The sequence below is a fragment of the Nocardiopsis ganjiahuensis DSM 45031 genome, assembly GCF_000341085.1.
GTDB lineage: Bacteria > Actinomycetota > Actinomycetes > Streptosporangiales > Streptosporangiaceae > Nocardiopsis > Nocardiopsis ganjiahuensis.
The window spans coordinates 1-57671 of record NZ_ANBA01000001.1; the positions used below are offsets into that span (position 1 = coordinate 1).

The 57671-nt window shown below is 71.0% G+C and carries 50 protein-coding genes (1 of these 50 running past the window's edge); 9 read left to right on the forward strand and 41 right to left on the reverse strand.

Annotated elements, in window-relative coordinates:
- Positions 1-135 precede the first annotated feature (135 nt).
- The 3 genes from D458_RS0100005 to nadD form a co-directional block, all read right to left on the reverse strand.
- A complete protein-coding gene (locus D458_RS0100005; protein WP_026118844.1) occupies positions 136-759 on the reverse strand; it encodes a histidine phosphatase family protein in 624 nt (207 codons plus the stop codon).
- Positions 760-802: 43 nt separating this feature from the next.
- Positions 803-1201, reverse strand: a complete 399-nt coding sequence (gene rsfS / locus D458_RS0100010) for a ribosome silencing factor (RefSeq protein ID WP_017584672.1) — start codon at positions 1199-1201, stop codon at positions 803-805.
- A gap of 75 nt (positions 1202-1276) precedes the next feature.
- Positions 1277-1930: a nicotinate-nucleotide adenylyltransferase gene (nadD, locus tag D458_RS0100015; protein WP_017584673.1), complete on the reverse strand. Its 654-nt coding sequence runs from the start codon at positions 1928-1930 to the stop codon at positions 1277-1279.
- 229 nt (positions 1931-2159) lie between these two features.
- Between nadD and D458_RS0100020 the strand changes: the two genes are divergently transcribed.
- Positions 2160-3242, forward strand: a complete 1083-nt coding sequence (locus tag D458_RS0100020; protein WP_017584674.1) for a M48 family metallopeptidase — start codon at positions 2160-2162, stop codon at positions 3240-3242.
- 134 nt (positions 3243-3376) lie between these two features.
- Here the strand turns inward: D458_RS0100020 and D458_RS0100025 are convergent, their stop codons facing one another.
- From D458_RS0100025 to D458_RS0100045, 5 genes are all read right to left on the reverse strand, one after another.
- The gene (locus tag D458_RS0100025) at positions 3377-4678 is read right to left on the reverse strand and encodes an MFS transporter (protein WP_160168034.1); all 1302 of its coding nucleotides are present in this window, start codon (positions 4676-4678) and stop codon (positions 3377-3379) included.
- Between the two features lie 159 nt (positions 4679-4837).
- Positions 4838-5572 carry an alpha/beta hydrolase family protein gene (locus tag D458_RS0100030; protein ID WP_017584676.1) on the reverse strand — a complete coding sequence of 245 codons (735 nt, stop codon included), beginning with the start codon at positions 5570-5572 and terminating at the stop codon, positions 4838-4840.
- Complete coding sequence (locus D458_RS0100035; RefSeq protein ID WP_017584677.1) at positions 5569-8052, reverse strand: bifunctional salicylyl-CoA 5-hydroxylase/oxidoreductase; 2484 nt, start codon at positions 8050-8052, stop codon at positions 5569-5571. The genes D458_RS0100030 and D458_RS0100035 overlap by 4 nt, the downstream gene beginning before the upstream one ends.
- Positions 8053-8191: 139 nt before the next feature.
- Positions 8192-9847, reverse strand: a complete 1656-nt coding sequence (locus tag D458_RS0100040) for a benzoate-CoA ligase family protein (protein ID WP_017584678.1) — start codon at positions 9845-9847, stop codon at positions 8192-8194.
- A gap of 49 nt (positions 9848-9896) precedes the next feature.
- Entirely contained in the window at positions 9897-11036 is a 1140-nt protein-coding gene (locus D458_RS0100045) for an acyl-CoA dehydrogenase family protein (protein WP_017584679.1), read from the reverse strand.
- 169 nt (positions 11037-11205) lie between these two features.
- Between D458_RS0100045 and D458_RS0100050 the strand changes: the two genes are divergently transcribed.
- Complete coding sequence (locus D458_RS0100050; RefSeq protein ID WP_017584680.1) at positions 11206-12210, forward strand: PaaX family transcriptional regulator; 1005 nt, start codon at positions 11206-11208, stop codon at positions 12208-12210.
- Positions 12211-12242: 32 nt separating this feature from the next.
- Here the strand turns inward: D458_RS0100050 and D458_RS0100055 are convergent, their stop codons facing one another.
- The 7 genes from D458_RS0100055 to D458_RS32695 all read right to left on the reverse strand — a co-directional run bounded on the left by D458_RS0100055 (position 12243) and on the right by D458_RS32695 (position 18389).
- Positions 12243-12677, reverse strand: coding sequence for a RidA family protein (locus D458_RS0100055; protein ID WP_017584681.1), 435 nt, complete (start codon positions 12675-12677; stop codon positions 12243-12245).
- Positions 12677-13504, reverse strand: coding sequence for an enoyl-CoA hydratase family protein (locus D458_RS0100060; protein ID WP_017584682.1), 828 nt, complete (start codon positions 13502-13504; stop codon positions 12677-12679). Before D458_RS0100060 ends, D458_RS0100055 begins: the two co-directional genes overlap by 1 nt.
- Positions 13501-14265 (reverse strand): SDR family NAD(P)-dependent oxidoreductase, encoded by a 765-nt coding sequence (locus D458_RS0100065; protein WP_017584683.1) that lies wholly within the window; start codon positions 14263-14265, stop codon positions 13501-13503. Before D458_RS0100065 ends, D458_RS0100060 begins: the two co-directional genes overlap by 4 nt.
- A gap of 266 nt (positions 14266-14531) precedes the next feature.
- Positions 14532-15503 carry a hypothetical protein gene (locus D458_RS0100070; RefSeq protein WP_017584684.1) on the reverse strand — a complete coding sequence of 324 codons (972 nt, stop codon included), beginning with the start codon at positions 15501-15503 and terminating at the stop codon, positions 14532-14534.
- A gap of 314 nt (positions 15504-15817) precedes the next feature.
- Entirely contained in the window at positions 15818-17092 is a 1275-nt protein-coding gene (locus D458_RS0100075; protein WP_017584685.1) for a glutamate-5-semialdehyde dehydrogenase, read from the reverse strand.
- A 201-nt stretch (positions 17093-17293) separates the two neighbouring features.
- Entirely contained in the window at positions 17294-17758 is a 465-nt protein-coding gene (locus D458_RS0100080; RefSeq protein ID WP_017584686.1) for a type II toxin-antitoxin system PemK/MazF family toxin, read from the reverse strand.
- 10 nt (positions 17759-17768) lie between these two features.
- The gene (locus D458_RS32695; RefSeq protein WP_239647854.1) at positions 17769-18389 is read right to left on the reverse strand and encodes a TetR/AcrR family transcriptional regulator; all 621 of its coding nucleotides are present in this window, start codon (positions 18387-18389) and stop codon (positions 17769-17771) included.
- 40 nt (positions 18390-18429) lie between these two features.
- On the opposite strand from D458_RS32695, the gene D458_RS0100090 reads away from it, so the two are divergent.
- From D458_RS0100090 to D458_RS0100105, 4 genes are read left to right on the forward strand one after another with little or no spacing between them, the layout of a single operon-like run.
- Entirely contained in the window at positions 18430-19686 is a 1257-nt protein-coding gene (locus tag D458_RS0100090; RefSeq protein WP_017584688.1) for an acyl-CoA dehydrogenase family protein, read from the forward strand.
- Positions 19683-20528, forward strand: a complete 846-nt coding sequence (locus D458_RS0100095) for an SDR family NAD(P)-dependent oxidoreductase (RefSeq protein ID WP_017584689.1) — start codon at positions 19683-19685, stop codon at positions 20526-20528. The genes D458_RS0100090 and D458_RS0100095 overlap by 4 nt, the downstream gene beginning before the upstream one ends.
- Complete coding sequence (locus D458_RS0100100) at positions 20525-21274, forward strand: SDR family oxidoreductase (RefSeq protein WP_017584690.1); 750 nt, start codon at positions 20525-20527, stop codon at positions 21272-21274. Before D458_RS0100095 ends, D458_RS0100100 begins: the two co-directional genes overlap by 4 nt.
- Positions 21271-22380 (forward strand): phosphotransferase family protein, encoded by a 1110-nt coding sequence (locus D458_RS0100105; RefSeq protein ID WP_017584691.1) that lies wholly within the window; start codon positions 21271-21273, stop codon positions 22378-22380. Before D458_RS0100100 ends, D458_RS0100105 begins: the two co-directional genes overlap by 4 nt.
- Positions 22381-22420: 40 nt before the next feature.
- Here the strand turns inward: D458_RS0100105 and D458_RS0100110 are convergent, their stop codons facing one another.
- Both D458_RS0100110 and D458_RS32700 read right to left on the reverse strand, forming a co-directional pair.
- Positions 22421-23308 (reverse strand): alpha/beta hydrolase fold domain-containing protein, encoded by an 888-nt coding sequence (locus tag D458_RS0100110; RefSeq protein WP_017584692.1) that lies wholly within the window; start codon positions 23306-23308, stop codon positions 22421-22423.
- A gap of 91 nt (positions 23309-23399) precedes the next feature.
- Positions 23400-24062 (reverse strand): class I SAM-dependent methyltransferase, encoded by a 663-nt coding sequence (locus D458_RS32700; RefSeq protein ID WP_017584693.1) that lies wholly within the window; start codon positions 24060-24062, stop codon positions 23400-23402.
- 60 nt (positions 24063-24122) lie between these two features.
- Between D458_RS32700 and D458_RS32705 the strand changes: the two genes are divergently transcribed.
- A complete protein-coding gene (locus tag D458_RS32705) occupies positions 24123-24785 on the forward strand; it encodes a TetR/AcrR family transcriptional regulator (RefSeq protein ID WP_017584694.1) in 663 nt (220 codons plus the stop codon).
- A 69-nt stretch (positions 24786-24854) separates the two neighbouring features.
- Here the strand turns inward: D458_RS32705 and proB are convergent, their stop codons facing one another.
- The 15 genes from proB to D458_RS0100195 form a co-directional block, all read right to left on the reverse strand.
- Entirely contained in the window at positions 24855-26033 is a 1179-nt protein-coding gene (gene proB / locus D458_RS0100125) for a glutamate 5-kinase (RefSeq protein ID WP_026118845.1), read from the reverse strand.
- Between the two features lie 98 nt (positions 26034-26131).
- Entirely contained in the window at positions 26132-27496 is a 1365-nt protein-coding gene (obgE, locus tag D458_RS0100130; protein ID WP_017584696.1) for a GTPase ObgE, read from the reverse strand.
- Between the two features lie 136 nt (positions 27497-27632).
- Positions 27633-27893 (reverse strand): 50S ribosomal protein L27, encoded by a 261-nt coding sequence (gene rpmA / locus D458_RS0100135; protein ID WP_026118846.1) that lies wholly within the window; start codon positions 27891-27893, stop codon positions 27633-27635.
- A 13-nt stretch (positions 27894-27906) separates the two neighbouring features.
- A complete protein-coding gene (gene rplU / locus D458_RS0100140; RefSeq protein WP_017584698.1) occupies positions 27907-28218 on the reverse strand; it encodes a 50S ribosomal protein L21 in 312 nt (103 codons plus the stop codon).
- A gap of 279 nt (positions 28219-28497) precedes the next feature.
- A complete protein-coding gene (locus D458_RS0100145; RefSeq protein WP_026118847.1) occupies positions 28498-31605 on the reverse strand; it encodes an Rne/Rng family ribonuclease in 3108 nt (1035 codons plus the stop codon).
- 158 nt (positions 31606-31763) lie between these two features.
- Positions 31764-32546, reverse strand: coding sequence for a TIGR03936 family radical SAM-associated protein (locus D458_RS0100150; protein ID WP_017584700.1), 783 nt, complete (start codon positions 32544-32546; stop codon positions 31764-31766).
- Positions 32547-33194: 648 nt separating this feature from the next.
- The gene (locus D458_RS0100155; protein ID WP_017584701.1) at positions 33195-35138 is read right to left on the reverse strand and encodes a TIGR03960 family B12-binding radical SAM protein; all 1944 of its coding nucleotides are present in this window, start codon (positions 35136-35138) and stop codon (positions 33195-33197) included.
- Positions 35139-35253: 115 nt separating this feature from the next.
- A complete protein-coding gene (gene rodA, locus D458_RS0100160) occupies positions 35254-36438 on the reverse strand; it encodes a rod shape-determining protein RodA (protein WP_017584702.1) in 1185 nt (394 codons plus the stop codon).
- The gene (mrdA, locus tag D458_RS0100165) at positions 36438-38570 is read right to left on the reverse strand and encodes a penicillin-binding protein 2 (protein WP_017584703.1); all 2133 of its coding nucleotides are present in this window, start codon (positions 38568-38570) and stop codon (positions 36438-36440) included. Before mrdA ends, rodA begins: the two co-directional genes overlap by 1 nt.
- Positions 38571-38574: 4 nt before the next feature.
- Positions 38575-39135 carry a rod shape-determining protein MreD gene (gene mreD / locus D458_RS0100170; RefSeq protein ID WP_017584704.1) on the reverse strand — a complete coding sequence of 187 codons (561 nt, stop codon included), beginning with the start codon at positions 39133-39135 and terminating at the stop codon, positions 38575-38577.
- Positions 39132-40031: a rod shape-determining protein MreC gene (gene mreC / locus D458_RS0100175; protein ID WP_017584705.1), complete on the reverse strand. Its 900-nt coding sequence runs from the start codon at positions 40029-40031 to the stop codon at positions 39132-39134. The genes mreD and mreC overlap by 4 nt, the downstream gene beginning before the upstream one ends.
- Position 40032: 1 nt before the next feature.
- A complete protein-coding gene (locus D458_RS0100180) occupies positions 40033-41067 on the reverse strand; it encodes a rod shape-determining protein (protein WP_026118848.1) in 1035 nt (344 codons plus the stop codon).
- A gap of 272 nt (positions 41068-41339) precedes the next feature.
- A complete protein-coding gene (gene ndk, locus D458_RS0100185; RefSeq protein ID WP_017584707.1) occupies positions 41340-41744 on the reverse strand; it encodes a nucleoside-diphosphate kinase in 405 nt (134 codons plus the stop codon).
- 288 nt (positions 41745-42032) lie between these two features.
- A complete protein-coding gene (locus tag D458_RS0100190) occupies positions 42033-42440 on the reverse strand; it encodes a DUF4233 domain-containing protein (protein ID WP_051049549.1) in 408 nt (135 codons plus the stop codon).
- A gap of 36 nt (positions 42441-42476) precedes the next feature.
- Positions 42477-43826, reverse strand: a complete 1350-nt coding sequence (locus tag D458_RS0100195) for a bifunctional folylpolyglutamate synthase/dihydrofolate synthase (RefSeq protein WP_017584709.1) — start codon at positions 43824-43826, stop codon at positions 42477-42479.
- A 111-nt stretch (positions 43827-43937) separates the two neighbouring features.
- On the opposite strand from D458_RS0100195, the gene D458_RS0100200 reads away from it, so the two are divergent.
- Positions 43938-45191, forward strand: coding sequence for a folylpolyglutamate synthase/dihydrofolate synthase family protein (locus tag D458_RS0100200; protein WP_026118849.1), 1254 nt, complete (start codon positions 43938-43940; stop codon positions 45189-45191).
- Between the two features lie 73 nt (positions 45192-45264).
- Here the strand turns inward: D458_RS0100200 and D458_RS0100205 are convergent, their stop codons facing one another.
- The 8 genes from D458_RS0100205 to D458_RS0100240 all read right to left on the reverse strand — a co-directional run bounded on the left by D458_RS0100205 (position 45265) and on the right by D458_RS0100240 (position 55379).
- Positions 45265-45870: a response regulator transcription factor gene (locus D458_RS0100205; protein ID WP_017584711.1), complete on the reverse strand. Its 606-nt coding sequence runs from the start codon at positions 45868-45870 to the stop codon at positions 45265-45267.
- Positions 45867-47117, reverse strand: coding sequence for a sensor histidine kinase (locus D458_RS0100210; protein WP_017584712.1), 1251 nt, complete (start codon positions 47115-47117; stop codon positions 45867-45869). Before D458_RS0100210 ends, D458_RS0100205 begins: the two co-directional genes overlap by 4 nt.
- Positions 47114-48061 (reverse strand): ABC transporter permease, encoded by a 948-nt coding sequence (locus D458_RS0100215; protein ID WP_017584713.1) that lies wholly within the window; start codon positions 48059-48061, stop codon positions 47114-47116. The genes D458_RS0100210 and D458_RS0100215 overlap by 4 nt, the downstream gene beginning before the upstream one ends.
- Complete coding sequence (locus D458_RS0100220; protein ID WP_017584714.1) at positions 48058-49068, reverse strand: ABC transporter ATP-binding protein; 1011 nt, start codon at positions 49066-49068, stop codon at positions 48058-48060. Before D458_RS0100220 ends, D458_RS0100215 begins: the two co-directional genes overlap by 4 nt.
- A 185-nt stretch (positions 49069-49253) precedes the next feature.
- Positions 49254-50618, reverse strand: coding sequence for an LVIVD repeat-containing protein (locus tag D458_RS0100225; protein WP_017584715.1), 1365 nt, complete (start codon positions 50616-50618; stop codon positions 49254-49256).
- A 149-nt stretch (positions 50619-50767) separates the two neighbouring features.
- Entirely contained in the window at positions 50768-52183 is a 1416-nt protein-coding gene (locus D458_RS0100230; RefSeq protein ID WP_017584716.1) for an LVIVD repeat-containing protein, read from the reverse strand.
- A 142-nt stretch (positions 52184-52325) separates the two neighbouring features.
- On the reverse strand, positions 52326-53774 hold the full coding sequence (locus tag D458_RS0100235; protein WP_017584717.1) for an LVIVD repeat-containing protein: 1449 nt from the start codon (positions 53772-53774) through the stop codon (positions 52326-52328).
- Between the two features lie 210 nt (positions 53775-53984).
- Complete coding sequence (locus tag D458_RS0100240; RefSeq protein WP_083936195.1) at positions 53985-55379, reverse strand: LVIVD repeat-containing protein; 1395 nt, start codon at positions 55377-55379, stop codon at positions 53985-53987.
- A 256-nt stretch (positions 55380-55635) separates the two neighbouring features.
- Between D458_RS0100240 and D458_RS0100245 the strand changes: the two genes are divergently transcribed.
- A complete protein-coding gene (locus D458_RS0100245; protein WP_017584719.1) occupies positions 55636-56343 on the forward strand; it encodes a DUF305 domain-containing protein in 708 nt (235 codons plus the stop codon).
- A gap of 320 nt (positions 56344-56663) precedes the next feature.
- On the opposite strand, the gene clpX is transcribed toward D458_RS0100245, so the two are convergent.
- On the reverse strand, positions 56664-57671 hold the 3' portion of the coding sequence (gene clpX / locus D458_RS0100250) for an ATP-dependent Clp protease ATP-binding subunit ClpX (RefSeq protein WP_017584720.1). Its footprint extends 276 nt past the window's final position; 1008 of the gene's 1284 nt are visible here — the last part of the coding sequence; the start codon falls outside the window, past its right edge — the gene reads right to left on this strand; it ends in the stop codon at positions 56664-56666.

A 57671-nucleotide genomic window follows, 5' to 3' on the forward strand; every position in this document is an offset into this window, starting at 1 on the left:
TCGAACCCCAGACCTCCTCCATGCCATGGAGGCGCGCTACCAACTGCGCCATAGCCCCGTGTGGGAGTCGTTCGGGCCGAGGCCCTGCCGACTCCCTGAACCTTAGCGGATTATGGGCGGTTCGTCGAAACGGATTCAGGCGTCGTCGCTGAGCACCACGGGCTCGGGGAGGCTGGCGGCGTTGTGCTCCATGAGTCGCCAGGTGTCTCCGCGGGTCTGGAGCACGGACCAGCAGCAGTTGCTGAGCGGGCCGAGGATCTCCCGGCGGTCGTCGGGGACGCCGAGCATGCGGGAGATTCCGACACGCAGGGCGGCTCCGTGGCTGACGACGACGAGCAGGCCGCCGGGCGGGGTCCTGGCCAGGCCCCGGTCGACGGCGGCGGTCATGCGGTCGCCGACCTCGGAGATGTCCTCTCCGTCGGGGATGTCCATGCGGGCGTGCCGTTCGGGCCAGCGTTCGGCGAGTTCCGTGGCGGTGAGGCCTTCCCAGGAGCCGCCGAAGCGTTCGCGCAGTCCTTTGTCGAACTCCACCGGGACCCCGGAGGAGTGTCCGAGGTACCCGGCGGTGTCGGCGGCGCGTTTGAGGTCGGACGCCAGGATGGTGTCGGGCCCCAGCGTGGCGAGCAGCCGACCGGCCCGTTCGGCCTGGGCGTGGCCGACCGGGTCGAGGCCGATGTCGGTCTGTCCCTGGAAGCGCTTCTCGACGTTCCAGGCCGTGCGTCCGTGCCGCCAGAACAGCACACGAGGGGCGTCACTCACGTGGTGTGTCTCTCTTGTTCTGCGACCGGGACGGCCGCGCAGGTTACTGCTCGTCCAGCGGGGTGCGCTCGGCGCCTCGGGCGCCCTCGGGGAGCTCGATCTCGGGGCAGTCCTTCCAGAGGCGCTCGAGGCCGTAGTAGCCGCGCTCCTCCTCGTGCTGGATGTGGACGACGATGTCGGCGTAGTCCAGCAGGACCCAGCGGCCGTCGCGCTCGCCTTCGCGGCGGACGGGCTTGGCTCCGGTCTTGATGCGCAGCTGGTCCTCGACCTCGTCGACGATGGCGCGGACCTGGCGGTCGTTGGGCGCCGAGCACAGCACGAAGGCCTCGGTGATGACGAGCTGGTCGCTGACGTCGTAGGCGATGATCTCCTGGGCGAGCTTGTCGGAGGCGGCCTCGGCGGCGACCTTCGCGAGTTCAACGGCCCTGTCGGTGGCTGTCACGTTGTGCTTGCTGCCTTACTTGTTCGAGGTGTCGGCTGGTGCGGCGCGAACCGGTTGCGGTTCGCGGGACGCGGTTCAGGGCTCCAGGTAGAGCCCGGTCTTGTGGATGTAGCGGACGATGCCGTCGGGCACGAGGTACCAGATGGGTTCGCCCTTGCGGACGCGCTCGCGGCACTCTGTGGAGGAGATGGCGAGCGCGGGGACCTCCACCAGGGAGACCTTGCCCTCGGGCAGGCCGGTGTCGCTGAGGTGGTGTCCGGGCCTGTTACAGCCTACGAAATGCGCGAGGTCGAAGAGTTCGTCAACGTTGTGCCAGCTCAGAATCGCACCGAGTGCGTCCGCTCCGGTGATGAAGAAGAGTTCCACATCGGGGCCGTAGGCGGCGCGCATCTGGCGGAGTGTGTCGAGGGTGTAGGTGGGGCCGGAGCGGTCGATCTCGATGCGGTCGACCCTGAACTGGGGGTTCTCCGCGGTCGCGATGACCGTCATGAGGTAGCGGTCCTCGGAGGGGGTGACCTTGTCGAGGTCCTTCTGCCAGGGGTGGCCGGTGGGGACGAAGACCACTTCGTCGAGGCCGAAGAGGTGGGCGACCTCACTGGCGGCGACGAGGTGTCCGTGGTGGATGGGGTCGAAGGTGCCGCCCATGATGCCGACCCTGGTCGGTGCGGAGCCGTCCCGTCGCGCGGGGGCGCTCCCCCCGTGGGAGACGCCGGTGGCCTGCTGTGTCACTGTGCGCTCCGTTTCGCAGTGGCGCTGCCGTGTTGCCGGTTTCGGCCAACCGAGATTAGCCGACCTCGGGCACCCCTGCCCGCCTCCGGGCGGATTCCTCCCGAGAACTGGTCAAACAAGCGCCGGGACGTCCTGCTTCCCGGGGGTTCGTGAAACACCCGGGAATCGCGTCATATCTCGTTTGCTCCAAACCGTGGCCAAGCGGCAACGAGGCGCATAGCATGCCGATATGGCCAACTCTCCAGACCGCGTACGCGTCCGGCTCACAGACATCTCTCCTCGTGCCTACGAGCACCCTGCCGACCGTGGCGCCCTGGTTGCGCTGCGCTCGCTCACGGGCTTCGACACCCTCGTCAAGTCCCTCTTCGGACGGGTCAACGAGCGCTCGCTCCGCCTGATGTTCCTTTCCAGTGCCGTTCGGGTGAGCCCCACCCAGTTCCCGGAGCTGCACGACTACCTCCGCGACGCCGCCTACGTCCTCGACCTGGACGAGGTCCCCGAGCTCTACGTCAAGATGGACCCGCAGCCCAACGCCATGGCGATCGGCCGCAAGAAGCCGTTCATCGTCATGACGACCGGGCTGTTCGACCTCTTCGACGCCGAGGAGAAGCGGTTCGTCATCGGCCACGAGGTGGGTCACGTGCTGAGCGGGCACTCCGTGTACCGCACCATCCTCCTCCTTCTGGTCTGGCTGTCGACCAAGATCATGTGGATTCCGCTCGGCGCCATCGCCATCCAGGCGATCCTGGCCGGGCTGCGGGAGTGGCAGCGCAAGTCCGAGCTCTCCAGTGACCGCGCCGGTCTGCTGACCTGCCAGAACCCCGAGGCCGCCAAGCGGGCCCTGATGAAGCTGGCCGGCGGCTCGAACCTGTCCCAGATGAACCCCGACGCGTTCATGGAGCAGGCCCGTGAGTACGAGGGCGGCGGCGACGCCGTGGACAGCCTCCTCAAGCTGATGACGACCATCCCGCAGAGCCACCCGTTCGCGGTGGTCCGGGTGGCCGAACTGCAGCGTTGGGTCGAGAGCGGCGAGTACCAGCGGATCGTCGACGGCGAGTACCCGCGCCGTTCCACCGACCGCGACGCCAGTGTCTCGGAGGAGGCGGCCAACGCGGCCAACTCCTACCGGGAGGGCTGGAACCGCTCCTCGGACCCGCTGGTCAAGACCATCCGGGACGTGGCGGGCGGCGCCGGGCGCGCCGGGGGCCAGTTCTTCGACACGGTGGCGGACCGCTGGCGGGGCGGCCAGAGCGGCGGCTCCGGAGGCGATCAGGGCAACCGGGGCGACAGCGGCGGTTCCAACAACAACTGACGTTCCCGCTCGACCCCGCACGGGGGTGGCGTCCGGTTCTTCCGGGCACCACCCCCGTGGTGTTTCCGGGAGAGGTCGGGACGCGCCCTCGGGCGGTGTGAGAGCGCTCCCCCGGGTCGGAGGAGCGCTCCCGTTCAGCGCGGCGTGCTCCCGGGCAGGACCACCGCCCGGGACCTGGGCACCACGAGCACGGCCAGCGCCCCGATCACCGCGGGGATCGCGAACGCGTAGAAGTTCACCGAGATGCCCAGACCGGAGGCCATCACCAGCCCGCCGTAGATCGGGCCGATGATGGCGCCGATCCGTCCGACGGCCAGCGCCCAGCCGAGCCCGGTGGCCCGCAGCGCGGCCGGGTAGAAGTTTCCGGTGTAGGAGTTGACGAGGATGGTCGTCCCGATCGTGCAGGCGCCGGCCAGGGCCACGAAGACGTACAGCAGCGCGGTGGGCGGCTCCAGGCTCATGAGCAGGATGCAGGTGGCCGCGATGACGAACATGGTGGTCACGACCGGACGCGACCCGAACCGGTCGGCGAGCGCCCCGCCGGTGGGTGCGCCCAGGATGGCGCCCGCGTTGAGGACCAGCAGGAAGGTCAGCGAGGACCCGAGCGGGAACCCGGCGGAGAACATGATCCCGGCCAGCCAGGTGTTGAGGCCGTAGACCAGCAGCAGTCCCATGCCGTTGGCCACCCAGAACAACAGGGTCCCGGCGAGGAAGCGGCGGCTGACGAGCGTGCCCACGTTGGCCACGGCGCCCCGTTTCCTGCCGTCCCCGCCCGCCGGCACGGCCGTGTCGGGCGCCTCCAGGGTGACCCCGTACCGGGCCGCCAGGGCCTGCGCCTCCTCCTCGCGTCCCCGGGCCCGGAGGTAGTTCGGGGACTCGGGCAGGGCGAAGTAGGCCAGCGGTACCAGGACCAGCGCCGGCAGGGAGCCGATCCAGAACATGGTCTGCCACTCGAAGCGTGCCAGGACCGGAATGGCGACCAGCGCCGCGCAGATACCGCCGATCGCGTACCCGCTGAACATGAACGCGTTGGTGATGTTGCGCCGGTGGGGTTCGGCGAACTCCATGGTGAGGGCGATGGCGGTCGGGATGACGCCGCCCAGGCCCAGTCCGGTGAGGAAGCGCAGCAGCCCGAAGGCCTCCGGGGTGGGCGCGAACGCGGTCAGCGCCATCCCCACGGAGAACCAGATGACACAGGCGATGATGATGCGGCGGCGCCCGACGAGGTCGGTGACGGTGCCGATGAGCAGGGCGCCCAGGAGCATGCCGACGAGCGCGTACGAGCCGAGGGTGCCCGCCTGGGTCTCGGTGACGTTCCACGCCTCGTACTCCAGGAGGCTGGGTACGACCGCGCCGTAGACGGTGAGGTCGTACCCGTCGAGGATGATCGCGAAGGCGCAGATCGCCACGACGATCAGTCGTTTGTGCCTGCTCACACCTGGGGGTCTGGCGTCAGGTGCGGCTGCTGGGGTGGCGGATGGTTCCGGTGGGATGGGTGGTGTCGGCGTCGACATGGGGGTGTCCGCCTTCCGGGGGATGGAGGGGTGGGGGCGGCACGCCCTTGTGCCGCACGCGGGTCCCCGACCGCGCTGGGGTCAGCCCCAGCCGGTCGCGAGTGTGTCGCGCACCGCCCGCCAGGCGGCGTGCGCGGGGTCGATGACGGCGAAGTGGTCGGCCCCGGGAGCCTCCCGGTAGTCGACGGGGTCCCCCGCGGCCCGGGCGGCGGCAGCGTAGTCGCGGCTGTGCTCCACCGGGACGCGCTGGTCCTGGTCGCCGTGCACCAGCAGCTGGGGGACGGCGAGCGGGAGCCGGTGCAGGGGTGAGGACTCGGCGTACAGCCCGGGGGCGGGGCCGGGGCCGAGGAAGGGTTCGACCGCCCCCTCCCCCAGCCCGGCTTCGGCGCAGCGGCGCAGGTCGGTGATGGGGGCGAGCGGAACCACCGAGGTCACCGGGGAGTCGGTGGCGGTCATCAGGGCGAGGTGTCCCCCGGCGGAGTGGCCGACGGACACCACACGGGAGGTGTCGAGGCGTTCGTCCCGCTCCGCGGTGGCCGCGAGCAGGTCCAGGGCGCGGGCGACGTCGTCGCGGGTCTGCGGCCACCCCCCGCCGTCGGTACCGGTGCGCCGGTACTCGATGTTCCACACCGCCCATCCGGCGGAGGAGAGATCGCGGGCGAGCGGGTCCATCAGCCGGGCGTCGTGCAGGTCGCGCCACCATCCGCCGTGCAGGAGGACCGCGACCGGGGCGGGGCCCCCGGCGGACCCGACGGTGGCCACGGGGTCCCAGCGGTGGACGATCTGGCTGGGGTGATCACCGTAGGTCGTCGTCACCGTGGGTCTCCTTGGTTCGTGGCCGGGCCGGGGCCGGTCCCGTTCCGGTCCGGGCGCCACCTCCGGTGCCGGGTGGCCTGTGTCTCGGAGGAACGTAGCAGGTCGAGCCGGGGCCGCGGACCGTCGGTCCGGCCGGCGGGCGGCTTGCGGCTGCCCGCCCTGAAGGGCGCGGGCCAGGTGGCCCCGGGGCCCGTGTAGTCCTGCTCCGCGGCGGCGTGCAGGGTCCACTGCGGGTCGTAGAGGTGCGGGCGGGCCAGGGCGCACAGGTCGGCGCGCCCGGCCAGGACCGTGGAGTTGACGTCGTCGTGGGAGGAGATGGCGCCGACCGCGATGACGGGCACCCCGAGTTCACGGCGGATGCGTTCGGCGTAGGGCACCTGGTAGCTACGGCCGTAGGCGGGCCGTTCGTCCGGGGTGACCTGGCCGGTGGAGACGTCGATGGCGTCCGCGCCCGCCTCGACCAGCGCCCGGGAGATCTCCACGGCGTCGTCGGCGGTGGTGCCGTCCTCGACCCAGTCGGTGGCGGAGATCCGGACGGTGAGGGCCTTGTGCTCGGGCCAGACGGCGCGGACCGCGGCCAGGACCTCCAGGGGGTAGCGGAGGCGGCCGGCGAGGTCACCCCCGTAGCGGTCGGTGCGGTGGTTGGTGACCGGGGACAGGAAGGTGGAGAGCAGGTAGCCGTGGGCGCAGTGGAGTTCGAGGAGGTCGAACCCGGCCCGGTCGGCGGAGCGGGCCGCGGCGGCGAAGTCGTCGCGTACGGCCGCCATGGCGGCGTGATCGAGCTCCCGGGGCACCTGGTTGACGCCTTCCCTGTACGGCACCGGGGAGGGGGCGACCAGGGGCCAGTTCCCGTCGGGCAGGGGATGGTCGATGCCCTCCCACATGAGTCGGGTGGAGCCCTTGCGCCCGGCGTGGCCGAGCTGCACCCCGATCCGGGCCCGGCTGTTGGCGTGCACGAACTCGGTGACCCGGTGCCAGGCGGCCTCGTGTTCGGGGGTGTACAGGCCCGCGCATCCGGGGGTGATGCGGGCGTCGGCGGACACGCACACCATCTCGGTCATGACCAGTCCCGCTCCGCCGAGGGCCTTGCCGCCCAGGTGGACGAGGTGGAAGTCACCGGGGAGGCCGTCGGTGGCGGAGTACATGTCCATGGCCGAGACCACGACCCGGTTGTCCAGCTCCAGGGGGCCCAGGCGGAAGGGGTGGAACATGGGCGGACGCGGGGCGGGTTCGGGGCGGTCGACCGGTCCGGTGGGGCCGGCGGGTCCGGTGGCGCTGCCGGATCCGGTGCGGACGTCCCGGGCCGGCGGCCGGGTCCGTTCCGCCGCGACCCGGCGGGCGAACCACTCGTCCACGCTCGCGACGAACTCGGGGTCGCGCAGGCGCAGGTTGTCGTAGGTGACCCTGCGACTGCGGGTGAGCAGGTCGAAGGCGAACTGGACCGGTGCGGCGTCGACGTGGCGGGCGATGTCCTCGAACCACTCCAGGCTGGCCCGGGCCGCGCGCTGGGTACTGGCCACGACGGGGCGGCGTTCGTCCTCGTAGGCGGTCAGCGCCGCCTCGGCGGTGGGCTGTTCGTGCAGGCAGGCGGCGAGGGCGAGGGCGTCCTCCATGGCCAGTTTGGTGCCCGACCCGATGGAGAAGTGGGCGGTGTGGGCGGCGTCGCCGAGCAGGACCACGTTCCCCAAGCGCCAGGTGCGGTTGCGGACGGTGGTGAAGCGCTGCCAACGGGAGTTGTTGGGCAGGAGGCGGTGGCCGCGCAGGACGTCGGCGAAGAGCTTCTCGCAGCGCGCGATCGCGTCCAGGTCGTTCTCCCCCGGTGCGAGATCGCGGTCGGCGAAACCGGCCGCGTGCCACACGTCCTCGGCCATCTCCACGATGAACGTGCTGGAGTCGGCGGAGTACGGGTAGCAGTGCAGCTGCATGACGCCGTGCGGGGTCTCCAGGACGTGGAAGTTGAAGGCGTCGAAGACCAGGTCGGTGCCGAGCCACATGAAGCGGTTGCGGTGGGGTTCGAGTTCGGTGCCGAACTCCGCGGCGTGGGCGGTCCGGGTGGCGCTGTTGGCGCCGTCGGCGGCGACGACGAGGTCGTGGTCGGCGGCCAGCTCCGCGGCGGGCGGGGCCTCCGTCCGGCTGAGGACCCGCACCCCGAGCTCGGCGCAGCGGGCGCGCAGGATCTCCAGGAGCCTGCGGCGGCCGATCGCGGCGAAGCCGTGGCCTCCCGAGGTGGTGACGGTGCCCCGGTGGTGGACGTCGATGTCGTCCCAGCGGGCGAACTCGGCGGCCATCGCCGCGTAGACGTCGGGGTCGGCGTGTTCGATGCCGCCGAGGGTCTCGTCGGAGAGCACCACACCGAAGCCGAAGGTGTCGTCGGGGGCGTTGCGTTCGTAGACGGTGATGTCGTGGGTGTCGTCCAGCTGGCGGGCCAGGGCCGCGAAGTAGAGTCCCGCGGGCCCCGCCCCGATACACGCGATGCGCATCGCGCCGCCTTCCTGTTGGCTGACGTCCGTCTGTTCACGGGTGTCGTCCGTCCGCCGGCGCCGGTGCCGTGCGGTCGGGCTCGGCCGGAGGAGCGGTTCCCGGGGTCCGGAGACCGCCTCCTTCGTCCGGAGAGCGCTCTCAGTCCCCCGGGTGAGCGCCTTCCCGAAGCCTGAACCGCTGGAGTTTGCCGGTCGCGGTGCGCGGCAGGGCCGGGAGGAAGACCACCGAGCGCGGGGTCTTGTAGGGGGCGATGCGCGAGCGGACGTGCTCCTTGAGCCGCTCGCCCAGCGCGGCGTCGGCGGTGAGCCCTCGGCGCGGGACCACGTAGGCGCGCACGACGAGCCCGCGGTCGGGGTCCTCGGCCCCGACCACCGCGGCCTCCTCCACGTCGGGTGAGGTGAGCAGGGCCTCCTCCACCTCGGCCGGGGCGATGTTGTACCCGGCGGAGACGATCATGTCGTCGCTGCGCGCCCGGTACCAGAAGTAGCCGTCCTCGTCGCGTACGTAGGTGTCGCCGGTGTGGTTCCAGCCGTGGCGGACGTACTCGCGCTGGCGTTCGTCGGACAGGTAGCGGCAGCCGACCGGCCCGCGGACGGCCAGGTGTCCGGGCTCGCCGTCGGGGACGGGCCGGCCCTGGTCGTCGAGGACCGCGGCCTCGAACCCGGGCACGGGGCGTCCGGTGGAGCCCGGGCGCATGTGCTCGTCGGTGGCGGAGACGAAGATGTGCAGCATCTCGGTGGCGCCGATGCCGTCGAGCATCGGGACACCGGTGGCGTCGTACCAGGCCTGCCAGGTGGCCGCGGGAAGGTGTTCCCCGGCGGAGACGCAGCGGCGCAGGGAGGACAGGTCGCGGCCCTCGAGTCGGGTGAGCATGGCCCGGTAGGCGGTGGGCGCGGTGAACACGACCGTGGCGCCGAGCTCGGAGACGGCGTCCAGGAGCGCTTCGGGGCGCGGGCGTTCGAGGAGCACCGTGGCGGCTCCCGCGCGCAGCGGGAAGACGAGCAGCCCGCCGAGCCCGAAGGTGAAGGCGAAGGGCGGGCTGCCGACGAACAGGTCGTCGGGGGTGGGTTTGAGGACCTGGGCGGAGTAGGTGTCGGCGATGGCCAGGACGTCGCGGTGGAAGTGCACGCAGCCCTTGGGATCGCCGGTGGTGCCGGAGGTGTAGGCGATCATGCAGGCGTCGTCGGCGGCGGTGCGCACAGCGGTGAAACCGGCCCGGTGCGCCTCGACCCGGGCGGTGAGGTCGTCGTCGCCGTCTCCCCCGTAGACCAGGACGCCCGGGGCCTTGCCGCCGAGCTGCCCGGCGGCCTCGGTGAGGTCGTCGAGGAAGCGGGCGTCGCAGAGCGCGTGGGCGACCTGGGCCGAGCGGACGATGGTGGCGAGCTCCCCGGCGCGCAGAACCGGCAGGACGGTGACGACCACTCCCCCGGCCTTGAGGACCGCGAGCCAGCAGGCGGCCAGCCAGGGCGAGTTGGGCCCGCGCAGCAGGACCCGTTCCCCCGGGCGCAGGCCGCGCTCGTCCACCAGGACGCGGGCGATCCGGTCCACCCGGTCCCGGAGGCGGCCGTAGGTGAGGGTCTCGTGTTCCCCGACCACGCAGCGGCGGTCCGCACCGAAGCGGGCGATGGTGCCGTCGAGCAGCTCCTCGGCGCAGTTGAGCCGGTCGTCGGGCCGGTCGGGCCGGTCCAGCGGCCGGATCAGCGGCCATTCCTCGGGAGGGGGCAGGTGCTCCCGGGTGAAGGTGTCCTCGTGGGACGTGGGCGAGAGGGACACGGCCGGGTTCGGGTTCGGCATGCTGGACCTCCTGGGTGCAAGGCACCGCAGCTCGGCGCTACATGTGGCGTCACATATGGCGGGCGATGATCTGGCGCTGGATCTCCGAAGCGCCTTCGTAGATACGTGGGGCGCGCACCTCCCGGTAGAGGTGCTCGAGGAGGTGCCCGCGGTGCAGGGCGCGGGCCCCGTGCAGCTGCACCGCGGCGTCCACCACGTACTGGGCGGTCTCGGTGGCGAAGAGCTTGGCCATGGCGGCCCTGAGCGTGACGTCGGGGCCGCCGGAGTCGTACTCGGCCGCGGCCGAGTAGACGAGCAGCCGGGCCGCCTCGGTGCGCGTGGCCATCTCGGCCAGGGTGTGGGCGACGGTCTGAAGGCCGCGCAGCGGGCCGCCGAAGGCGCTGCGCCGGTCGGTGTGCTCCTTGGCGGCGGCCAGCGCGGCGTCGGCCATGCCCACCGCGAAGGCGCCCACGCTGGGACGGAACAGGTCCAGGGTGCGCATGGCGACCGTGAAGCCCTGGTCGGGGACGCCGACCACGTCCTCCGGACCGACCTCGACCCCGTCGAAGACCAGGTGACCCAGGGCGTGCGGGGAGAGCATCTCCAGCGGACTGCCGGTGAGCCCGGGTCGGTCGCCGGGGACGCAGAAGGCGGTCACGCCCCGGGACCGGGTCCCGGGGGTGGTCCGGGCGAACACGGTGTAGAAGTCGGCGTCGGGCGCGTTGGAGATCCAGGTCTTCTCGCCGTGCAGGCGCCAGCCGTCACCGAAGGGTTCGGCGCGCAGTCCCAGGGCCGCGGCGTCGGATCCGGCGTCGGGTTCGGTGAGGGCGAAGGCGGCGACGGCCCGCCCCGAGGCCGCTTCGGGGACCCAGCGCCGGCGCTGGCGTTCGGTGCCGGACTGCAGGAGCGGGTAGGTGCCGAGGCCCTGGAGGGCGAGGGCGGTCTCGGCGTGGGTGTCGGTGCGGGCCAGGTGTTCGCGCAGCAGGCACAGGCGGGTGGCCGGTGCCTCACGGAGGGGGCCGTCGTCCGCGGTGCCGGGGAAGAGCGCCGGGAGGAGGCCCACCTCCCCGAGGCGGAGCAGCAGGGCCCGGTCCACGCGGCCGGGTTCGGCGGACGGCGCGGTGTCGGTCGCGGTGGTGTCGATCTTGGCGGCGCACTCGTCGATCCAGCGCGCGAACTCCTGATCGGTGTCGTTCCGGGGGATTCCCATGGGTGACCTCGACTCTCGTTGGGAACGTGATCCACCCCACATCGCAAATGTACAATAAGTATGACGACCGTCAAGAGAGCTATATGGGGTGTTTTCCACGTCGCACCGAGTCCCCGGGGACGGGGAGGATCCACCGAAAGGCACACCAACCGGCCGCTATCGTGTCCGCGTGACGTCCAACAGCGACCAGGCAGCCTCAGCAGAGCGAGCACCGGACACCGGCACCGACGGCCCCACGAGCGGCCGGCCCGCTGGTCCCGCGGCCGACAGCACGGCCGGCCCTTCCCGCGGCCCCGGAGCCGGCCCCACGCCCGAGAGCGCGGCCGAGACCGAACGCCGTCGGCCCAGGTCCCTGATCGTCTCCTTCTTCGGCTCCTACGCCCGCGACGTGGGCGGGTGGATCGGGGTGGCCGACCTCATCGCGCTGATGTCCGGGCTCGCCGTGGACGGTCCCGCGGTCCGCTCCGCCGTGTCCCGGCTCAAACGCCGCGGGCTGCTCACCCCCGAACGCCTCGGCGGGGTGGCCGGGTACCGCCTGTCCGACGAGGGGCGCCGCATCCTGGCCGAAGGCGACCAGCGCATCTTCGGCCACCGGGTCGCCCGCGTCCAGGACGGGTGGGTGCTCGTGGTGTTCTCGGTGCCCGAGTCCGAGCGGCGCCGCCGTCACGCCCTGCGCTCGCAGCTCACCCGGCTCGGTTTCGGCACCACCGCCGCCGGGGTGTGGATCGCGCCCGCCCACCTGACCGAGCAGGCCCGCGGCGCTCTGCGCGACCTGGAGCTGGAGCCCTACGCGGAGCTGTTCCACGCCTCCCACCTGGACTTTCGCGATCTCACCGAGTCCGTGGCGCGTTGGTGGGACCTGCCCGCGCTCCAGGCGATGTACCAGGGGTTCCTCGACGAACACGAGCCGGTACTGGCCGCCTGGCGTCGTCGCGGCGCCCGCGCACCCGAGGAGCCCGAACTGCGCGCGGCGGCCTTCGCCGACCACCTGCGCGCGGTGGACGCCTGGCGGCGGATGCCGTTCCTCGATCCCGGCCTACCGCCCGAGCTGCTCCCGGACCGGTGGGCGGGCAGCCGGGCGGCGCGGGTCTTCTTCGACCTGCACGCCCTGCTGCGCACCCCCGGGCTGGAGCACGTACGGACCACCGCCGCCCTCGGCTCCACCGGCCAGTAGGCCGCCGCCCCGGACAGCCGGAGTCCGGTCTCCTAGGAGGTCGGTCCCGGGAGCACGGCGACGCCGACCAGCTCGACCAACGCGCCGGGTTCGAACAGCTCGGTCACCCCCAGCAGCGCCATCGCCGGGAAGTGGCGGCCCAGGTGGGCGCGGTAGCCGCGGCCGATCTCGCGGCTCGCCGCCCGGTAGCCGGGCACGTCGGTGGTGTAGATGGTCAGGTTCACGAGGTGTTCGGGTGTCCCCCCGCAGGCGCGCAGGGCGGTGACGACGTTGCCGAGGGCGACCTCGAACTGGTCGGGCAGGTCCTGGGCCACGAGCTTGCCGTCGGGGCCGGAGGCGATCTGTCCGGCCAGGTGGACGGTACGCCCGGGGGCGGAGACCACCGCGTGGGAGAAGCCGGGGGTGGGTCCGAGCTCAGGCGGGTTGACCAGGGTGTGCGGGCTCGGCGGCAGGTGTACGGGCTCCACTAGCGCCCCTTCCACTCGGGTTCCCTACGGCCGGTGAACGCGGCGTGGAACTCCGCGTAGTCGGCGCTCTTCATCAGGAGCGCCTGGGTCATGGCCTCCAGCTCGATCGCCCCGGACAGGCTCATGTCCAGTTCGCGGGAGAGCAGCGCCTTGGTCTGGGCGTAACCGAAGGAGGGCCCCTCGGAGAGGCGGGTGGCCAGCCGGGCGACCGCCTCGTCCAGTTCGTGGTCGTCGACCAGTTCGCTGACCAGGCCGTACCGGTCGGCCTCGGCGGCGTCGACGGTGTCACCGAGCATGAGGATCTTGGTGGCGTTGCCCAGCCCCACCATCCGGGGCAGCAGGTAGGCGGCGCCCATGTCGGCGCCGGACAGACCGACCTTCGTGAAGAGGAACGCGAACCGGGCCGAGCGGGCGACGACCCGGAAGTCGGCGGCCAGGGCCAGGACCGAGCCGGCCCCGGCTGCGATCCCGTGCACCCCGGCGATCACCGGGACCGGGCACTCCCTCATGGCACGGACGACCTCGCCGGTCATCCGGGTGAAGGCGAGCAGGTCGTCGGGTTCCATCCCGAGTGTCTCGCCGATGATCTCGTCGACGTCGCCGCCCGAGCAGAACCCCTTTCCCCTCCCCCTCAGGACGAGGACCCGGGTGTCGCCCCGGTGCGGGAGTTCGGTCAGCAGGTCGCGCAGGTCGGCGTAGGCCTCGAAGGTCAGGGCGTTGAGTTTGTCGGGCCGGTCGAGGGTCACGGTGGCCACCCCGTCCTCCCGGTGGAGGTCGAAGTTCCGCCAGTTCTCGGTGAGGGGCGCGGACGCCCGGAAGGGGCTCATCGGTGGGTGCCTCCGCCGTCGATGGTCAGGGACTGGCCGTTGACCGCACCGGCCAGAGGGCTCGCCAGGTAGGCGACCGCTGCCGCCACCTCCTCGGGTTCGATGAGTCGGCCCAGGGGGCCGGACGTGGCCAGCGCGGCCTCGGCCTGTTCGCGACCGCGGCCGGTGCGTTCGACGATGCGTGTCACGGAGCGTTCCGTCATGGGGGTGCGCACGAAGGAGGGGCACACGGCGTTGCTGGTGACGCCGGTGCCGACGACCTCGGCGGCCACGGCTCGGGCCAGGCCGAGCATCGCGTGTTTGGAGGCGGTGTAGGCGGCGGTGTACCGGGAGCCGGTGTGCGCGGCGGTGGAGGCGATGAAGACCACGCGCCCGTTGTCGCGTTCGAGCATGCCGGGCAGGAGGGCCTTGGTGAGCATGAAGGAGGAGGTGGTGTTGGTGCGCAGGTGCGTCTCCCACAGGTCGAGGTTGGTTCCCTGCAGGGGGGCGCTCTGGGCCGTGCCCGCGTTGTTGACCAGGACCGAGACCTCTCCCAGGGTGTCGGCCAGGGCGTCCACCGCCTTCTCGTCGGTGAGGTCGCAGACCCGGGAGGTGACGCTGAGCCCGTGGGCGCGGGCTCTGCGCTCCAGGGCGGCCAGCCGCCCGGAGTCCCGCCCGAGCGCGATCACCTCGTCCCCCTCACTCGCCAGGGCGAACACGATGGCCCGCCCGATACCGCCGGAACCACCGGAGACCACGACACGTCGTTCGGAGTCAGCCATGCCCGGAATGTATCACCGGCCGATGACCGTCGTCACTGCTACGACATAACACTGGTGTGGATGGGGTGGATGAGGCAGATGGGACGGGAGGGGTACGGGGTCCCTCCACCAGGGGGTTCCTGCGGCAAGGGACGCCTACGAGAGGTGTGCGCGGGAGGTGCACACACAAAGACAGCGCCGACGGCGCGGGGCCGTCGGCGCTGGCGGGCGGAAGGGGTGGGGGCGACCCCTGTCCGACGCGTACCGGGTTCGTCTCCGGAACCGTGTTAGAAGGCGGGACCGGCCTCGAGGGCTTCCTCGACGGTCTCGCTGCGCAGTTCCTCGACGGTCTCCTCGAGGTCGGCCTCGTGCGCCTCGAACTCGGAGGTCACCTCGGCGGCCAGGGCGCGGAGGGCGACCTCCTGGGTGACGATGCCGCCGCGCACGCGGTTGTTGTCACCGATCTGGGCGGTCGGGGTGTTGTCGGAGGTGGTCAGGTCGCCGCCGACGATGTTGTTGTCGATGTACACGCCACCGGACACGCCGGTGACCGAGAGGTCGCCGTCGATGTAGTTGAGCGACGTGGCGAAGCCCTCGTCCTCGCCGGCGCCGACGGCGACGGGGCCGTTGCCGCCGGAGTAGGTCGCGTCGCCGATGACCTCGCTGTCGACCAGGATGCCGCCGGAGGCCGCGTCGGTGACGGAGAGGTCGCCGCGGACCACGCTGTCGAAGATGTCCAGGTACTCCACGCCCGCGGCGGAGACGCCGCCCAGACGGGAGTCGGTGACGTAGACCTCGCCGACGGTGGCGTCGAGGGACGAGGCGGAGGAACCGACCACGAAGACGAAGCCGTCGTTGTCGGCGCCCTCGGCGGCGTCGGCGGTGAGGCCCGCGACCGAGGTGCCCTCCTCCAGGTAGGTGCCGTAGGAGCCGGTGTTGACCACGTCGCCGCCGACGGTGCTGTCGGAGGCGTCGAAGTAGCCGCCGTTGGAGACGGTCACCTCTCCGTCGACCTGACCCTCGAGGATGTGCAGGTTCGCGTCCTTCTCGACCGTGACGTCACCCTGGACGACGGTGCCGTCGAGGAAGCAGCTCGCACCGGCGGGAACCTTGAGATCAGTGGGCAGGGTGACCGCGCCTCCGTGACCCGAGCACAGAGTGACCAGGTCCGCCTGGGCGGGTGCCGCCATGAGGGTGACGCCGCCGATGGCCAGAGCCGCGGTGGCGGTGGACGCCGCGATCTTACTCCCGAGCTTCATGCGGGGGATTTCCTTTCGTCGTGACCGGTGGGGTCCGACACTCCTGATGAGGATGCGGGAAGAGCGCCGTGTGGACACCACAGTGAAAGTACCGATCCCCAAGCGCTTTGGGAATACTTGCCGGGAGAAGATTCGCTTCTGTCCAGGTTTCCAAGAGGAAAACGACTGTGGTGACGCATGTGTCCCCAGAGGCCTGTGATCGCGGCCAGTACGGGTGTGCGGCGGCCGGGAACGGCTGCTCCGGTCCCATGAACAGCGAAATGGCCGCCCGGTTCCCCGAGCGGCCATTCAAAGGCGAACCAACGGCGTGCTGATTACCTCAGGTGACCGTCACCGGTGACCACGTACTTGGTGGAGGTCATTTCGGTGAGTCCCATCGGCCCTCTGGCGTGCAGTTTCTGAGTGGAAATTCCGATTTCCGCGCCGAAGCCGAACTCACCGCCATCGGTGAAGCGCGTGGAGGCGTTCACCATCACCGCTGCCGAGTCCACCCGGGCGACGAAGTAGCGGGAGGTGCTGAGCGAGTCGGTGACGATCGCCTCGGTGTGCTGGGTGGAGTACTTCCTGATGTGCGCGAGCGCGGCGTCCACGTCCGGCACCACCCGCACGGCCAGGTCCATGGACAGGTACTCGGTCGCCCAGTCCTCCTCGGTGGCCTCGACCACCGTGGCCCCCGTCGGCCGCGCGGCGGCGATCTCCCGGACGCGGCTGTCGCCGTGGACGGTGACCTCGGCCTCGGCGAGTGAGGCCAGCACCCGGGGCAGGAAGTCCTCGGCGACGGCCTCGTGCACCAGGAGCGTCTCGGCGGAGTTGCACACCGAGCAGCGCTGGGCCTTGGCGTTGGTGGCGATGGCCACCGCCTTGTCGAGGTCGGCGTCGGCGTCCACGTACACGTGGCACAGGCCCTCACCGGTCTCGATGACCGGGACGGTGGAGTCGCGGACCACGGCCTGGATGAGCGAACCGCCGCCGCGCGGGATGAGCACGTCGACGAGGCCGCGGGCCCGCATCAGCGCCGTGGAGGACTCGCGGGTGCGCCCGGGAACCATCTGGACGGCGTCGACCGGGACCCCCGTCCCCTCCAGGGCGTCGCGCAGCACCCCGATGATGGCGGTGTTGGAGTTGTAGGCCGAGGAGGAGCCGCGCAGCAGGGCGGCGTTGCCGCTCTTGAGGCACAGGGCGGCGGCGTCCGCGGTGACGTTGGGGCGGCCCTCGTAGATGATGCCGATGACGCCGAGCGGGACCCGGATCTGGCGCAGGTCCAGGCCGTTGGGAAGAACGCCGCCGCGCACGGACTCACCGACCGGGTCGGGCAGTTCGACGATCTCGCGCACCGCGTCGGCGATGGCCTCGATCCGCGCCGGGTTCAGGGTGAGCCGGTCGATCATGGCCGGACTCGTGCCCTCCTGACGGGCCCGCTCCACGTCCTCGGCGTTGGCAGCGGTGATCTCGTCCGCCCGCTTGACCAGGGCGTCGGCGATCGCCGACAGGGCCCGGTCCTTCACCGCCCGGCTGAGCGGGGCGAGGTCGGCCGCCGCGTCCTTGGCACGTTCGGCTACCGCGTGGACCTCACGCTCGATGTCACTCATGGGTGTCTTCCTTGCTCGGGAGGCCGCCCGGACCGGTGGGCCTGCCGCGTCGAAGGGCACCGGACCAGGAGGATCACACCCAGCGTATAGCGCCCCGCCGGCAGGCACACGACGTTATCCACAGGCTGAGACGGTCGCCCTTCCGGCCCCGGCCCCCGCCCGCTCCGAGGCGGGCGGGGGCTCAGCACACCCGTGGAGCGCTCACTTCCAGCCGTAGCGGTCCTTCAGGACGGCGGCGACCTTCCAGAAGATCCGCTCGTCCATGACCGCGGCCTCGCGGCGGATCGCCGCCTCGTCGAACTCGAAGAGGCGGTCCACGCGCAGGTGGGAGTCGCGGCCCTCGCGGTCCCAGGGGCCGGAGCCGATCGGCAGCCAGTCCTGGCGTTCACGCTCGTCGGGGGTCTGGGAGGACAGCATCAGGCCGTGCAGGCGCTTGCCCTTGCGGCCCACCACGAGCAGGGGGCGGTCCTTGCCCTGGGCGGGGTCCTCCTCGTAGGGCACCCAGGTCCACACGATCTCGCCCGCGTCGGCGAGGCCGTCCCTCTCGGGCGCGTACACGAGTTCGGTCGCTCCCTGTCCGGTGGGGATCTCACGGAGCGCACCCTCGTGGGGGTGGGTGTCACCGCTGCGCTGGGCATTGCTGTGCTGCGTCGTCTGTTGGCTCACGTCCCGCATCCTAGGCCCCGGCCCGCCCGTGCGCACGGCGGCCGGGTCGGTCCAGGTCCAGCAGGGCCCTGAGGGCGCGGACGCAGTGGTCGGTCTCGGTGGCCAGGCCCGCGGCGCGCTCCGCGGCGGGGACGGCGCTCCAGCGCAGGGCACGCGCCTCCACGTAGGCGGTCCACGAGTCGGTGACCGGGGCGGCGGAGTCGGGCAGCCCCAGCAGGGCGCGCACGCGTGCGCCCATGGTCTCGCGCAGGTCCTCCACGCGTTCGCCGTCCAACGTCACCGAACCCCCGCCGAACACCAGCGCCAGGTACGACCCCCGGCGGCGGTCCACCTGTTCGTGGTAGCGCTCGACGAACTGGGCCACGGCGTCCCAGCCGGTCAGGCCCTCGTCCGGTGCGGTGTTGCGCACCACCCGCCGCCCGGCGGCGGCCACCACGGCGTCGTGGAAGGCGGTCTTGTTCGGGAAGTAGTGGAAGAGCAGCCCCCGGGAGATCCCGGCCTCCTTGGCGACCTCGTCGACCGCCAGTTCCTGGATGGGGCGTTCCACCAGCATTCTCAGGCCGATCCCGACCAGTTGGCGCCTGCGTTCGTCCTGGGTCATCCGCGTGCGCCGCGGCGCTGTTCCACTCACGCTATTGAGCATTGCTCAATAAGGACGTAGTGTCAACGGCATGGACTTCGCACCCTCCCCGCGCGCCGCCGACCTGATCGAGCGGGTCCGCGCCTTCATCGAGACCGAGATCGACCCCGTCGAGGAGGCCTACCACCGGGACCTGGCCGCCCTCCGGGTCGACGGAGACCCCTGGCAGCCCCTCCCCGTGATCGAGGAGCTGCGCGCCAAGGCCCGCGCGCAGGGACTGTGGAACCTCTTCCTGCCCGCCGGACACGAGGGCCCCTATGCCGAGCGCTTCGGCACCATCGGCGGCGCCGGGCTCAGCAACACCGACTACGCCCCCGTCGCCGAGCTCACCGGCCGCTCGCACCTCGCCCCGGCGGTGTTCAACTGCGACGCCCCGGACACCGGCAACATGGAGGTGCTCCTCAAGTACGGCTCCGAGGAGCAGAAGGAGCAGTGGCTGGAACCGCTGCTGGACGCGCGCATCCGCAGCGCGTTCTGCATGACCGAGCCCGGGGTCGCCTCCTCCGACGCCACCAACATGGAGCTGCGTGCCGAGGTCCGGGGCGACGAGGTCGTGGTCAACGGCCGCAAGTGGTGGTCCACCGGCATCGGCCACCCCGACTGCGAACTCCTCGTCGTCATGGGCCTCACCGACCCCGAGGCCGACCGCCACCACCGGCACACCATGGTCATCGTCCCCCGCAGCGCCCCCGGCGTGAGGGTCGAGCGCCTCCTGGACACCATGGGGTTCAAGGACGAGCCGGGCGGCCACGGCGAGGTCACCTTCACCGACGTGCGGGTACCCCTGTCCAACGTGATCGCCGGTCCGGGCCGCGCCTTCGAGATCGCCCAGGGCCGCCTGGGCCCGGGCCGCGTCCACCACTGCATGCGCCTGATCGGCCTGGCCGAGAAGGCCCTCGAACTCGCCTGCCGGCGCGGCCTGTCCCGCACCGCCTTCGGCAAGCCGCTCGTCAACCTGGGCGGCAACCGCGAGCGGATCGCCGACGCCCGCATCGCCATCGACTCGACCCGCCTGCTCGTGCTCAACGCCGCCTGGAAGCTCGACCAGGGCGGCCCGCTGAACGCCCTCAGCGAGGTCAGCCAGATCAAGGTGGCCGCACCGAACATGGCCCAGCAGGTCATCGACTTCGCCATCCAACTGCACGGCGGCGGAGGCATGTCCAACGACTTCCCGCTGGCCGGCGCCTGGACCAGCGCGCGGGCCCTGCGCCTGGCCGACGGCCCCGACGAGGTCCACCGCGGAGTCGTCGCCCGCCTCGAACTGATGAAGCACGGAGCCCGCCGATGAGCCCGGAGAACAGATCAGGGCGCCGTGTCCTGGTCACCGGCGGCGCCTCCGGCCTGGGCGCCGCCCTGGTCGCCGCCTTCGCCGCGCGCGGCGACCGGGTGATCGCCACCGACCTCGCCGAACACGCACCGGGGAACCTCCCCGAGAGGACGGACTACCTGCGCCTGGACGTGACCTCCGACGACGACTGGGCGGCCGCCCTCACCCACGTGGAGGACACCTGGGGCGGGCTGGACGTGCTGGTCAACAACGCCGGGGTCGCCGCGGGCGGTCGGATCGAGTTCCTGACCATGGACGACTGGCGCGGGATCACCGAGATCAACCTGTTCGGCGTGGTCCGGGGCTGTCGCACCTTCACCCCGCTGTTCAAGCGGCAGGGCTCGGGGTACATCGTCAACACCGCGTCGGTCGCCGGCCTGATCCACCCGCCGTCGATGAGCTCCTACAACGCGGTCAAGGCCGCGGTAGTGGCCCTCAGCGAGACCCTCCAGCACGAGCTCGCGCCCTACGGCGTCACCACCTCGGTGGTGTGCCCGTCCTTCTTCCGCACCAACCTCGCCTCCTCCCTGAGCGGCAGCGACCCCGTGGTGGAGGCCTCCGCGATCAAGCTGATCAACGGCTCGAAGCTGACCGCGGACGACATCGCCGGCCAGGTGCTCAAGGGCATGGACCGACGGAAACCGGTCATCCTCACCGACCGGACCGGACGGCTCGCCCTGCGCACCAAGCGCCTGCTGCGCCCCCTGTACGACCGCACGATGCGCCGGGCGGCCGAGGGCGTCCGCCGCCGCGTCGAGCGGAACGGCCCCGCGACGAAGAACCCCACGGAGAACCACGCATGAGCAAGGGAACGATCATCATCACCGGGGCCTCGGCCGGCCTCGGCGCCGAGATGGCGCGCCAGTTCGCCGCACTCGGCTACGACCTGGGCCTGTGCGCCCGGCGTACCGACAAGATGACCGCCCTGAGGGACGAGATCACGGCGGCCCACCCCGACCGCCGGGTGTCGCTCAAGGCCCTCGACGTCACCGACGACGAGGCCGTCTTCCGGGTCTTCGAGGAGTTCGCCGCCGAGTTCGGCGGCGTGGACCGGGTCATCGTCAACGCCGGACTGGGCAAGGGCGCGGCGCTCGGCAAGGGCCGCCACGACGCCAACCGGCAGACCGCCATGACCAACTTCCTGGGGGCACTGGCCCAGTCCGAGGCGGCCATGGGGATCTTCCGCGAGCAGGGCCGCGGCCACCTCGTGATGATCTCCTCGATGTCGGCCCTGCGCGGCATGCGCAAGGCCATGACCGTCTACGCCGCGACCAAGGCCGGGGTGGCGGCCCTCGCCGAGGGACTGCGCTCCGAGCGCGTCCCGGGGCTGGACGTGTCGGTGGTCTACCCGGGCTACATCCGCTCGGAGATGAACGAGCACGTCACCCAGAAGACCCGGTTCATGGTCGACACCGAGACCGGCGTGCGCTCCATGGTCGCCGCCATCGAGAAGCGCAAGGTGAAGGCGTACGTCCCGGCCTGGCCGTGGGTGCCGATCGGCTTCCTGATGAAGCGCCTGCCCCTGTCCGTGGTGAGGAAGCTGGCATGAGCGAGCCGTCCACGCCCCGCTCCGCCGCCGAACGCGTTCCGGGGGCGCGCGAGGTCCGCGCCGAGGACGCCTTCGACGCGGCCGCGGTGGCCGACTGGCTGGGTGAGCACGCCGGGGACCGCGCCGGGATGGAGGGCCTCCCCGAGGTCCGCCAGTTCTCCGGAGGCGCCTCCAACCTCACCTACCTGCTGCGCTACCCCGAGCGGGACCTGATCCTGCGCCGTCCCCCGGCGGGCCGAAAGGCCAAGGGGGCGCACGACATGGGCCGGGAGTACCGGATCCAGTCCCGGCTGGCCCCGGTCTTCCCGTACGTGCCCGCGATGGTGGCGTTCTGCGAGGACGCCTCGGTGATCGGCTCGGAGTTCTACGTCATGGAGCGCCTGGCCGGGCCGATCCCCCGCAAGGAGCTCCCCCGCGACGTCTCGCTCTCCCCCGAGGAGGTCCGACGGCTGTGCGTGAACGTCCTGGACCTGCTCGTGGACCTGCACTCGGTGGACACCGACGCGGCGGGTCTGGCCGGGTTCGGCCGCGGCGAGGGCTACGTCGCCCGACAGGTGGCCGGGTGGTCCGAGCGCTACCGCGGGGCCAGAACCTGGAACGCGGGTTCGTTCGAGGGGGTGATGGCCTGGCTGGAGGCCAACCAGCCGCAGGACCGCCGCACCTGCCTCATCCACAACGACTTCCGGTTCGACAACGTCGTCCTGGACGCCGAGGACCCCACCCGCCCGGTCGGCCTCCTGGACTGGGAGATGGCCACCCTGGGCGATCCCCTCATGGATCTGGGCGGAGCGCTGGCGTACTGGGTGGAGGCCGGGGACGACCCGCTGTTCCGGCTGTTCCGCCGCCAGCCCACCCACCTGGAGGGCATGCTCACCCGCGCCGAGGCGCGGGAGTACTACCTGGAACGGAGCGGGATCCGGCTCACCGAGCGCGAGTGGGCGTTCTACGAGGTCTTCGGGCTGTTCCGGCTCGCGGTCATCTGCCAGCAGATCTACTTCCGCTACCACCACAGGCAGACCACCAACCGCGCCTTCCGGTTCTTCTGGCTGGCCTGCCGGCTGCTGGAGCGGCGCTGCGGGCGGATCATCCGCCGCGTCGGGAGCTGATCCCCGTCCCCGGGCGCGGGCATCCGCGCCCGGGGAGCGCTCACAGCTCCTCGACGGTCCGCATGATCCGGTCCCGCGCGTCGCTTCCCTCGGGGACCGGGACCAGCGGGTGGATGTGGAAGGCCCCCTGCTCCTCGTAGAGGTGCGACTCTCCCCCCACCTCGGTCACCAGCGCGTGCAGTCGGCGCGTGTCCGGCAGCAGGAGGTCGCGCGTACCGATGTAGAGGTCCATGGGCGGCAGGGTCGCCAGTTCCCCGTAGACCGGGCTCAGCCGGGGCAGGGACAGGTCGTCCCCGCCCGCCCAGGACCTCGCCGCTTCCACCATGCCCACGGGGCTCAGCCAGGGGTCGCGCTCCTCCACCTCCGCGATGTCCGGGTTGGACATGGTCATGTCCGCCCACGGGCTGATCAGGACCAGCCGCGCGGGCTCCGGCAGCCCCGCGCCGGTCAGGGTCTGGGCCAGGGCCAGGGCGAGCCCGCCGCCCGCGGAGTCCCCCGCGATCAGCGTGCGCTCGGCGGACACGTCCTCCAGGAGGCCCCGGTAGACCTCCGTCAGGAACGGGAAGGCCTCCCGGTAGGTGTGCTCGGGGGCCAGACCGTAGATCGGCACCTCCACCCGGCAGCCGGCGTCGGCCATCCGGGAGATCAGCACCCAGTGCCACGCGGCGATCTCGGTGACGTAGGTGCCCCCGTGCAGGTACAGCACGGCCTTGCCCGGTTCCTCGACCTCGCGGGGCAGCACGGTGTAGCTGGAGAAGCCGCTGACCTCCCGGAGGGTGATCCAGTGCCGCTGGGTGAGCCAGAGCGGCGGGTCGGGGTCGTCCTTGGGCTCGCGCAGCCACTCCCGGGTGTCCTCCGCCGACTCCAGGGTCGGCTTGCGGAAGACCCGAAGGGCCAACGACAGCAAACGCGTCATCAGACTGGGCATGGGTGCCACCCTCCTCGGGACGTCCTGTCATGGAGCCTTTCACGAACCCGCGACGGAACGGACCGGGAGGGAGGGCGTGCCGGGGCTGTTCTCAGGGGGTCCGGCCCGTCCGGGGCACGAAGTCCAGGGTGTACCAGGCGGTGGGCTGCTCGTTGGTGCCGGGGGTGACGTCCACCAGCTCCCAGTCGGCGAAGCGGTCGCGCAACTCGTCCGCGTCCACCCCGGAGACGGGGTCGGGGAAGGCCTCGAACCCGTAGCCGAACATCAGGAACCGAGCACCGGGCGCGGCCCTGCGGGTGAGCCCCTCCGCGTAGGCGTCCCGCCGGTGCGCGGGGATACCGCAGTAGCAGCCCAGATCGAAGTACAGGTCGTAGGGGCCGGGCAGGTCCAGTCCGTCGAGCCGGGTGGCGTCCGCGTACTCGAACCGCACGTCCACGCCGGCCTCGCGCGCCCTGTCACGGGCCCGTTCGACGGCGAGGTCGACCATGTCGACAGCGGAGACCTCCCACCCGTGCCGGGCCAGGTACAGGGCGTTGGTCCCGGTACCGCAGCCGAGTTCGAGCGCGCGGCCGGACGGCAGCGCGTCGTCGCCCTCCACCAGCGCCACCAGTTCGGGCGGGGTCACACCGGTGTCCCACGGAGGGCTGCCCGCGCGGTAGAACTTCCGCATCTCGCGGTGGACCTCCTCCTCCTGTTCACGCGGCGTGCCGTGTCCGACCGGTTGCCATCGCGGTCCGTCCGTCGCCTCGGTCATCGCCCCTCCAGGTGACTAGAGTTGAACTCTAGAGTTGGACTCTAAAGATAGGCTCGCACCATGAACCCGGTCAAGAGGACGGACAAGCGGGCGGAGCGTTCACGCCGGACACGGGAGAAGATCACCCGGGCCGCGCGGGAGCTCTTCGTCGCACAGGGGTACGGGGCGACGAGTCTGCAGGAGGTCGCCGAACGGGCGTCCGTGGCGGTGCAGACGGTCTACTTCGTCTTCCGCAACAAACGCGCCCTGTTCAAGGAGGTCGTCGACACCTCCGTCGCGGGCGACGCCGAACCCGTCGCGACCATGGACCGCGAGTGGTTTCGCGACGCGTGCGCCGCCCCCTCCGCGGAGGAGCAGCTGCGCGCCCATGTCCGAGGGAGCGGTGAGGTGCTGCAGCGGGTCGCCCCCATCGTGCCGGTGATCGCCGCCGCCGCGGCCACCGACCCGGAGATCGCCGCACAGTGGCCGGGGGGCGAGGAGGACCCGCGGCTGACCGTGCAGCGCGCGGCGGCCGAGGCCCTGGTGGCCAAGCCCGGGGCCCGGCCGGACGTGTCCGTGGACACCGCGGCGGACCTGCTGTACGGGGTTCTCAGCCCGGAGCTGTACCTGGTGTTCGTCAGGGACCGGGGCTGGTCACCGGACCGGTGGCAGGAATGGGCCCACACCACGCTGCGGGAGCAGCTGTGCCGGAGCTCCTCCTCCGAGGAACCCCTGACGGCCTGACCGGCAGAGGTCCCCGAACGGCCGGAGCCCCCGCCGGTCGCCTGCTCCGCCGCTCCGCCCGGTGCCGCTCTACAGCACGACGAGGTCGTCGCGGTGGACCAGCTCCCGCTCGTAGGAGGGGCCCATCTCGCGGGCGAGCCAGCGGGTGGAGCGGCCGAGCAGGTCGGGGACCTCGGCGGCGTCGTAGTTGACCAGGCCCCGGGCGACCACCGCGCCCTGTTCGTCGCGCAGGTCCACCGGGTCCCCGGCGCTGAAGTCACCGCTGACCTTGGTCACCCCGGCGGGCAGCAGCGACGCCTTCTCGCTCACCACCGCCCTGACCGCGCCCGGGTCCAGGACCAGGCTGCCCCGGCCGGCGGTGGCGTGTGCCAGCCACAGCTGGCGGGCGGAGGGCCGGCGGCCGTCCGCGGGGGCGAAGAACGTCCCCACCCGCTCACCGGCCAGCGCGGCGCGGGCGTTGGCGGCCGAGGTCAGCAGGGTGGGCACACCCGCCTCGGTGGCGATGCGCGCCGAGTCGACCTTGGTGACCATGCCGCCGGTGCCCACGCCGCGTTTGCCGGCACTGCCGATGTCGATGCCGTCCAGGTCGGCGCGGCCGCGCACCAGGTGCACGACCGAGGTGCCCTCCTCGGCGGGGTTGCCGTCGTAGAGGGCGTCCACGTCCGAGAGCAGGACCAGCGCGTCGGCGCGCATCAGGTGCGCCACCAGGGCGGCGAGGCGGTCGTTGTCGCCGAAGCGGATCTCGTGGGTGGCGACGGTGTCGTTCTCGTTGACGATCGGCAGTGCGCCGATGTCCAGCAGGCGGCGCAGGGTGCGCTGGGCGTTGCGGTGCTGCACCCGGCGCATCATGTCCTCCACGGTGAGCAGGACCTGGGCGGCGGTCAGCCCGTGCCCGGCCAGCTCGGCGGCGTAGGAGGCCAGGAGCAGGCCCTGGCCGACACTGGCCGCGGCCTGCTGGGAGGCGAGGTCGTGCGGGCGGCGCGTCATGCCCAGCGGGGTCATACCCGCGGCCACCGCACCCGAGGAGACCAGGATCACCTCCTGGCCGACGGCGCGGCGGGCCGCCAGGACCTCGACCAGGTCCCGGATCCGGCCGGAGTCGATCAGCCCGTCCGGGGTGGTCAGGGAGGAGGACCCCACCTTGACCACGACCCGGCGGGCCCGGGCGAGGGCCGTACGACCGACCGACTCCAGGGCGTCGACGCGCTGCTGCTCGGTGGGCTGCTGTTCGGTGTCTGCGCTGTGCACCACGAGGGGGCTTTCCATCCGTGGCACGGCGCCCTGACCGGGCGCCGTGCGTACCTGTGTGGGTCCGGCTGGTGTGGAGCGGTCGGTCCCCGCGCGGGTCAGCCCAGCCGGGCGTCGGTTCCGCGCGGGCCGGACGGAACGGCCTCGGCGTCCATGGAGTTGTCCCAGTCGAAGACCACCGAGTCCTCCTCCGTACCGATGTGCACCTCGGCGCCCTGCGAGGCACCGGCCTTGGCCAGCGCCTCCTCGATACCGAGACGGTTGAGGCGCTCGGCGAGGTAGCCGACGGCCTCGTCGTTGGAGAAGTCGGTCTGGCGCACCCAGCGGGCGGGCTTGTCACCGCGCACCTGGAAGGCGTTGTCGCCGATCGGCACCACCTCGAAGGGAACGTCGCCGATCATCTTGGGCCGCAGCACGATGCGGGTGGGCTCCTCGACCGGGGCGGCCCGGCGGGCCGCGGAGACCTGCTCGCCCAGGGCGAAGGAGAGCTCGCGCAGGCCCTCACGGGAGGCCGCGGAGACCTCCATCACCTTGTAGCCGCGCTCCTCCAGGATGGGGGTGACCATGTCGGCGAGGTCGCGGGCCTCGGGGACGTCCACCTTGTTCAGGGCGACGATGCGCGGACGGTCGGACAGGTCCACCCCGGCCTGCTCGCCGTAGGCGGCCAGCTCGGCCTCCAGGGCGTCCAGGTCGCTGACCGGGTCCCGGCCCGGCTCGTAGGTGGCGCAGTCCAGGACGTGCAGCAGGGTGGAGCAGCGCTCGATGTGGCGCAGGAACTCCAGGCCCAGGCCCTTGCCGGCGCTCGCGCCGGGGATCAGGCCGGGCACGTCGGCGATGACGTACTGGGTGGTGCCCGCCTCCACCACGCCCAGGTTCGGGATGAGGGTGGTGAACGGGTAGTCGGCGATCTTGGGCCGGGCCGCGGACATCGCGGCGATCAGCGACGACTTTCCGGCGCTGGGGAAGCCCACCAGGCCGACGTCGGCGATGGTCTTCATCTCGAGGCGGATGTCGAAGGCCTCGCCCTCCTCGCCCTTGAGGGCGAAGCCGGGGGCCTTGCGCTTCTTGGAGGCCAGCGCGGCGTTGCCCAGGCCGCCGCTGCCGCCCTGGGCCAGCACCAGGCGGGTGCCGTGGCCGACCAGGTCGGCGATGACCTCTCCGTCGGCCCTGGTGACCACGGTGCCGTCGGGCACGGTCAGGACCAGGTCCTGTCCCTTGGCCCCGGCGCGGTGCCCGCCCTGACCGGGGGTGCCGTTCTGGGCGTTGCGGTGCGGGCGCCGCTGGTAGTCGAGCAGGGTCGCGGTCTGGCTGTCGACCTCCAGGACGACGTCGCCGCCCTGGCCGCCGTTGCCGCCGTCGGGACCGCCCAGCGGTTTGAACTTCTCGCGGTGCACGGAGGCACAGCCATGCCCGCCGTTCCCGGCCTTGACGTGCAAGACCGCCTCGTCGACGAAGTCAGGCATAGCTCTCCCCGTTACTCATGGGGCCCTCCGCCACCTGGCGGGGACCGGGTACTGCACACGTGTCAACAGTGACAACGCGAAGGGCGGGCCAGTGTTCCCTGGCCCGCCCCCGAAAAAACGCTGTTACCGGCGCGCCCTACTCAGCGGCGGCCGGAACGATGTTGACGGCCTTGCGGCCGCGGAAGCTGCCGAACTTGACCTCGCCGTCGACAAGCGCGAACAGCGTGTCGTCGCCGCCACGGCCGACGTTGGCACCGGGGTGGAACTTGGTGCCGCGCTGACGGATCAGGATCTCGCCGGCCGAAACGGACTGACCGCCGAAGCGCTTCACGCCGAGGCGCTGAGCGTTCGAGTCACGACCGTTACGGCTGGAAGAAGCGCCCTTCTTATGTGCCATTTCTCCAGGCCTCCTACTTCGCCGCGATGCCGGTGACGCGCACCTGGGTGTGCTTCTGGCGGTGCCCCTGGCGCTTCTTGTAACCGGTCTTGTTCTTGTACTTCATGATGTTGATCTTGGGGCCCTTGGTCTCGCCGAGGACCTCGGCGGTGACCGTGTAGCCACTCAGCTTGTCGGCCTCGCTGATGACGTCGTCACCATCGACGACAAGGATGGGCTGCCACGTAAGGGTGGCGCCGGTCTCGTCGGAGACCCTGTCGATGTTCAGGACGTCATCGACAGACACCTTCTCCTGTCGGCCGCCCGCTCGCACGATCGCGTACACCGGGTAACTCTCTTCCTGCTCGCTCAACGAATAATGCGCTCACTCATGACCGTGATGCCACGATCCACGAATCGCCTGTAGCGGGGCGCGGGGATCTGAGGGAAACAAACCCACCTTGGTGGAGAGCACTGCGGTCTCGGGGCGCGCGAACATTTGGGGCGCGCCGACGCACCGTCCATCAGATTACCACCGACCCGACACAGGCCCGCACACATGCCCTGGCCCGGACCTGTTCGTTACCAGGTCCGGACCAGGCTGCTGTCCCGCCCTTACCGCTGGTCAGCCGGCGTCGACCGCGGTGGACCCACCGGTCGGCGAGGTCACCGCCGCCTTGGTCCGCCGCGTCCGGCGGCGCTTGGGCCGCTCGGCGGCGCCGTCGGCGTCACCCTCGGTGGATGCGGGTGTCTCGGTGGCGTCGGTGTCCGAGGTCTCCTCGGCACCGCTCGCCTGCGCCTGCTCACCCTCACCGCTGTCGGCCTTGGCCGCCTTGCGGGTGCTGGTGCGCCTGCGGGTCCTCTTGGCCGGAGCCTCCTCGGCCGCGGGGGCCTCGGGCTGCTCCGGGGTCTGCTCGTCCTGCTTCGGCGCGGACTCCTCCGCCGCCTCCGCCGGCTCGACAGCCTTCTTCGCGCGGGAGGAGCGCTTGCGCGTCTTCTTCGCGGGAGCGGCCTGCTCCGTCTCGGGGGCCTCGGCCTCGGCGGTCTCGTCCTGGACGGCCTCGGTCGGCTCCTCCTCGGACTCGGCGGCCACCGGCTCCGCGGCCTTGCGGCTGCGGCTCTTCCTGGTGGCCTTCTCCGGCTTGTCGGCCTTCTCGGCCTTGTCCGCCTTCGCCTCGGGCTGGTCCGCGGCCTCCTCGGCCTCCACAGGACGGTCGTCGTCCTGCTTCTCGGCCTTGTCGGAGGACCGGTCGCCCGAGGTGTCGGAGTCGCCCTTGCCCTTCTTCTTCTTGCGACCGCCGGCGCTGCCGCCGCTCTTGTTCTCCACCGCTTCGGCGGAGATCAGCAGGCCGCGACCGCTGCAGTGGTCACAGGTGTGCGAGAAGGCCTCGAGCAGCCCCTGGCCGACCCGCTTGCGGGTCATCTGCACCAGGCCGAGCGAGGTGACCTCAGCCACCTGGTGCTTGGTCCGGTCCCGGGAGAGGCACTCCAGCATCCGGCGCAGCACCAGGTCCCGGTTGGACTCCAGCACCATGTCGATGAAGTCGATGACGATGATGCCGCCGATGTCGCGCAGGCGGAGCTGGCGGACGATCTCCTCGGCCGCCTCGAGGTTGTTCTTGGTGACCGTCTCCTCGAGGTTGCCGCCCTGACCGGTGAACTTGCCGGTGTTGACGTCGACCACGGTCATGGCCTCGGTGCGGTCGATGATCAGCGAACCGCCGCTGGGCAGGTACACCTTGCGCTCGAGCGCCTTGTTGATCTGCTCGTCGATCCGGTACGCGGAGAAGACGTCGCCGTCCTCGTCCCAGTGCGACAGGCGCTCGGCGAGGTTGGGCGCCACGTAGTCCACGTACTCGTGGACGGTGGTCCAGGCCTCGTCACCGGAGACGACCAGACTGGAGAAGTCCTCGTTGAACACGTCGCGCACCACGCGCACCGTCAGGTCCGGCTCGCTGTTGAGCAGGGACGGGGCGTTGGCCGACTTCGACTTGCGCTTGATCGACTCCCACTGCTTGGCGAGCCGGTTGATGTCGCGCTCGAGCTCCTCCTCGCTGGCGCCCTCGGCGGCCGTGCGCACGATCACACCGGCGCCGGAGGGCATCACCTTCTTGAGGATGGTCTTGAGGCGGGCGCGCTCCTTGTCCGGGAGCTTGCGGCTGATGCCGGTCATCGACCCGCCGGGCACGTACACCAGGTAGCGGCCGGGCAGACTGATCTGGCTGGTCAGCCGGGCGCCCTTGTGGCCGACCGGGTCCTTGGTGACCTGCACCAGGACCGACTGGCCGGACTTGAGCACCGACTCGATGCGCTTGGGCTGGTGGCCGTCCAGGCCGAAGGAGTCCCAGTTGACCTCGCCCGCGTACAGCACGGCGTTGCGGCCCTTGCCGATGTCGACGAAGGCGGCCTCCATCGACGGCAGCACGTTCTGCACCCGGCCCAGGTACACGTTGCCCACGTAGGAGCGGTGCGTGGCCCGGTCGACGTAGTGCTCCACGAGGATGTCGTCCTCGAGGACGGCGATCTGGGTGCGGTCACCGATCCGGCGCACGACCAGGTCGCGCTTGACCGCCTCGCGGCGGGCCAGGAACTCCGACTCGGTGACGATGGGCGCGCGGCGGCGGCCCTGCTCGCGCCCCTCGCGGCGGCGCTGCTTCTTGGCCTCCAGGCGGGTGGAACCGCGGACCGCCTGGACCTCGTTCTCGATGGGCCGTTCCTGGCGCGGCTCGCGCACCTTGACCACGGTGTTCGGCGGGTCGTCGTTGGTGGTCTCGCCACCCGAGCTCGAACGCCGGCGCCTGCGGCGGCGGCGACGGCTGCTGCCGCGCTCTCCGTCGTCGGAGTCGTCGTCGGACCCGTCGTCGGAGTCGTCCTCCTCGGCGACGGCCCGGTCGTCCTTCCGCCGGTCCTTGGCGGGGCTCTCCGCGGGCGCGGAATCGCTCGGGGCGTCCTCGTTCTCGCCGTCCTCACCACCGCGCGAACGGCCGCGGCCACGACCACCGCGACGGCGGCGGCGACGGCTGGGACGCTCGTCCGAACCCGTCTCCTCGGCAGGGTCCTCCGCGGACTCCTCGTCCTCGTCGGTCTCCTCCGGCTCGGGGTCGGCCTCGACGACCTGGTCCTTCTTGGGCCTGGTCTGCACGGGGGCGCTGGCGACCGGAGGCTGGAAGAGCATGCCGCCGGGTGGCTGGAAGACGGTGCCGCCGGGCTCGGCGGGGGCCGTCTCGGGCTCCTCCGCGGTTTCCGGGGCGGGCGCCTCGACGGTCTTGGCGGAGCGGCCGCGCGTCCTGCCGCGGGTACGGCTCCTGCCGCCGTCCTTCGAACCGGCGTCGGCCTCGGAGGCCTCCTCGGCCCCGGCCGGCTCGACGACCTCGGGAGCGGCCTCGCTCGCGGCCCGCGTACGGGTCCTGCGCGGCGAGGACGCGGCGGGCGCGTCGTCCGGGCGGCCCGCGGCGCGTACGGTGCGCTTGCGCGAGCTCGGGGTGGTCACCGAGGTCTTGACGGTGCCGCCCTCACCTGAACCGGCCAGTTTGGTGACCGGCATGGCAGGGGCGGAGAAGACGTCGTCGGGTTCGGGGGGTGGTCCTGCCGCGCGGCGAGCGCCCTTGGCCGGAGCGGGCGTGGTCACCCGCACCGCGCCGTCCCCCGAAGGGGGCGCCACCGCTTTGTTCTCGGTTGTTTCAGTTGTACCCGCGGTGCCTTCGGCACCGTTGTTGGGCTCGTTGTCGAGCATCCGGGCGGTCTCCCGTCAAAGCACTCGGGCGCACCGCGACCTCTCGGTCGGCAGCGCGGCTCACGAGAGCTGTCGTCGCTGTGTCAGCGCCGGCGGCACCGGTGTGCCTCCGGGGCAAAGTCCTGTGGTTTCGCCCATGTTCCCCACTTCGGGGCCGTTCATTTCGGCGGTCCCGATATGGGCGATGACGTCCGTGGTGCGCGGGTGCGTCGATCGTTCGTCTGGTCGCCCGCGGGTCCGGCGCTCCCTGTTTCGGGAGCTTCGGGTCGGTCCGCGTCGAACGGATCAGCGATCGCACCTGTCGCCTCGTCCAGTGGCCCCTGCGCCAGCCTGGTCATCGTCGGTGATGACGGCGGCGCGAGGTCGGCCAGTTGGCGAAGGCCGGTCAGCACGTCGTCCGGTCGTACAGCAGGTGTCGTGTGCCGTACGACCATTCGAAGTATGGCATATGTCGCGTGTCGCTCCCCTGGGACGCGCCCGTGGGGTCGGCTACACACGTCGATGCCGAGGACAGCCGGGCGGGTGTCGAAGCGGCGTCGGCCCTTCTTCGTCATCCGTTCCACCTCGACACTCTCGGCGGCCAGGTAGGCGGCCACCGCTCTGGCGGCGTCGTCGGGGTCGACGTCCACCATCTCCACGCGCCATCGGGAGGCCTGGAGCCGGTCGGCCAGACCCGGAGTGCGGGCCTCGACGACCTCGATCACGTCGATCCCGTCGGGCATGGCCGCGTCGATCGCGTCCCTGACCTGTTCGGGCCGGCGTTTCTCGGCCAGGGTGAGCTCAAGATACTCCGCCTCGCTGGCGACCCCGGTGGGGGCCGCGCCCGTGTAGGAGATCTTGGGGTGTGGTGAGAAGCCAGCGGAGAAGGCCACGGGTACCGAGGCCCTTCGCAGGGCTCTCTCCAGTGCCCGGGCGATGTCCCGGTGGCTCGCGAAGCGCATGCGTCCGCGTTTGGCGTAGCGGACACGCAGCCGTTGGCCGGGGTTGGCGGTGGAGGGTGAGGTGGTGCCCTCGTGTGCGGGGGGCAGCTCAACTCCTTTCCTCAGTGCCCCCTGAGTCCGGACCGGCTGTGGCGGCCCGCAGGGGCTGTTCCTCGTCCTGTTCAGCGTACGGTGCGCCGCAGTGCACATGCGCCAACAGGACTCGCGTACCGGTTACCTCCCCCGGGGACCACCGATCGAAAAGTCCCGACCGGCTCCGGACGGATGCTGAACCGGCATTCACCACCAGAACACGGGGGCCCGGAAAAAAAATCCAAAGAAATCCTGAATCCATGGCAACCCTGGGCTCACCCCGCGAGTCTTACTTCACGTACGGCCCGGCGCGAGCGGGGCGCCGGGCCGTACACCTTCTTCCCCGGACACTCCCCCGGGCTGAGACCAGCCCGGCGCGAGAAGCTCCCCTCGGTGCGACAGCACCACAGGGTCGAGCCACACGGCAGAGAGCGCCCGGAGCGCGAATCTTACTCTCTTTCCTCCTGAGGCACACGGTTTCACCCGTTTTTCGTCTACATCCGTGTGCCCGGACCTCTCACCCGCCGCTCCAGGACCGCTCCCCCGCCTCCTACCCGCGGGGGAGCCGGCCCCCGTCTACCGGTCGACCACGCTCAGAGGCAGCATGGGGCGCCCCTCGGCGGGGTCGTTGATCTGGATTTCGGTGCCCATAGTAGGACACACACCGCAGTCGTAGCAGGGGTTCCAGCGGCAGTCGTCGATCTCCAGGGACTCCTCGCCGTGCAACGAGTCCTGCCAGTCCTGCCAGAGCCAGGAGCGGTCCAGCCCGGCGTCCAGGTGGTCCCAGGGCAGGACCTCGTCCTCGTCGCGCTCGCGTGTGGTGAACCAGTCCACGTCCACCCCGGTCCCGGCCAGGCCGGTCTCGGCCGCCTTCATCCAGCGGTCGTAGGAGAAGTGCTCGCTCCAGCCGTCGAACCGGCCCCCCGCCCGCCAGACCTCCTCGACGACCCGGCCGACCCGGCGGTCGCCGCGGGACAGCAGCCCCTCCACGATGGACGGGCGGCCCTCGTGGTAGCGCAGACCGATGGACTTCCCGTACTTGCGGTCACCGCGGAGCTGGTTCCGGAGCTTGCGCAGGCGGGCGTCCACCGCCTCGTGCGAGGTCTGGGCCGCCCACTGGAACGGGGTCTGCGGCTTGGGGACGAACCCGCCGATGGACACCGTGCAGCGGATGTCCTTGCGCCCGGTCACCTCGCGGCCCGTGCGGATCACCTCGGTCGCCAGGTCGGCGATGGCCAGGACGTCCTCGTCCTCCTCGGTGGGCAGACCGCACATGAAGTAGAGCTTCACCTGGCGCCATCCCGCCTCGTAGGCGGCGGTGACGGTCCGGATGAGGTCCTCCTCGGTGACCATCTTGTTGATCACCCGGCGCATCCGCTCGCTGCCGCCCTCGGGGGCGAAGGTCAGCCCGGAGCGGCGGCCGTTGCGGGTGAGCTCGTTGGCCAGGTCGATGTTGAAGGCGTCCACCCGGGTGGAGGGCAGTGACAGCCCGGTGTTGGTGCCCTCGTAGTGGTCGGCGAGGTTCTTGGCGATGTCACCGATCTCGCTGTGGTCGGCGCTGGACAGCGAGAGCAGGCCGACCTCCTGGAAACCGGAGGCCTCCACCCCCTCCTCGACCATCTTCTGGACGGTCTCCTGGTTGCGCTCGCGCACCGGGCGGGTGATCATCCCGGCCTGGCAGAACCGGCAGCCCCGGGTGCAGCCGCGGAAGATCTCCACGCTGTAGCGCTCGTGCACGGACTCGGCCGTGGGCACGATGGGCTTCTTCGGGTACGGCCACTGGTCCAGGTCCATCACGGTGTGCTTCTGCACGGTGCCCGGGACCCCGGGGCGGTTGGGCGTGTACGCGGCGATCCTGCCGTCGTCGTGGTAGCTGACGTCGTAGAAGCGCGGCACGTACACCCCGCCGGTGGCGGCCAGGCGCAGCAGCAGGCCGTCGCGCCCGCCGGGTTCGCCCTCCTCCTTGAACTCGCGGATGATCTCGGTGACGGCGAGGGTGATCTCCTCGCCGTCGCCGAGGACCACGGCGTCCAGGAAGTCGGCGATGGGCTCGGGGTTGAAGGCGGAGTGCCCGCCCGCGAGGACGATCGGGTCCTGGTCGGTGCGGTCGGCGGAGCGCCGCGGGATGCCGGACAGGTCCAGCGCGGTGAGCATGTTGGTGTAGCCCATCTCGCTGGCGAAGCTGAGCCCGAGCACGTCGAAGGCGCGGATCGGCCGGTGGGCGTCGACCGTGAAGTGCGGGACGCCGTGCTCGCGCATCAGCCGTTCCATGTCCGACCAGACCGCGTAGGCGCGTTCGGCCAGCACGCCCTCGCGCTCGTTGAGGACCTCGTAGAGGATCTGCACGCCTTGGTTGGGCACGCCCACCTCGTAGGCGTCCGGGTACATCAGCGCCCAGCGCACGCTCGTGGAGTCCCAGTCCTTGACCACGGAGTTGAGTTCACCGCCCACGTACTGGATCGGCTTGCTCACCTGGGGAAGCAGGGCCTCGAGGCGCGGGAAGAGACTTTCGACGGACATGGTGTTGGCCTTCGATCGGCGGACATCGTGTCTGGCTGAGTCCCTCCAGGTTAGCGCCGGAACCGGTCCCCGGTCGCGTTGTCCACAGGCCCGGACCCAGGGAACGGCTCCGGGCTCAGAACTCGAAGCCGCGGTCCCGGGAGTTGACGCCCAGCACCAGACCGAGGGCGAGCATGTTGGCGACGATCGCGGTGCCGCCGTAGGACACGAACGGCAGCGGCAGCCCGGTCACCGGCAGGATGCCCAGCCCCATCCCGATGTTGATGAAGGCCTGGAACCCGAACCAGCTGGCCACACCCACGCACAGCAGCCGCGGGTACGGCAGGTCGCAGCCCTGGGCGATGCGCAGGATCCGCCAGATCACCACGGCGAACAGGATGATGATCGCCCCGGACCCGACGAACCCGAGCTCCTCCCCCGCCACCGTGAAGATGAAGTCGGTGTGCTGCTCGGGCACGAACCGGCCGTGGGTCTGCTCGCCCTGGAAGAGGCCCGTGCCGTCGAACCCGCCCGACCCCACGGCGATCAGCGCCTGCGCGGAGTTGTACCCCGCGCCCTGGGGATCGGCCGCCGGGTCCATCAGGGTGGCGATGCGGTCCACCTGGTAGGGCTCCAGCAGTTCGAACCACCACACGGCGAACGCCGCGGCCGCCCCGCTGGCCAGCATCCCGGCCACCCACACGACCGGGGCGCCGGACAGCGTGAGCATGCCCAGGAAGATCGCGCACAGGACCAGGCTGGTGCCGAGGTCGGGCTGGAGCATCACGAGCGCGAGCGGGACTGCCATCACCAGCAGGCAGAACAGCACGTCCCGGGTCATCGGCTTGGTCTCGCCGTCCCGGGGCTCCCCGAGCAGCGTGGCGAGCACCAGGATGAGGCCGACCTTGGCCAGCTCACTGGGCTGGAACTGGAAGCCGCCGAGCACGATCCACCCGCGCGAACCGTTGATCACCGCGCCCAGCGGGGTGAGGACCAGGACCAGGGCGACCACGCTGACCGCGTAGGCGATGGGCGCGTAGGCGCGCACCGTGCGGTAGTCCGTGGCGGCCAGGACCAGGCAGGCCACCAGGGCCACACCGAAGTGCGCCAGGTGGCGGACCAGGTGGTCGACGGACTCCAGGGGGTCGCCCCCGTCGCCCGGCAGCGTCGCCGACCAGACCAGCAGGGAGCCGATCGCCCCGAGTACCAGGACGGAGCCGATCAGGACCCAGTCCAGGCGCCGGGCTCCCCCCGCCGCCGAGGTGAGGGTCCGTCCGAGGTCGCGCTGCCGCCGGGGCGGCCCACCCATGTTCGTGATCATCAGGGCTCCAGCGTCTCGATGGAACCGTCCGAGCGGACGACCGGCAGTTCGGTGTGCGGCTTGCCGCCGGGCAGCAGCGGCTCGCCCTGTTCCACGTCCTCGGAGTCATCGGAGGAAGAGAGCCCGTAGATGCCCTCGTAGATCTCGCGGGCGATGGGCGCCGAGGTCTCACCGCCGGTGCCGCCCTGGGAGACCAGGACGACGACGGCGTACTGCGGGTCGTCGGCCGGCGCGTAGGAGGCGAACCAGGACGACACCTGGCGGCCCTGCCCGTCGGCGCTGCCGGTCTTGCCCGCCACCGACACCTTGTCCTGCGGGAAGCCGCTGAAGGCGCCGCCACCGGTACCGGAGGTGGTCACCTCGGTCAGGGCCTCCTGGAGGTACGCGAGGGTCTCGTCGCTGACCGGTACCTCGCCCTTGACCGTCGGCTCGATCGGCTCGACCGAGGAGCCGTCCGCGGAGACCATCGCCTTGGCCACGCGGGGTTCGTACAGCGTGCCGCCGTTGGCGATGGCCGCGTAGGCGGTGGCCAGCTGCAACGGGCTCACCAGGACGTCGCCCTGGCCGATCGCGAAGCTGACGGCCTCGTTGGCCCGCCACTCGAAGCCCTCCACGCAGTGCTCGTAGGCGAGGAGTTTCAGGTAGGCGGCCTGGGACGGGTCCCGCTCGGCGATCTCCGGGTAGCCCGTCTCGGCCCGCTCGCAGTTGCCCTCCCGGGTCTCCTCCCAGAAGGTGCGCTTCCACTCGCGGTCGGGGATGCGGCCGCCGGTCTCGTAGGGCAGGTCCACGCCGGTGGGCGAGCCGAATCCGTAGCCGCGGGCCATCTCGGCCATGGCCTCCTCGGGTTCGCCGTCGGGGTGGAGGCCGCCGTCCTTCTGCCACATCTGGTAGCCGAAGTTGTAGAACACGGTGTTGCAGGAGGCGATGATCGCCTGCTTCAGCGTGATGCTGCCCTGTCCGGCGCCCGCGTAGTTCTCGTAGCTCTGACCGGCCAGGGTGACCGAGCCGGGGCAGGCGTAGGTGCTGCGGAGCGGGTACCCGTTCTCGACCGCCGCGGACAGCGACGACACCTTGAAGGTGGAGCCGGGCGGGTAGGTGCCCTGGACGGCGCGCGAGAGCAGGGGCTCTCCGGCCTCCTCGCTGAGCATGGTGTCGAAGGTCTCCTGGTCGATGCCGCCGTCCCAGATGGCGGGGTCGTAGGTGGGCAGGCTGGCCATGGCGACGACCCCGCCGTTGGTGACGTCCAGGACGACGGCGGCGCCGGAGTCGGCCTTGTACTTGGGGCGGGCCCCCGCCATACCCTTGGCCAGGGCCCTCTCGGCGACCTTCTGGACGTTCATGTCCATGTGGGTGACCAGGTGCGTGCCGGCCTCGGGCGTGCGCTCGGAGATCACATCCATGATCTCGCCGTGGTTGTTCACGCCGAGGGTCCGCAGTCCCGCGTTGCCGCGCAGTTCCTTGTCGTAGACGGCTTCGAGGCCGTCGCGGCCCACCATGTCGATCCCGGTGAACTGGGTGCGCAGCTCCTCGCGCGCCTCCAGTTCCTCCTGGGTGACGGGCTGGAGGTAGCCGAGCATCTGTCCGGCGTGCTCCCCGTAGGGGTACTCGCGTACGGCCTGGGCCTGCGCGGTGATCCCGGGGAAGTCGTCGGCGCGCTCCATGATCTGGAGGGCGACGGGGCCGTCCACGTCCTCGGCGAGGGTCACGGGCTGGTAGGGCGATCCCGGCCAGCAGGGCCGCTGGACCTCGGGCCCGCACAGGCGCATGCGCTGCTGGAGTTCCTCCACGGGGACGTCGAGAACCTCGGAGAGGTCGGTCAGGACCGCCTCGCCTCCGTCCTTCATCCCCTGGAGCTCGTGATAGTCGGCCGAGACCATGAGTTCGGTCTTGTTGCTGACCACGATGCGGCCGCTGGAGTCGAGGATCTGTCCGCGGGTGGCCGGAACGACGAGTTCCTGGTGGTGGTTGGAGACGGCGAGCTCGCGGTAGTGGTCGGCCATCGGCACCTGGAGGTACCACAGGCGCCCCACGAGGGCGGCGAACAGGACCAGGACGAGGAACTGGGCGAGGAAGAGGCCGAACCGGCCCAGCCTGCGCCCGGGCAGCGCGGGATCGACGGGAGGCTTGCGCACCGGATCACCACCCGCCCGTCGAGGTCGGCCCCTGGATGGTGGCGAAGTCGCTCTCGGTGAGCAGGGAGCGCACCCACAGGACCGGCAGGGTGACCAGCGGTGCGGCCAGGGTGGTCAGCAGCGCGCCGACGGCGACGTTGACGCCGACAGCGGCGAGGGTGACGTGGGCGTCGCCCATCACGAAGCCGACGAACGCGTATCCCAGGCCCACTCCCACGGCGGTCACGGCGGTGACACCGACGGCGGCCCAGGCCGACACCCCCGCGCCCGCCGAGCCGCCCAGACCGGTGTTGGCGCGCAGCAGGGACAGGACGTAGGCGGCCAGGCACAGCACCAGGGCGTAGCGGCCCATCGGGTGTTCGGCCGGGGGCAGCACGTCCATGGCCAGCCCCGCCGCGAACCCGCATCCGGCGGCCGCGGCCGGGCTGGTGGTCAGGGCGACGGCGACGACCGCCGCGAGCACGAGATCGGGTCCGGGCCCCCATTCGAAGGGCACACGGTTGACGACGGTGGCCTGGGCGATGACCGCGACGGTCACCATGACCAGGGTCGCTGCGGCCCTCATTGGTCCCCCTCCGGTTCGGGCTTGGGCGGAAGCACGGAGTCGCGCGGATCCTCGGCGGGGCCGTCCACGACCACGCCCACCATGTCCAGGGACGCGAAGTCCACGGCCGGGGTGATGCGGGCGATCCGGCTCAGCGCGCCGGGCGCGACCTGGACCTCGTCGACGGTGCCGATGGGCACCCCGGGGACGAAGGGCGCACCGTCGTGCGAACCGAGCGTGACCACCCGGTCCCCCACCTCGATGGGCGCCTCCATGTCGAACAGCTCCAGGGTCAGGTCGGCCTCGGGGCCGCCCGGGACGCTGCCGCCGGTGATCGCACCGATCTTGCTGGTCTTCTCGAGCCGTGCCCCGACCGTGGAGTTGACGTCGGTGGCGAGTTTGACGGTGGCGGTCCGGGGCCCGGCCTCGATCACCCGGCCGACCAGGCCCGAGCCGTTGACGACGGTCATCTCGGGACGGATCCCGGAGTCGGTGCCCGCGTCGATGGTGACCGTGTGCGCGTAGCCCTGTGCTGTGGTGCGGGTGACGGCCTGGGCCGGGACGACCTCGTAGCCGCCCAGACCGGACAGGTGCAGGAGTGTGTCGAGCTGGTCCGCGCGGCCCTCGTCGAGGCGGGCCGCCTGCAGGTCCGCCTTCAGTTCGTCGTTGGCGGCCTCCAGCTCGGCGATGCGCTCGGCCGCCTCCGGCCCCTGGCTCACGCCTTCGTAGAGCCGGGCGGCGGGACCGGTGACCAGGCCGACGCCGGCCGCGGTGGGCGCGAAGACGAGTTCGCCGCCCCCGCGGGCGAGAGCGGTCACCGGGTTGTTCCCGGGCCGCGCGTCCAGAACGATCAGGACCACGGCCAGCACCACGAGCACGGCGAGGAACAGCCGGGACCGCGAGGAGTCGCGGAGCATGTCAGCGCCGCCGTTCCGGGACGAGGACCTGGTGCAGCCGCTCGTAGTTCTCCACACAGGTACCCGAGCCGACGGCGACCGAGTCGAGCGCGTTGTCGGCCACGTGGATGGGCATCCCCGTCTCGTGCAGGAGGCGGTCGTCGAGGCCGCGCAGCAGGGCTCCGCCGCCGGTGACCGCGACGCCCCGGTCCATGATGTCGCCGGACAGCTCGGGCGGGCACTTGTCGAGACTGGTGCGGACCGCGTCGATGATCGCGGTGACCGGCTCCTCGATGGCCTGGCGCACGTCGGACTCGGACAGGACGATGGTCTTGGGCAGGCCGCTGATGAGGTCGCGGCCGCGGACCTCGGCGTGGAGTTCCTCCGAGCCGGTCGGGTAGGCGGAGCCGATGGCCAGTTTGAGTTCCTCGGCGGTGCGCTCCCCGATCATCAGGGAGTACTCCTTCTTGATGAAGGTCATGATCGCCTGGTCGAGTTCGTCACCGCCCACCCGGATGGACTGGGAGGTGACGATGCCGCCCATGGAGATGACGGCGACCTCGGTGGTGCCGCCGCCGATGTCGACGACCATGTTGCCGGTGGGCTCGTGCACGGGGAGCCCGGCGCCGATGGCGGCGGCCATGGGCTCCTCGATGATGTACACCCGGCGCGCCCCGGCCTGGTACCCGGCCTCCTTGACCGCGCGGTGCTCGACCGAGGTGATGCCGCTCGGGACCGCGACGATGATGCGGGGTTTGGCGAAGTGGCGGCGCCGGTGGATCTTCTGGATGAAGTACCGCAGCATCCGCTCGGTGACCTCGAAGTCGGCGATGACGCCGTCCTTGAGGGGGCGGATGGCGGTGATGTTGGTCGGCGTGCGGCCGATCATCTGCTTGGCCTCGATACCGACCGCCACGATCTTGCCGGTCGAGGTGTTGAGCGCGACCACCGACGGCTCGTTCAGAACGATGCCGCGCCCACGTACGTACACGAGTGTGTTGGCGGTACCAAGGTCTACGGCCATGTCCCGGCCGAGAAATGCAAGGTTGTTCGGCATGTAACGTCCTCAGAGGCGCCGTGTCGGGCGTGGACGTGCGTCACGACCATACGTAGTCGTTACAGCACGATAGGTGTCCAGTCCCCCGTATCGTAACGGTCCGCACTTAGTCCGTTACGCAAACACACCGAATTGTTGCCTCGTCGGCGGACGAAAGGTGAGAAAAGAGTTGTGTCCCGGGGTGCGTACGCACCCCGGGACACCAAGCGTAGGGCTCGGAGAGCCACAGCGCCGTCGTATCGGCCGTCAGGTCGGCCTTCGGACCACGGCCCCTACAGGTCGGGGAAGAACAGCTTGATCTCGCGGTCGGCGGAGTAGGTGGAGTCCGAACCGTGCACGATGTTCTTCTGGACCTCCAGGGCGAAGTCGCCGCGGATGGTGCCGGGGGCGGCGGTGACCGGGTCGGTGGCACCGGCCAGGGCGCGGAAGGCCTCGATGGCGCGCTCGCCCTCGACCACCATGGCGACCAGCGGGCCGCCGGTGATGAACTCCACCAGCGAGTCGAAGAACGGACGCGAGGCGTGCTCCTCGTAGTGCGTCTTGGCGGTGTCCGCGTCGAGCGTGCGCAGCTCCATCGCGACCAGGTTCAGGCCCTTGCGCTCGATGCGCGAGATGACCTCGCCGACGATGTTGCGGCGGACACCGTCGGGCTTGATGAGAACGAGAGTGCGCTCCACGTGCGTTTCAACTCCTCACTGGGACCCCTCGCGTGGCGCACGCGGGCCTGGTTCGTGTTCCTTGGATCGTTTCGGGCTCGCGGTGTCCAAGTCACACTCTCCGGCGCCCGCGGTGGCGACCGCACGCGGTGGGGTGTACGGGTGTGTGCCCGGGGCTCGGGGACGAGACAAGGGGACGGTCCGCGGTACGCGACCGCTCGTCCGCCCGGACGTGCGTCACACTATCGCGTTTGACACGGGAGCGCGGTGGGCAGGGATTTCTGGCGCCGCCCACCGCTGCTTCGGTTCTCAGACCGACCGGGCGCCCTGAGCGGCCTCAGCGGTTTCGGAGGCCTCGGTGGCCTCCGCGGCCTCGGCCTCGGCCTCGGCGCGTGCGGCGTGCGCCGCACGGATCTCGTCGACCTTGCGGCCCGTGATCACGCCGGTGACCCACAGGGACACGAACACGATGGCGACCAGCGGGGCCCCGGTCACCAGGAACGAGGTGAACAGGAAGGCCGCCTGGAGGGCCCAGGCGGTGTAGTGGGCCCAGGAGTACTTCTGGAGTCCGGACAGCACCAGCGCGGCCAGGGCCATCCCGCCCCAGACGCCCCCGGCCAGGGCCGGGTCGGCCCCCTCCAGGTTGATGGCGATGGGGATCGCGAGGCCGATCACGACGGCCTCGAACACGAGGACTACGGCACAGAGTGTGCGCACGGCGGTTTCCCTTCGTCGGTGGGTCGTCTGTCCCGCTTACTCCTCGGTACCGCGCAGCAGGTGCACGGCGTCACCCGAGGTGACGACCGATCCGGTGACCAGCACACCGACGCCGCTGGACTCGCCGCCGGCCTCGGCCAGGCCTACTGCCCGGTCGATGGCCTCGTCGAGCCGGGCGACCTCGTGCACTCGGTCCTCACCGAAGATCTGCCGGGCGATGTCGGACAGGTGTGCCGGTTCGAGGGAACGCGGCGAGGAGTTGCGGGTGACCACGATCTCGTCGAGCAGTGGTTCCAGGGGCTCCAGGATCCCCTCGACGTCCTTGTCGGCCATGATCGCGAGCACGCCGATCAGCCGGGAGAAGGTGAAGGCCTCCTTGACGGCGGCGGCGGTGGCGGTCATTCCGGCCGGGTTGTGCGCGGCGTCGGCGATGACGGTCGGGCTGGTGCGCACGACCTCCATGCGACCCGGGGAATCGATCTCCGCCAGGGCCTCACCGACGATCACGGGATCGAGTCCGGTGGAGTTCTCGGCGGCGGAGAAGGCCTCCACGGCCGCGATGGCGACGGCGGCGTTGCCGGCCTGGTGCTCACCGAACAGTGGCAGGAAGAGGTCCTCGTAGGTCCCGGTGAGGCCCTTCACGGCGATCTGCTGACCGCCGACGGCCACCTCGCGGGAGGTGACTCCGAACTCCAGCCCCTCCCGGACCACGGTGGATCCGACCTCCTCGGCGTGCCGGAGCAGCTCCTCCGCGGCGGGCATCGGCTGCTGCGCCGACACGGTGACGGACTCGGGCTTGATGATGCCGGCCTTCTCCGCGGCGATGCCGTCGATGGTGTCGGGCAGGTAGTCGGTGTGGTCGATACCGATGGGCGTGATGACCGCGACGTCACCGTCGACGACGTTGGTGGCGTCCCAGGTGCCGCCCAGGCCGACCTCCACCACGGCGACGTCCACGGGGGCGTCGGCGAAGACGGCGTAGGCCATGACGGTGAGGATCTCGAAGAACGACAGCCGTGCGTCGTTCATGGAGTCGGCCATCTCGATGTAGGGCCGGATGTCGTCGTAGGCCTCGACGAACCGTTCCTCGGAGATCGGTTCGCCGTCGACGACGATGCGCTCGCGCACCGTTTGCAGGTGGGGACTGGTGTAGCGGCCCACACGCAGGCCGCGGACGCGCATCAGCGCGTCGATCATTCGGGCGGTGGACGTCTTGCCGTTGGTCCCGGTGACATGGATGACCCGGAAGTTGCGGTGCGGGTCGCCCAACAGGTCCAGGAGCGTTCGGACACGGTCCAGACGAGGGTCGATGTCATTTTCTGGTGCGCGGGAGAGGATCTCCGCGGTGACCTCGGCGTAGCGCTCGTCGGCGCTCGCGCCACTCACGGCGTCTCGGTGATCGGGGTGTACACCCGGGCCAGTGTACGCGGCCCCACCTGGGCACGGACTCCGGGTCGGCTGTGCAAAGCCCGACATGACCCGGACCATACTGTGGTCATGCCTAGCCTTGACCCGGTCGTCGACCCCTTCTTCTCCGAGTGGGCGAACCGCCGCCCAGGACAGAACCGGAGCCTGGGCCGCGCGGCCGCCCTCCTGTCCGAGCTGGACCTGGATCCCGCACCCGTCCCCGTACTCGGGGTGGTCGGTTCCAAGGGCAAGGGCAGCACGGCCACGTACGCGGCGGCCGCGCTGTCCGCCGCCGGACTGAGGACCGTACTGGTGACGGGGCCGAGTTTCCGGGGGTACCGGGAGCGTGTCCGGGTGGACGGGGTGTCCGTGACCGACGACGAGCTCCGTGCGCTGGGCGAGGCGGTCGGGGCGGCCCGCCGCGACCTCCCCGAGGCAGAGGGCTACCTGGCGCCGAGCGGCCTGTTCCTGGTCGCGGGGCTGCTCCACGCCCGTGCGATCGGCGCGGACGTCTGCGTGCTGGAGGCCGGGATGGGCGGCCACCGCGACGAGCTCCGCCTGATCGGCCCGGACGTGGTGGCGCTTGGCATGGTCTTTGCCGAGCACGTGGGGGTCCTTGGCGACACCGTTGCGGAGATCGCCCGCGAGAAGACCCGGGTGGCCGACCCCGAACGCACTCGGGCCCTGGTGACCCTGCCCCAGAGCGGTGAGGTGGCCCCGGTCGTCGCGGAGACCCTCGCCGAGGTCACCCGGGGCCGTGTGTCCCCCCGGGTCGTGGACCCCGCGACCGCGGCCGAACCCCCGGCGGACCTGCGCCCCTCCGGCCTGTCCGCCGCGTCCGGTGTCCTGGGCACCGCCGCCGCCACCCGCATGCTGGAGCTCCTCGGCAGGCCCGCGGCCGCCCCCGACCGCCTCCGCTCCGTCCTGGCGACCGTCGACCTGCCCGCCCGCCTGTCCCGGCACACCGTGCCCGGCTCGACCACCGAGGTCGTGGTGGACTCGGCCATCGACCGGGTCGGCGTGGCCGCCGCCCTGGCCCACGCCCGCGCCCTGTGGGGCGGCGTGGACCACGTACTGCTGTGCCTGCCCGACCACAAGGACGTCTCCGGAGCGGTCACCGCCTTGGAGGGCGTCTCCGTCACCTCGGTGCGCCTGCCCGAGGCCCACCTGCGCTTCGAGCACGCTCTGCCCGGCCACTGGCACCGGACCGACGCCGAGTCCCTGACCCCCGCGTCCGTCACCGCCCTCGGCGGGCGCGTCCTGGCCCTGGGCACGGTCTACTTCACCGGCCGCGTGCTGGAGGTCCTGGACGCTCCCACCGACCGCCTCTTCGACGCGGGCTGAGATCCGGGCGCCCTCACTGTCCGGATCACGGCCCGGCGCCGCCGGCCATCGGACCGGACCGGACGCCGGTGGTTCAGAGCCAGCCCATCTCCCTGGCGGTGTGCACTGCGCCGATGCGGTTCTCCGTGCCGGTCTTGGCCATGGCGGCGGACATGTGGTTGCGGACGGTGCCCTCGGCGATACGCAGGTTCCGGGCGATGCCGGTGACGCTCTCGCCCTTGGCGAGGGCGCGGAGGATCTCGGTCTCGCGGTCGGTGAGAGGGCTGACCCCGGCGGCCATGGCGGCGGTGGCGAGTTCGGGGTCGATGCGGTGTCCACCGGTGTGGACGGCGCGGATCGCCTGGGCCAGCTCGCCCACGGGGGCGTCCTTGTGCAGGAAGCCGCGGACCCCGGCTCCGACGGCGCGGCGCAGGTAGCCGGGACGGCCGAAGCTGGTCAGGACGACCACGGCACAGTCGGGAGAGGTCTCGGCGAGCTGTTCGGCGACCTCCAGACCGCTGGCTCCGGGCATGTCGATGTCCAGCACCGCCACGTCCGGGCGCAGTTCGGCGACCAGGGCCGCGGCCTCGTCACCGCGGGCGGCCTGGCCCACGACCTCCAGGTCGGGTTCCAGGTCCAGCAGGGCGGCGATCGCCCCGCGCACGAGGTTGGCGTCGTCGGCCAGGGCGACCCTGATCACGTGTCCTCCTGCTGTTCGGTGTCCGGGAGTCTCCCCACTTCGGTGGCCGGGAGACTGCCCGCGCGCGTCGGGAGCACCGCGCGGAGCTCGAACCGGCCCCGGTCGGCGTGGCCCGCGGTCAGGGTGCCCCCGGAGGCGGACACCCGCTGGGTCAGGCCGAGGATGCCACTCCCCCCGCCGCTCCCCCGGCCGGGCCCACCGGTCACGCCGTCGTTGCGGATCCGGAGGGTCGTCGCGGCCCCGTCCTCCTCCAGGAGGATCTCGCAGCGCCGGGCCCCGCTGTGCCGGACGACGTTGGTGACGCCCTCGCGGACCACCCAGGCGGCGGTGCCGCGCAGGTGTTCGGGGACCCGTTCGGCGTCCACCGTCACCGTCAGGCGGACGCCCGCCGCGGTGAGGACCTCGCGGGCGCCGTCCAGCTCCTCGGCGAGGTCGGCGTCACGGTAACCGCTGACCGTCGAGCGCACCTCGCGCAGCGCACGGCGGGCCTCACCCTGGACCACCCGCATCTCCTCGGCGGCGCGCCCGGGGTCGAGATCGGTGAGGCGGGCCGCGAGCTCGCTGCGCACCGCGATCCCGGAGAGGCTGTGGCCGAGCAGGTCGTGGATGTCGCGGGCGATGCGCACCCGCTCCTCGCTGGCGGCCAGCCGGGAACGGGCCCGCTGCCCGGCGACGACCTCGCGGGTCAGATCCCACAGCCGAAGGTTGATCCGGTTGCCCGCCAGCAGCGCCAGGGCGAGGACCAGGACCCCGAGCGTCCAGGTCGGTGACCGCTCGTCCCCGGTGACCAGAACGGCGTGCGCCCAGGGCAGGGCGAGCAGCGCCGCGCCCGAGAGGGCGCTCCACCGGCGCGGGAGGGCCAGTGCCGCCGTCCCCCACCACACGGCGGGCAGCACCTCCGCGGCCGCCCCGGGCAGCAGGATCCAGGTCGCGCCCGCGACCGCCGCGAAGGAGGCGGGGAACAGGACGGGAGAGCGCTCCCCCCTTTCCGGTGAACGCTCTCCGGCGGCCCGGGAGCGCTCTTCGGGGCTCAGGGCGTGGCGCAGCGTCATCCACAGGGTCAGCGCCGCCGCCACCGTGGCCAGCACGACCGCCGACGCCAGACCCCACGGTTCCGGACGGCCGCTCAGGTACCAGTGGAACGCCACCACGAAGGGCATCGGGAAAGCCATCCCGCACAGGCTGTACACGACCACCCAGCGCGCCCGGCGCAGCCGCTGGTCACCGGTGTCGGGCCCCTCGGTCACCTGCTCTCCCTCGGGTCCCAGCGGAAGAACCGGGTCAGGTAGGCGAACACGGCGGTCCAGACCGTGATGACCAGCAGCCCGGGCAGGGCCGCGGCCCACAGGTCCGCGCCGGCCAGGGCCTGGGACCCGTCTCCGCCACCGACGAAGTCACGGCCGAGGTAGGCAGCGGTGACGATCTCCACGCCCGCCGCGGCGGGCAGGTAGCGGGCGATCTCGGCGAGCCGGTCGGGCATGAGCTCCAGCGGCAGCATCAGCCCGCTCAGACCGTAGAACAGCATCAGGGGCAGGAAACAGAGCATCTGGGCGGACTCGGCGTTGCGGCACAGCCGGGTGAAGGCGATCGCGAACAGCGAGACGGCGACGGTCACCAGCAGGATCGGGAGCACCACCAGCACGGGGTCGACAGGGACGACTCCGAAGTGCCGGTACAGGACCGCTCCGATGAGCACGGAGACCACCGCGGTCACCAGGACCACCGACACGATGACCGCCCCGAACATCACCGCCGGAGCGGTCCCCGCCACGCGCAGGCGCTTGAGCACCAGCTGCTCCCGGCGGGCCGTCACGATGTTGCTGACGTGCATGATCGACAGGAACAGCGGGGCCATCATCAGCGCACCCACCGTGTAGTGGGCGCCCGCGTCCACCCCGGGGACGATCTCGGTCCCCTCCTGGGCGAGTCCCAGGAGTGCCAGGACCAGTGGGAACAGGGCGAAGTAGAGGGCCGTGCGGTAGCGCCGGAACAGGGTCGCCTCGGCGCGGGAGAACTCGTAGGTCTGGCGCAGGAGGCCGACCTGTCGGGGCCCGCGAACGTCCGTGGCCCCCACAGGGCCGGAGCGCACCGGGCGGCCGTCGTCCCTGGTGCTGCCGGGGGCGCCGGTACCGGTGGCGCTGCCGGCGCCGTGGTCGGTGCCGGCGGTACCGGCATTTCTGGCGGCGCTCATCGGCTGACACCTTCCGGAGTCGGGATCTCGTGTCCGTCGGCGACGTTGAGGAAGACGTCCTCCAGGGAGGCCCGGTGCAGGGCCAGTTCCTCCAGGCCGACCCGTTCCCGGTCCGCCCACGCGGTCAGAGCGGCCATCGCCCCGTGGGCGCGGTGGACCGGGTCGCCCTCGAGGACCGTGTAGGTGACGGCGCGGCGGCCGTCGGCCTCGACCGCCTCCACCTCGCTGTCCGGGAGCGCGGGCGGGGCCGGTGCCGTGGCGGGGGTTCGGAAGGTGATGCGGTCGCCCCAGCCGGCCAGGACCTCGGCCAGGCGGCCCTCCACCTCGATCCGGCCCCGGTGCATCAGGGCCAGCCGGTCGGCGAGCCGCTCGGCCTCCTCCAGGTAGTGGGTGGTGAGCAGGATGGCGACGCCCTCGGCGGCCAGGTCGGTGATCAGGTTCCAGGTGGACCTGCGGGCCTCGGGGTCCATGCCGGTGGTGGGTTCGTCGAGGAGGAGGACCTCGGGGCGGGTGACGACGGCCAGGGCCAGGTCCAGGCGGCGCTTCTGGCCGCCGGAGAGCTGGCGGACCCGCACCCCGGCCCGGTCGGCGAGGCCGACCCGGTCCAGGACCTCCTCCGTGCCGCGCGGCCGCGTGTGGACGCGGCGGGCGAGTCCGACGGTCTCGGCGACGGTGAGGTCGGCGAAGGTCCCGCTCTCCTGGAGGACCGCGTTGACCCGGCCGCGCAGCGCCCGCTGCTCCCGGCGCGGGTCCCGGCCGAAGAGGCGGACCGAACCGCCGACCGGGCGGCGGAATCCCTCCAGGGCCTCGATCGTGGTGGTCTTTCCCGCGCCGTTGGTGCCCAGGAGCGCGAAGAGCTCGCCGGGGGCGATGTCGAAGGAGACGCCCCGGACCGCTCGGAAGTCCCCGTAGGCGCACTCCAGGTCGCGGACCCGGACCACGGGGCCTTCGTGCTCCGGCCCGCCGGTGTCGTCCCCGGTCCGGTGTTGACGAGTCGTGGTGAACATGTCTCCAGGCTCTCCGACCCGCGCCCGTCGGACCATGCGCACGCGTCACCGGTCCGGGATGAGGGATGCCCGTACCGGACCATGACAGAACTCACGGGTGCCGCGGCCGGGGCGGGAACGGCCAAGGGCCGGGGAACGTGTCCCCGGCCCCTCGCACCGAAAATCAGCTGTTCACCGCGGGGTTCCTACCTGCCGGGACGGTAGACCGGCTGGGTCTGCGGGTTGAACTCGTCGTAGGTGACCTTCTCGGCCACGCGCAGACGCGGGTCCGTGAGCTTGAGGACGTCCAGGCCCCGCTCGATGTCGGAGGAGTACACGTAGCCGTTGTAGTAGTACGTCGACCAGGTGTCGTTGTCCTGGATGTCCGGGTCGATCCGGGAGTCGGCGTCGAAGTAGCCGATCTCGCGCGGGTTCTCCGGGTCCTTGAAGTCGATCACCGAGATGCCGCCCTGGTACCAGGACTGGACGAAGTAGTTCTTGCCCGGGACCGGGATGAGCGAGCCGTTGTGCGCCACGCAGACCTGATCGCCCTGGTGGCGGTCGATCTTGAAGTAGCTCGCGAACTCCAGCGTGGAGTCGGCGCCGTCGCCCTCGAGGGTGTAGATGGCGTTGGCTCCGCGCTCCGGGCCGATCTCCTCGGTGCAGGTGGGAGCGCCACCGCCGCCGAGCTCGTCGGTGAACAGCACCGTCTTGGCGTCGTTGGTGAACGTCGCCGAGTGCCAGAACGCGAAGTTCTCGTCCTGGACGACCTCGGTCACGACCGGGTTGACCGGGTCGGCGATGTCCATCAGGATCCCGTCGCCCATGCACGCGCCCGCGGCGAGGTCCTTGGACGGGAAGACCGTGATGTCGTGGCAGCCGGTGGTGGAGCGGTTCCCGCCGTCGGGGAAGAGCACCGGCTCGTTGGCCACCGCGGCCGAGGCCGGGTCGTCCAGCGGCACCTCGATGACCGAGATCTTGTCGTGCGGCGGCTGGCAGTTCGGGAAGCTGGCCGAGGGCGAGTACGAGGACACGTACACGTACTCGCGCTCCTCGTCACCGGGCACGAGGGTCAGCGTGTGTGAACCGCAGTCGGTGCGCACCGCCGACACGTACTGCGGGTCGGCCTTGTCCGAGATGTCGAAGACGCGGACGCCCTCGAACCCGTCCGGGTCCGTGGCGGACACGGAGGGCGCACCGCACTCGTCGCCGGCGCGCGGGTAGTCCACGGCGAAGTAGAGCAGGTCGCCGCTGACCGCCACGTCGCCCTGGCCGCCGGGGCACAGCACCTCGGAGACCACCTGGGGTGCCTCGGGCTCGGAGACGTCGTAGATGACGAAGCCGTCGTAGTTGCCGCCGATCGCGTAGTCACCCGTGAACGCCAGGTCCGAGTTGGTGTTGCTGACCGCCTCCGGTTTCGGGACGTTCGCGATGTGTTCGACGTTGTCGCTGGAGACAGCGTCGGAGGGGGGCGTGTCGGCGTGAGCCGTCGCCGGGCCGAGCAGCCCGGCGAGCAGGGCCGCGGCCGCGGCCGTCGCCAGCGCGGCGGCTCCGCGCGGGGAGGTGCGCATGGATCTCTCTTTCCTGTGGTGGGGGCGCCCCGGGGGATCCGGCCCCGGTGAGGGGGCCGGCGGGGCGTGGGGGACGGGGGGTGGCGACAGCAGGCGGGGGTGCCGCGCGTGGCTCGCGCGGCACCCCGGTGCGTCACTGCCGTGCGTGGCTACCTGCCGGGGCGGTAGCCGGCCTGGGTCTGCGGGTTGAACTCGTCGTAGGTGACCTTCTCGGCCACGCGCAGACGCGGGTCGGTCAGCTTCAGCACGTCCAGGCCCCGGCGCATGTCGGAGGAGTAGACGTGGCCGTTGTAGTAGTACGCCGACCAGGTGCTGCCGTTCTCCATGTCCGGGTCGATCCGGGAGTCGGCGTCGAAGTAGCCGATCTCACGCGGGTTCTTCGGGTCCTTGAAGTCGATGACCGACACCCCGCCCTGGTACCAGGACTGGACGAAGTAGTTCTTGCCGGGGACCGGGATGAGCGAGCCGTTGTGCGCCACGCAGTTCTGCTGGTCGCCCTGGTGGCGGTCGATCTTGAAGTAGCTCGCGAACTCCAGGCTGTGCCCGTCCGCGGTCTCGTCGAGCGTGTAGATGGCGTTGGCGCCGCGCTCCGGGCCGATCTCCTCGGTGCAGGTGGCCGCGCCGCCGCCGCCGAGCTCGTCGGTGAACAGGACCGACTTGGCGTCGTTGGTGAACGTCGCCGAGTGCCAGAACGCGAAGTTCTCGTCCTGGACGACCTCGGTCACGACCGGGTTGACCGGGTCGGCGATGTCCATGATGATGCCGTCGCCCATGCAGGCCCCCGCCGCGATGTCCTTCTCGGGGTAGGCGGTGATGTCGTGGCAGCCCTCGGTGGGACGGAGCAGACCGGGCTGCTCGTGGTTGCCGCCCTCGGGGAACAGGACCGGCTCGTTGACGATCGCGGCCGAGGCCGGGTCGTCCAGCGGCACCTCGATGATCGCGATCTTGTCGTGCGGCGGCTGGCAGTTCGGGAAGCTGGCCGAGGGGGCGTACGACGAGACGTAGACCAGCTCGGTACCGGCCTCCTTGCTGGGCACGAGGGTGAGGGTGTGCGAACCGCAGTCGGTGCGCACGGCGGCGACGTACTGCGGGTTGGCCTTGTCCGAGATGTCGAAGATGCGGACACCCTCGAACCCGTCCGGGTCGGTGACGGGGACCGCGGGGGCGCCGCACTCGTCACTGGCGCGCGGGGAGTCCACCGCGAAGTACAGCAGGTCGCCGCTGACCGACACGTCGCCCTGGCCGCCGGGGCAGACGACCTCGGAGACGATCTGGGGGTCGGCCGGGTCCGCGACGTCGTAGACGACGAAGCCGTCGTAGTTGCCGCCGATGACGTGGTCACCGGTGAAGGCCATGTCGGAGTTGGTGTTGCTGACCGCCTCCGGCTTGGGCACGTTGGCGATGTGTTCGACGTTGTCGCTGCTGACGCTGTCGGAGGGGGGCGTGTCGGCGTGAGCCGTCGCCGGGCCGAGGAGCCCGGCGAACAGGGTCGCGGCCGCGGTCAGGGCGACTGCCGTCGCACCGCGTAGGCGGAGTCCGGCCCTTCTGGGGGGAGTTACGGGCATGCTTTCTCCAGATCGTTTCGCGTGGGGGAACGGGGGTCGGGGTGGTATGCGGCGGGGCCGCGGCTTCACGGCCGCGGCCCCGCTTCCTCCCGTTTGCCCTGACTCCCCAGGAGGAGCCACCGGGAGGGATTCGTGGGTCGCGTCAGCGTCCCGGTCGGTAACTCGGCTGCGACTGCGGGTTGAACTCGTCGTAGGTGACGCTTTCGGCGGAGCGCAGGCGCGGTTCGTCGATCTTGATCACGTCCAGGCCGCGGCTGATGTCGGAGGAGTAGACGTAGCCGTTGTAGTAGTACGCCGACCAGGAGCCGCCGAGGACCAGGTTGTCCTCGTCGATCGGGGCCCGGTCGAAGTAACCGATCTCGCGGGGGTTCTTCGGGTCGTTGAAGTCGATGACCGAGACGCCGCCCTGATACCAGGACTGCACGAAGAAGTCCCGCCCCGGGGTGGGGATCAGCGAACCGTTGTGCGCGACGCAGTTCTCGGTCTCGCTCTGCACGCGCGGGATCTTGTAGTAGCTCTCGAACTGGAGCCCGGGAGCCTCGTCGGCCTTGGCACCCTTGCCGCCCTTACCGCTCTTGGCGCCCTTGCCGTCGATCGTGTAGATGGCGTTGGCGCCGCGCTCGGCCCCGGAGTCCTCGGTGCAGATGGCGCCGCCACCGCCGCCGAGTTCGTCGGTGAAGATCACGGTGCCCGCGTCGTTGGTGAACGTGGCGGAGTGCCAGAACGCGAAGTTCTCGTCCTGGACCACGTCGGTGACGACGGGATGGGCGGGGTCGGAGATGTCCATCAGGATGCCGTCGCCCATGCACGCGCCCGCGGCGAGGTCGATCTCGGGGTAGGCGGTGATGTCGTGGCAGCCGGCGGTGGTGCGGTTGCCGCCGTCCGGGAACAGGACCGGCTCGCTGACCAGTGCCGCCTCGGAGGGGTTGTCGACGGGGATCTCGACGACGGAGATCTTGTCGTGCGGCGGCTGGCAGTTCGGGAAGCGCTCCGAGGGCGAGTACGAGGAGACGTACACGTAGTCGTGTTCGCCGTCCTTGCCGGGCACCAGCGTGTTCGTGTGCGAACCGCAGTCGGTGCGCACCGCTGACACGTACTGCGGGTCGGCCTTGTCCGAGATGTCGAAGACCCGGATGCCCTCGAACCCGTCCGGGTCCGTGGTGGGCACGGAGGGCGCACCGCACTCGTCACTGGCGCGCGGGTAGTCGACGGAGAAGTACAGCAGGTCGCCGCTGACCGACACGTCGCCCTGCCCGCCGGGGCACAGCACCTCGGAGACGACCGCCGGGGACTCCGGTTCGGAGATGTCGTAGATGACGAAACCGTTGTAGTTGCCGCCGATCGCGTAGTCACCCGTGAACGCCAGGTCCGAGTTGAAGTCGTCCATCACGTCGGACTTCGGGACGTTGGTCACGTGGGTGAGGTTGTCGCTGGTTTCGGCGTCGCTCACGAAGGGGGTCTCGTCCGCTGACGCGGCGGCCGGACCGAGAAGGCCCATGGTCAGGGCGCCGACACCGGCGAGAGCGAAGCCGGCGAGGCCGCGTCGGTGAAGCGGGCGTCCTGAGAGGGAGGGGGCGGGGGATGACGCCATGTGTACTCCTGATTCTGAATGGAGCGAAACAGGAAGAACGTACACAGTTCAACATCAATATGTATAGAGGGAAACAAAAGAAACTTGGTTGTTTACATGGTGTAGAGCTGACCCGATCTGACTACGCACAGTGCCTAGACTTTCCCGCGACCGCCCCTCCGAGCGCGCCGAACCGGGTGCGGCGGTCCGAGAACCGCCGCACCCGCACGGCTACCCGTTCGGGAGCTCCGGCTGTGACTGAGGGTTGAATTCGTCCATGACCACCGCCCCGGCCCCCTCGAACCGGGGGTCGGTGAGTTCGAGGATGTCCAGCCCCTGCTCGATGTCGGAGGAGTAGACGTGGCCGTTGTAGTAGTACGCCGACCAGGAGCCCGCGGTACGCAGGTCCTTCGGGTCCACCGGCCCCCGGTCGAAGTGGCCCACCTCGACGGGCCGGTCGGGGTCGGTGAGGTCGATGACCGAGACCCCGCCCTGGTACCAGGCCTGCACGAAGAGGTCCTCACCCGGCACCGGGATCAGGGACCCGTTGTGCGCCACACAGTTCTCAGTTTCGGACTGATGGCGCGGCAATTTGTAGTAGCTCCGAAATTGCAGCTCAGGGCTGTCGCCCGAGGTGTCCAGGGAGTAGATCGCATTGGCTCCCCGTTCGGGTCCGATCTCCTCGTTGCACGTGGCCGCGCTGCCCCCGCCGAGTTCGTCGGTGAAGACCACGTTGTTCGCGTCGTTGGTGAAGGTGGCGGAGTGCCAGAACGCGAAGTTCTCGTCCTGGACGCGTTCGACGACCTGCGGGGCGAGCGGGTCGGTGATGTCCAGCAGCACCCCGTCGCCCAGGCAGGCCGCCGCGGCCAGCCCTCTGGCCGGGTAGGCGGTGATGTCGTGGCAGCCGGTGGTGGTGCGGTTGCCGCCGTCCGGGAACAGGACCGGCTCGTCGACGACCGCCGCGGCACCCGGGTCCTCGTGCGGCACCTCGATGACCGCGATCTTGTCGTGCGGCGGCTGACAGTTCGGAAAGCTCTCCGAGGGCGAGTACGAGGACACGTAGACCACGTCGCTGCGTCCGTCGGCCCCGGGCACCAGGGTGTTGGTGTGCGAACCGCAGTCGGTGGCCACCGAGGCGACGTACTGGGGGTTGGCCCGGTCGGAGATGTCGAAGATCCGGATGCCCTCGAACCCGTCGGGGTCGCTGCTCGGGACCGGCGGGGCGCCGCACTCGTCACTGGCGCGCGGGTAGTCGACGGAGAAGTACAGCAGGTCGCCGCTGACCGACACGTCGCCCTGCCCGCCGGGGCACAGAACAGTGGCCACCACGAGGGGGTCGGCCGGGTCGGAGACGTCGTAGACGACGAACCCGTCGTAGTTGCCGCCGATCGCGTGGTCGCCGGTGAAGGCGAGATCGGAGTTGAACGCCGAACCCAGCACTTCGGGCTTGGGGACGTTGGCCAGGTGCACCACTCCCCCGTCCGTGCTCACCCCGTCGGCGGCGCCGGCGGCCGGAACGGCCAGGCCCGCCGCCACCAGCACGGAGACCGCCAGGACGCCCTGTCGGCCGAACCCGGACCGCCGGAACCAGAGCCGCCGAGGTCTTCGTCCCGCTCCCGAACTCATGCCCCACCCCCGAAAACCACCCAAAGAAGTCAGTTGACTACTTTGGGTTGTACATCCACTACTCACCGCAGACCAGACGAAACGCCGAGAACGGACATCTCTCCCTGAAGCCATGCACCGAGAGGCCGACACGCACCCAGCACTAGACAAAACACCCATGGAGTGAGTAGAAAACCCGCAGGGTGTCGCGTTCGTTCGCGTGCATCCGCAACGACGGGCAACGGGCCCGCCGACCCCCACCCCTGGAGGAGACCTCGTGCGTCGCCTGGCACTCGCAGCCGGAACCGCCCTCGTGCTGCTCGGAGCCCCGGCCTGTAGCGGCGACGACGGAGAGCAGTCCGCCAACGTCATCGCTCCCGGAGCCCCCGGAGAGTCCTCCACACCCGCAACGGCCGAGCAGATCGCCGCCCTCGCCGAGGAACAGGGCCACAACGAGGCCGACGTCACCTACCTGGTGAAGATGATCGAACACCATTCCCAGGCCCTGGAGATGACCGAACTGGTCGAGGAGCGCTACGAGCGCGACGGCATCGAGCGCATCGCCGACCGCATCTCCGCCGCGCAGGGCCCCGAGATCTCGGCGATGGAGAGCTGGCTGGAGGAGAACGTCTTCGGCCCGGCCCGGGACAACCCCGCCCACCAGAACTTCTGCGGGCTGGAGGGCGACGGCAGCCACCACTCCGAAGAGGACGACGTGGCCGAGTGCGACCTCCAGGTCGACCACGAGGACATGGAGGGCATGGTCGCCGACGAGGACATGGAGCGTCTCACCGAGGCCGAGGGCGACGACTTCGACCAGCTCTTCGTCGAACTCATGACCGTCCACCACCAGGGCGCGGTCACCATGGCCGAGGAGATCATGGAAGAGGGCAAGGACCAGGAGGTCCTGCGGATGGCCAACGACCTCATCGCCGAGCAGAACACCGAGATCGCCCGTATGGAGAAGGTCCTCTCCGACGGCTAGTGCCTGCGTTGGGCCTCCGCTCCGCTTCGGCCCGTGTTCGGGCGCCCGGGAAGGGAGGGATTCTTCATCCTCGTCCACGCCTGACGCTCGTACCTCGCTAGCGGCTCGACTCGTCTTGCAGAACCCTCCCGGCGCCCTCACCAGTGCCTGCGTTGGGCCTCCGCTCCGCTTCGGACCTCCGCCTTGGGCCGTGTCCGGACGCCGGAGGGCCCCAGCCGGGCTCCAGGAAGGCCTCAGACGTGAGTCGGGGCGCCTCCCGCAAAGGGAGGCGCCCCGGAGCCCGCGCCCGCTTCCCGCTCGATCTCAGCGGGTCGGGTCGGTCAGGCCGACTTCTCCTGACGGCCGTCGTCGTCAGCCTCGAGCTTGGCGCGCGGCACGATCGTCGGGTTCACGTGCTGCTCGACCGCCTCGCGGGTGATGATCACCTGGGCGACGTCCTCACGGCTGGGCACCTCGTACATCACCGAGAGCAGGACCTCCTCGATGATGGCGCGCAGCCCGCGGGCGCCGGTCCCCCGGATGATGCCCTGTTCCGCGATGGCCTCCAGGGCGTCCTGGGTGAACTCCAGCTCGACGTTGTCCAGCTCGAACAACCGCTGGTACTGCTTGACCAGGGCGTTGCGCGGCTCGGTGAGGATCTGGATCAGCGCGACCTTGTCCAGGTTGTGCACGCTGGTGATCACCGGCAGGCGGCCGATGAACTCCGGGATCATCCCGAACTTGAGCAGGTCCTCCGGCATGACCTCGCCGAACAGCGCGGTCCCGGCCATCTCGCTCTTGGGCCGCAGCACGGCGTTGAAGCCCATGCCCTGCTGCCCCGTGCGGGACTCGATGATCTTCTCCAGCCCCGCGAAGGCCCCGCCGCAGATGAACAGCACGTTGGTGGTGTCGATCTGGATGAACTCCTGGTGCGGGTGCTTGCGCCCGCCCTGCGGGGGCACACTCGCCGTGGTGCCCTCGAGGATCTTCAGCAGCGCCTGCTGGACCCCCTCACCCGACACGTCGCGCGTGATCGACGGGTTCTCGCTCTTGCGAGCCACCTTGTCGACCTCGTCGATGTAGATGATGCCGGTCTCGGCCTTCTTGACGTCGTAGTCAGCGGCCTGGATCAGCTTCAGGAGGATGTTCTCGACGTCCTCGCCCACGTACCCCGCCTCGGTCAGTGCCGTGGCGTCCGCGATGGCGAAGGGGACGTTCAGGATCTTCGCGAGGGTCTGGGCCAACAGGGTCTTGCCCGACCCGGTCGGACCCAGCAGCAGGATGTTCGACTTGGCGATCTCGACGTCCTCGCCACCGGGGCGGTCGGTCTCCGAACGGACCCTCTTGTA

Coding starts and splice junctions, on each gene's coding strand:
- mreC (WP_017584705.1), bottom strand. CDS start 40,031: ATGCTCCGCGACTCCTCGCGGTCCCGGCTGTTCCTCGCCGTGCTCGTG.
- D458_RS0100065 (WP_017584683.1), bottom strand. CDS start 14,265: ATGGCTGACTCCGAACGACGTGTCGTGGTCTCCGGTGGTTCCGGCGGT.
- D458_RS0100110 (WP_017584692.1), bottom strand. CDS start 23,308: ATGCCCAGTCTGATGACGCGTTTGCTGTCGTTGGCCCTTCGGGTCTTC.
- D458_RS0100145 (WP_026118847.1), bottom strand. CDS start 31,605: ATGCTCGACAACGAGCCCAACAACGGTGCCGAAGGCACCGCGGGTACA.
- D458_RS0100215 (WP_017584713.1), bottom strand. CDS start 48,061: ATGAGCGCCGCCAGAAATGCCGGTACCGCCGGCACCGACCACGGCGCC.
- D458_RS0100155 (WP_017584701.1), bottom strand. CDS start 35,138: ATGTCCGTCGAAAGTCTCTTCCCGCGCCTCGAGGCCCTGCTTCCCCAG.
- D458_RS0100060 (WP_017584682.1), bottom strand. CDS start 13,504: ATGAGCCCCTTCCGGGCGTCCGCGCCCCTCACCGAGAACTGGCGGAAC.
- D458_RS0100235 (WP_017584717.1), bottom strand. CDS start 53,774: ATGGCGTCATCCCCCGCCCCCTCCCTCTCAGGACGCCCGCTTCACCGA.
- D458_RS0100100 (WP_017584690.1), top strand. CDS start 20,525: ATGAGCAAGGGAACGATCATCATCACCGGGGCCTCGGCCGGCCTCGGC.
- D458_RS0100200 (WP_026118849.1), top strand. CDS start 43,938: ATGCCTAGCCTTGACCCGGTCGTCGACCCCTTCTTCTCCGAGTGGGCG.
- mreD (WP_017584704.1), bottom strand. CDS start 39,135: ATGAGGGCCGCAGCGACCCTGGTCATGGTGACCGTCGCGGTCATCGCC.
- D458_RS0100220 (WP_017584714.1), bottom strand. CDS start 49,068: ATGTTCACCACGACTCGTCAACACCGGACCGGGGACGACACCGGCGGG.
- D458_RS32705 (WP_017584694.1), top strand. CDS start 24,123: ATGAACCCGGTCAAGAGGACGGACAAGCGGGCGGAGCGTTCACGCCGG.
- rodA (WP_017584702.1), bottom strand. CDS start 36,438: ATGATCACGAACATGGGTGGGCCGCCCCGGCGGCAGCGCGACCTCGGA.
- D458_RS0100040 (WP_017584678.1), bottom strand. CDS start 9,847: ATGCCGAACCCGAACCCGGCCGTGTCCCTCTCGCCCACGTCCCACGAG.
- D458_RS0100020 (WP_017584674.1), top strand. CDS start 2,160: ATGGCCAACTCTCCAGACCGCGTACGCGTCCGGCTCACAGACATCTCT.
- D458_RS0100075 (WP_017584685.1), bottom strand. CDS start 17,092: ATGAGTGACATCGAGCGTGAGGTCCACGCGGTAGCCGAACGTGCCAAG.
- D458_RS0100240 (WP_083936195.1), bottom strand. CDS start 55,379: ATGAGTTCGGGAGCGGGACGAAGACCTCGGCGGCTCTGGTTCCGGCGG.
- D458_RS0100180 (WP_026118848.1), bottom strand. CDS start 41,067: ATGCCGAACAACCTTGCATTTCTCGGCCGGGACATGGCCGTAGACCTT.
- D458_RS0100150 (WP_017584700.1), bottom strand. CDS start 32,546: ATGCGCTTCGCGAGCCACCGGGACATCGCCCGGGCACTGGAGAGAGCC.
- obgE (WP_017584696.1), bottom strand. CDS start 27,496: ATGCCTGACTTCGTCGACGAGGCGGTCTTGCACGTCAAGGCCGGGAAC.
- D458_RS0100095 (WP_017584689.1), top strand. CDS start 19,683: ATGAGCCCGGAGAACAGATCAGGGCGCCGTGTCCTGGTCACCGGCGGC.
- D458_RS0100070 (WP_017584684.1), bottom strand. CDS start 15,503: ATGAAGCTCGGGAGTAAGATCGCGGCGTCCACCGCCACCGCGGCTCTG.
- D458_RS0100230 (WP_017584716.1), bottom strand. CDS start 52,183: ATGCCCGTAACTCCCCCCAGAAGGGCCGGACTCCGCCTACGCGGTGCG.
- D458_RS0100035 (WP_017584677.1), bottom strand. CDS start 8,052: ATGCGCATCGCGTGTATCGGGGCGGGGCCCGCGGGACTCTACTTCGCG.
- D458_RS0100225 (WP_017584715.1), bottom strand. CDS start 50,618: ATGCGCACCTCCCCGCGCGGAGCCGCCGCGCTGGCGACGGCCGCGGCC.
- D458_RS0100045 (WP_017584679.1), bottom strand. CDS start 11,036: ATGGGAATCCCCCGGAACGACACCGATCAGGAGTTCGCGCGCTGGATC.
- D458_RS0100090 (WP_017584688.1), top strand. CDS start 18,430: ATGGACTTCGCACCCTCCCCGCGCGCCGCCGACCTGATCGAGCGGGTC.
- rpmA (WP_026118846.1), bottom strand. CDS start 27,893: ATGGCACATAAGAAGGGCGCTTCTTCCAGCCGTAACGGTCGTGACTCG.
- D458_RS0100105 (WP_017584691.1), top strand. CDS start 21,271: ATGAGCGAGCCGTCCACGCCCCGCTCCGCCGCCGAACGCGTTCCGGGG.
- D458_RS32700 (WP_017584693.1), bottom strand. CDS start 24,062: ATGACCGAGGCGACGGACGGACCGCGATGGCAACCGGTCGGACACGGC.